Genomic DNA, 57,671 nt, shown 5'->3' with positions numbered 1-57,671 from the left:
GCCCGATCTCGACATCCTCTACATGACCCGCGTCCAGCGCGAGCGTTTCTTCAACGAGGAGGATTACCTTCGCCTCAAGGACAGCTATATCCTCACCCCCGAGAAGCTTAGGAACGCGAAGAAGGATCTCGCGATCATGCATCCGCTGCCCCGCGTCAACGAGATCAGCGTCGCGATTGACAGCGATCCCCGCGCCTGCTACTTCAAGCAGGTCTTGAACGGCAAGTACATGCGCATGGCGCTGATCTTAAAACTCTTGAAGGAGGCGGGCACGATATGAACATCGACTCTATTCAGAACGGTATCGTGATCGACCACATCACTGCCGGTAAGGGCATGAAGCTCTATGATCTCTTGAATCTCGACGAGCTCGACTGCTCAATCGCGATCATCAAGAACGTCCAGAGCAAGAAGATGGGGCGTAAGGACATCATCAAGATCGACGCGGATATCCCCGTCAATATCGATGTGATCGGCTATATCGACCCCGGCGCGACTGTCAATATCATCAAGAACGGCGAGCGTGCCGAGAAGATGAACATCCGCATGCCGTCGATGCTGACAAACGTCATCCGCTGCAAGAATCCCCGCTGTATCACCACCACCGAACAGGAGCTTGACCACGTGTTCAAGCTGACCGATAAAGAGAACAAGGTATATCGCTGTATCTACTGCGAAACCAAGGAAGAGAGGATCATCTAAATGGCAACCTTTATCAATGAACCCGCACATACTTTTAACGAATATCTGCTGATCCCGGGCTACTCGTCATCGGAGTGCATCCCCGCGAACGTCACCCTCAAGACCCCGCTGGTCAAGTATAAGAAGGAGGAGGAGAGCGTGATCACCATGAATATCCCGCTGGTCTCCGCGATCATGCAGGCGGTATCCGGCGACCGCCTCGCCGTAGCCCTCGCGACCCAGGGCGGCGTGAGCTTCATCTACGGCTCCCAGAGCGTAGAGGACGAGGCGGCGATGGTCAAGAGAGCCAAGAGCTATAAGGCGGGCTTTGTCCAGAGCGACAGTAACATCCGTCCCGACGCGACCCTTGCCGACGTCATTGAGCTGACCCGTCGTACCGGTCACTCCACCCTCGCCGTGACCGAGGGCGGCGCTCCCGACGGCAAGCTGCTCGGCGTCGTCACCAGCCGCGACTACCGTATCAGCCGTATGGATAAGTCGGAGAAGGTCGCTGACTTCATGACCCCGTTCGACAAGCTGATCTACGCTTATGAGGGCGCTACCCTCAGCGAGTGCAACGACATCATCTGGGATCATAAGCTCAATTCCCTGCCTGTTATCACCAAGGACGGCAGAATGCGCTACTTCGTATTCCGCAAGGACTACGACAGCCATAAGCAGAATCCTGACGAGCTCCTCGACGAGCATAAGCGCTATGTGGTCGGTGCCGGTATCAACACCCGCGACTATGCCGAGCGTGTCCCCGCCCTGATCGAGGCGGGCGCCGACGTGCTGTGCATCGACTCCTCCGAGGGCTTCTCGGAGTGGCAGAAGCTGACCATCGACTGGATCCGCGAGCACTACGGCGACAGCGTCAAGGTCGGCGCGGGCAACGTCGTTGACGCCGAGGGCTTCCGTTATCTCGCCGACTGCGGCGCCGACTTCATCAAGGTCGGTATCGGCGGCGGCTCCATCTGTATCACCCGTGAGACCAAGGGTATCGGACGCGGCCAGGCGACCGCGCTGATCGAGGTCTGCGCCGAGAGAGATAAGTATTTTGAAGAAACCGGCGTGTACATCCCCGTCTGCTCCGACGGCGGTATCGTTTACGATCATCATATCACGCTGGCGCTGGCGATGGGCGCTGACTTCATCATGCTGGGCCGTTATTTCGCCCGCTTTGATGAAAGCCCCTCCAACAAGGTCAGCATCAACGGAACCTATTATAAGGAGTACTGGGGCGAGGGTTCCCAGCGCGCGCGCAACTGGCAGCGCTACGACCTCGGCGGCGACAAGAAGCTCAGCTTCGAAGAGGGCGTCGATTCCCTCGTGCCTTATGCGGGTTCCTTAAAGGACAACGTCGCCCTGTCGCTCTCCAAGGTCAAGTCGACCATGTGTAACTGCGGCGCGCTGACCATCCGCGAATTACAGCAGAAGGCGAAGCTCACCCTCGTTTCCGCCACCTCGATCGTCGAGGGCGGCGCTCACGACGTTATCCAGAAGGATAAGAGCTCCGCGATGAAGTAAGAAAAGCTGAGAATGAGGAATTAGAGTTAGGAGTCGGTTAGAGTTAGGAGTTAGGAGTTAGGAATTTTGTGAAAGCCTGACGGCTTTTGGATTGATACAATGTCTGCTTTTCAAATGTATGCGGCTCATTATAGGGTTGCAGGCGGTATTGTTTTATCAAATGTATTACACAAATCGGGGGCGGGTGTCCCGCCCTTCACTCCTCACTCCTCACTCCTCACTTCTCACTTCTCACTTCTCACTGAGGCAATTTGGAGGTAACTATGAAGAAAATCGGTATTATCATGGGTTCGGACAGCGATCTGCCGATCGTCAAAAAGGCGACCGACATGCTGACGACCCTCGGTGTACCCTACGAGGTACATGTATATTCCGCTCATCGCACACCGGTTGAGGCGCGCGACTTCGCGCTGAACGCCCGTGAGAACGGCTTCGGCGTGCTGATTGCGGCGGCGGGCATGGCGGCTCACCTTGCCGGTGCGATCGCCGCCAACACCACCCTGCCCGTCATCGGTATTCCCTGTAAGGGCGGCATGATGGACGGTCTTGACGCGCTTTTATCCACCGTGCAGATGCCTACCGGTATCCCGGTCGCTACCGTCGCCCTCAACGGCGCTGCGAACGCCGCACTGCTCGCCGCTCAGATCCTCGCTGTAGAGGATAAGGAGCTCGCAAAGAAGCTTGACGATAAGCGCAGAGCTGACGCGGCGGTCGTCTTAGAGAAGGACGCGGGCATCGCGGACAGATTATAAAAACGGGTGAACAGCGAACGATGAATGGTGAAGGGCGGGCGCTGCCCGTACCCGAATTATAGAAATCCGGAACGCGTCAGCGTTTCTCAATACCATTCACCGTCAGTCATTCATCATTCACCGATTATTTGGAGGTAATTATGGGAGGCTTTTTTGGTATCACATCCACCGAGGATTGTATGATGGATGTGTTCTTCGGCGTTGACTACCACTCCCATCTCGGAACCCGTCGCGGCGGTCTTGCCGCCTACGATCCCGAGATCGGCTTACAACGCAAGATCCACAATATAGAAAACGCACCTTTCCGCACAAAGTTTGAACATATTTTTGAAGAGATGCAGGGTACCTCGGCGATCGGCGTTATCTCCGACACCGATCCCCAGCCGATGCTGATCCGTTCGCACCTCGGCACCTATGCCATCTGCAGCGTCGGTATCATCAACAACGCCGATGATCTGATCGCAAAGCACCTCAAGCATTCTTACGGCCATTTTGACGCGATGACCGGCGGCAGGGTCAACACCACTGAGCTGCTCGCCGCGCTGATCGACACCCAGTCGAGCTTTGCGGAGGGTATCAAGTTCGCTCAGAACATCATCGACGGTACACAGAACATCCTGATCATGTGTGAGGACGGTTCGCTGATCGCCGCGCGCGATAAGGTAGGACGACTGCCTGTGTGTATCGGCAAGAGCGAGTACGGTTACGCGGTATCCTTCGAGAGCTACGCGTACCGGAAGCTCGGCTACGAGGACGAGCGCGAGCTCGGGCCCGGCGAGATCGTTCGCCTTACGCCCGACAGCCTCAAGCAGCTCTCAAAGCCCGGTAAGAAGAAGCGTATCTGCTCCTTCCTCTGGAGCTATTACGGCTATCCGACCTCGACCTACGAGGGCGTGAACGTTGAGGTCATGCGCTATCGTAACGGTGTGATCATGGCACAGCACGACCGTGAGAATCTCGGCGACATCGACGTCGATTACGTCGGCGGTGTGCCCGATTCCGGTACGCCTCACGCGATCGGTTACGCGAACGCAAGCGGCAAGCCCTTTGCGCGCGCGTTCATCAAGTACACCCCGACCTGGTCGCGTTCCTTTATGCCCACCAACCAGAACGACCGCAACAAGATCGCGAAGATGAAGCAGATCCCGGTCTATGACCTGATCAAGGACAAGGATCTGCTGTTCGTGGACGACTCTATCGTCCGCGGTACCCAGCTGCGCGAGACGGTCGAGTTCCTGTATGAGAACGGCGCCAAGAGCGTTCACATGCGCTCCGCGTGCCCGCCGATCATGTACGGCTGTAAGTTCCTCAATTTCTCGCGCAACACCTCCGATATGGATCTGATTGCCCGCAGGGTGATTTTGGAACTGGAGGGAGAAGAGGGCTTCGACCATATCCGTGAGTATGCCGACGGCGCTACCGAGCGCGGTAAAAGGCTCAGAGAAACGATATGCGAGAAGCTGAAGTTCGATTCTCTCGACTTCCAGTCCCTTGACGGTATCGTCGAGGCGATCGGTCTCGATAAGTGCGAGCTGTGCACCTACTGCTGGGACGGCGAAGAATAGCGGCGAATGCGCGCATCTTTATAAAATCGTCATTGCGCGGCTCCCAAAGGAGCCGCGGCAATCTCAACCGATTAGTATTAGTATCATTATTCCTGTAAATGCTCTGGCATGAGCAGAAAGGTAGAATTATGAATTTGAATTCCAAATCAGAAGCTTACGCCGCGGCGGGCGTGGATATCACCGCCGGCTACAAGGCGGTCGAGCTGATGAAACAGCATGTCGCGCGTACCGCGACGGAGGGCGTATGCTCCGACGTAGGCGGTTTCGGCGGACTCTTCGAGATTGATCTGACCGGTATCACCAAGCCGGTTCTGGTCAGCGGTACCGACGGCGTCGGCACCAAGCTCAAGCTCGCTTTCCTGATGGATAAGCACGATACCGTCGGTATCGACTGTGTGGCGATGTGCGTCAATGATATTATATGCGTCGGCGCGAAGCCCCTCTTGTTCCTCGACTACATCGCCTGCGGCAAGAACGTTCCCGAGCGGATCGCCGATATCGTCAAGGGCGTTGCCGACGGCTGTGTGATGAGCGGCGCGGCGCTGATCGGCGGCGAGACTGCCGAGATGCCCGGCTTCTATCCCGAGGATGAGTATGACCTCGCGGGCTACAGCACCGGCGTGGTCGATAAGGATAAGATCATCGATAATACGAAGATGCAGGCGGGCGATGTGATCATTGCGCTGCCGTCCTCCGGCGTTCACAGTAACGGCTTTTCGCTGGTGCGCAAGGTCTTTGACGTCGAGAACGCCGATATCAAGACGCCGGTAGAAGCACTCGGCGGCAGAAGCGTGGGTGAGACCCTGCTCACTCCGACTAAGATCTATGTCAAGCCCGTGCTCGCGCTGCTTGAGAAGTGCGACGTCAAGGGTATCTCCCACATCACCGGCGGCGGCTTTTATGAGAACATCCCGCGTTCCATCCCCGACGGTCTGTGCGCGAGGATCCGCAAGGCGGACGTCCGCGTGCTGCCGATCTTTAAGCTGATCCGGGAGAAGGGCGGCATATCCGAGCGCGATATGTTCAATACCTTCAACATGGGTGTCGGCATGAGTATCGTCGTACCCGCTGATCAGGCTGACGAGGCGCTCGCGATCCTGCGCGCTCAGGGCGAGGACGCTTACCGACTCGGCGAGATCGTCACCTCCGATAACGGGGAGAAGATCGAATTATGCTAAAGGCAAAGATAGCCGTGCTCGTGTCCGGCGGCGGCACCAACCTGCAGGCGATCATCGACGCGCAGCACAGCGGCGTGATCCGCAGCGGCGAGGTCGTGCTGGTCATCTCAAACAACGCGAACGCCTACGCGCTCACCCGTGCAGAGAACGCCGGTATTGAGCACCTGTATATATCGAAAAAAGAGTTGAAGACCCAGGAAGCCTTTGAGGACGCGATCATCGCGGCTTTAGAGGAGCGGGAGATCGACCTGATCGTCCTCGCGGGCTTTATGTCCATCCTGTCGGAGCGCTTCACGGCGCGCTTTGACCACCGGATCCTCAACGTCCATCCGTCGTTGATCCCGTCTTTCTGCGGACAGGGCTACTACGGACTGCGCGTTCATGAGGCGGCGCTCGAGAAGGGCGTCAAGGTCACGGGCGCGACCGTCCACTTCGTCAACGAGATCCCCGACGGCGGCGAGATCATCGCCCAGAAGGCGGTCGAGATTCTCGACGGCGATACGCCCGAAGTGCTGCAAAAGCGCGTCATGGAACAGGCTGAGTGGATTATCCTCCCGCAGTCTGTGGAAAAGATCGCAAAACAGATATTAGATAACAGATAATAGATAACAGTTATGGAAAACGCTTCGCGTTTCGGATTCATATAATTGTCCGAGCGAAGCGAGTCTGAGAAACCGTTCTCTGTTCTCTATTCACTATTCTCTATAATAAAGGGGTAATTTGGAATGAATATCTACAAAATCAACGACATCACCGAACTGCTGGACGGCAACACCTATCCCGGCCGCGGTATCATCATCGGCAAGACTGCCGACGGGACGAAGGCTGCCACCGCCTACTTTATCATGGGCCGCAGCGCGAATTCCCGCAACCGTATCTTCACCGAGCGCGACGGTGCGGTTTATACCGAGCCCTTCGACGCTTCCAAGGTCGAGGATCCCTCGCTGATCATTTATGCAGCGATCCGCGAGTATGAGAACAATCTCATCGTCACCAACGGCGACCAGACCGACACCGTCTACGATGGCCTTGAAAAGGGGCTGAGCTTCAACAAGGCGCTCGAGAAGCGCGAGTTCGAGCCTGACGCGCCCAACCTGACCCCCCGTATCAGCGGTATGCTGACCTTTGAGGACGGCGACTTCTGCTATCAGATGTCGATCTTAAAGTCGATCGACCCCGAGGGCACCGACTGCGCCCGTTACGGCTTCTCTTATCCGTCTAAGGCGGGCTTGGGTCACTTCATCCACACCTACGTCTGCGACGGCAACCCGATCCCGACCTTCCAGGGCGAGCCTGAGCGCGTAGCGATCCCCGACAGCATCGACGCGTTCACCGATAAGCTGTGGAACGCCCTCGACGAGAATAACAAGATCTCCCTCTACGTCCGCTACATCGATCTCGAGACCGGCGAAGAGGAGAACCGATTGGTTAATAAGAATGTGTAAGTTCCCTGCTTCTGCGGCATGAATCGACCTTCGGTCGTGATTCGGATTGAAGCAATTCATTATAAAGGAGATAACATCATGAAAGAATTTGAGTTAAAATACGGCTGTAACCCTAACCAGAAACCCGCGAAGATCTTTATGCACGACGGCTCCGATCTGCCCATCGAGATTCTCTGCGGCAGACCCGGCTACATCAACTTCCTCGACGCGTTCAACTCCTGGCAGCTCGTCAAGGAGCTCAAGGAGGCGCTGGGACTCCCCGCCGTCACCTCTTTCAAGCACGTCAGCCCCACCTCGGCGGCTGTCGGCGTTCCGCTTTCCGATAAGCTGAAGAAGGCTTGCTTCGTTGACGATATCGAGGGTCTGGACGACAGCCCCCTCGCCTGCGCTTATGCGCGCGCACGCGGTACCGACCGTATGTGCTCCTTCGGCGACTGGGTCGCGCTGTCCGACGTCTGTGATGTGACCACCGCGCTGATGATCAAGCGCGAGGTCAGCGACGGCATCATCGCTCCCGGCTATGAGCCTGAGGCGCTGGAGATCCTCAAATCCAAGAGAAACGGCAACTACAATATCGTACAGATCGACCCCGACTATGTTCCCGATCCCGTAGAGCACAAGCAGGTCTACGGCATCACCTTCGAGCAGGGCAGAAACAACTTTGAGATCAACCGCGAACTCCTTCAGAATCTCGTCACCGCGAACAAGGAGCTGCCCGACAGCGCCGTGCGCGACCTGATCATCGCCCTGATCACCCTCAAATATACCCAGTCTAACTCCGTCTGCTACGCGGTCGACGGCCAGGCGATCGGCGTCGGCGCCGGCCAGCAGAGCCGTATCCACTGCACCCGTCTCGCGGGAAGCAAGGCGGATACCTGGTTCCTCAGACAGAGCGATAAGGTACTGAACCTACCCTTTAAGGAGGATATCCGCCGTCCTGACCGCGACAACGTCATCGACGGATATATCAACCGTAACGAAGAGGACGTTACCGCCGACGGCAACTGGCAGAAGTACTTTACCGAGCAGCCCGCTCCCTTCACCGATGAGGAGCAGCGCGCTTATCTCGATACGGTCAAGGACGTCGCGCTCGGCTCCGATGCGTTCTTCCCCTTCTCCGACAACATCGAGCGCGCCTATAAGAGCGGCGTCAAGTATATCGCCGAGCCCGGCGGCTCCATCCGTGACGATCTCGTCATCGAGTGCGCCGATAAGTACGGTATGGTGATGGCGTTCACCGGTATGAGACTGTTCCACCATTGATGGTTTGACCGTATCGAAAGAGGGTTTGGATATGTATTGCAGTAATTGCGGCTGTCCTGTAGAAGCGGGAGAAAGCTTTTGTCCTCAATGCGGCGCGCCGGTCGAGGTGCCTCAGCAGATGATGGATCAACAACCGTATCAACAACCGTATTATCCGCAGGAGCCTGTTTATATGCAGGCTCCCGTGCCGCCTCAGCCGCCGCGTAAAAACGTCCGCTCGGTAGTGATCGGCTCGATTGCCGGCGTGCTCTGTGCCGCTGTGGCGGTCGGTGGGATTTTTGCGGTTGTGGCACATCCGTGGCAGAAGAAGCTGACTACCGCACAGGCGTTTCGTGAATACGGAGAACTCCTGTTGAATTCAAAGAATGAGATCGGAAGCTTTGCCTCGGAGCATGAGGTACCGCCGGTCGCGGTTTATGATATCAACGGCAGCGGGATCGAGGATCTTGTCTTTGTCGAGAAGGACTCGCAGAGTAACGCCGTAAGAGTCTGTATCGCCGTTGACAGCGACGGCAGGATCGTTCGTAATACTACCGACAATGCCGAGCATTTCGTCCTGTTTACCAACCGCTCCGACGGTTCGTTGTATCGCTATACGATCATTGATAACACCGAGACCTTCAGCCGGCTCGTTCCCGAGGACGGGAGTACGGCTGAGAAGTTTGTCTGCGTGTTCGATGACAGCTCCGGCAGCGCGTCGTATGCGTATTATCCCGACGGCAAAACCGAGTCCGGCAACGCGGATGACGCGAAGCGGCAGTATGATCAGTTGATCGATCGTCTGAACACCTCTGATAAGGATATCATTGTTTCGGATCGAACATTGGATGAGATCGACGATCTCTTCCGTGATAAAAAAGATATCGCGTCCACCAGCTATGATGACGCGGTCGATTTGATCGGCAGCGAGGATAGCGATTCCGGCAATGATCCCACAACGCCTTCCGATAAGAATGATACCGACACCGCAAGCTCCGATGAGCGTAAGCAGGAGACCGAGAAGCCTACTCAGGCAAGGCCTACCGAGGCTGTCGAGGTCTACGGCGAGTTTGCCGGTAACTACATCTTTACCTCCGGCGCCGGCGCATGGGGGAGCAGTATCGAGCTCAAAAGCGACGGCAGCTTCACCGGCTCCTTCCATGATTCCAACATGGGAGAGAGCGGCGACGGTTATCAAAGTACGATGTATGTGTCCGAGTTCAGCGGAAGCTTTAAGAATCCGAAGAAGATCAACGATCATACCTATTATTTTGAGCTTGCGGATATCAGCTATGAGCGTAATCCCGGTGACAGGGAGATCCGTGATGACGGTAACGATCATTACACCCTGCTTATTTATTCCGAAGCTTATGGTCTTGATAAGGCGGATAAGGGTGTCTATGCCTATACCGCCGATGCTTCGTGGAGCGAGCTCCCGGAGGGCTTCAGACAGTGGTCAAGCGGGATGATAAGCAGCGATGTTGAGAATGACAGATTGGGCAGAAAATGTCTGTATGTGATCGAACCGAAGTATCCGTGGTTCGGAGAGAAAGAAAAAGCAGGTGACTGATATGAAAATAATGGTTGTCGGTGGCGGCGGACGTGAGCACGCCATCATCAAGAAACTGAGAGAGAATCCCGCGATCGAGACGATCTATGCCCTGCCGGGCAACGGCGGTATCGCCGCCGACGCCGTGTGCGTGAATATCGGCGCAACCGATATCGACGGTATCGTCAGATTCGCGGTCGAAAACAAGATCGACTACGCCGTCGTTGCTCCCGACGATCCGCTGGTGCTGGGCTGCGTCGACGCGCTCGAAGAAAAGGGCATCCCGTGCTTCGGCCCGCGCAGTGAAGCCGCGATCATCGAAGGCAGCAAGGTTTTTTCAAAGAATCTGATGAAGAAGTACGGCATCCCAACCGCCGCTTACGAGGTCTTTTCGGATGCCGAGGCGGCTCTCGCGTATGTTGAGACCGCTCCCATCCCGACCGTCGTCAAGGCGGACGGTCTGGCGCTGGGCAAGGGCGTCATCATCGCGATGACCCGCGATGAAGCGCGTGACGCGGTCATCTCCATCATGAAGGATAAGAAGTTCGGCAAGAGCGGTAACAGCATCGTCATCGAGGAGTTCCTCGAGGGGCCTGAGGTCAGCGTGCTGAGCTTTACCGACGGCAAGACCGTTGTGCCGATGATCTCTTCGATGGATCATAAGCGTGCCGGCGATAACGATACGGGGCTGAACACCGGCGGTATGGGTACCGTCGCCCCGAATCCCTATTATACCGACGCTGTCGCGAAGGAATGTATGGAAAAGATCTTTCTGCCGACCGTTGAGGCGATGAACGCCGAGGGACGAACCTTCAAGGGCTGTCTGTACTTCGGTCTGATGATCACTGCGGACGGTCCCAAGGTGATCGAGTATAACTGCCGTTTCGGCGACCCCGAGACCCAGGTCGTTCTGCCTCTCTTGGAGTCCGACCTCTATACGATCATGAAGGCGACTACCGACGGAACCCTCGCTCAGACTGAGGTGAAGTTCTCCGATAAGCATGCCGCCTGCGTTATCATGGCGAGCAAGGGTTATCCTACCGCTTATGAGAAGGGCTACGAGATCACCATCCCCGCTGAGATCACCGACTGCGTATTTGTCGCCGGCGCTGCCGAAAAGGACGGCAGGCTCCTTACCTCGGGCGGCAGAGTGCTCGGCGTGACCGCGATCGCCGATACCCTGCAGGGCGCGATCGACAGCTCCTATAAAATGGTAGAGCAGATCAGCTTCGATAACGCCTACTACCGTCATGATATCGGTAAGCGGGCGCTTGCTGCCGAACCCGAGGCATAATTGGAGGAAACCATGGTATATAGAATCTATGTAGAAAAACGAGAAGGACTGCAGAATGAGGCGAAAGCCCTGCTCTCCGATATCAATAACCTTTTGTCAATCCGCTCGCTGACCGACCTGCGCGTGATCAATCGCTACGATGCGGAGGATATCACCCCCGAGCTCTTCGACTATGCCGTCGGTACGGTCTTTTCGGAGCCGCAGTTAGATATAGCGAGCGAGGAGATCGACACGACCGGCGCATACACCTTTGCTGTGGAGTTTCTTCCCGGTCAGTTCGACCAGCGTGCGGATTCCGCCGCCCAGTGTATCCAGATCATCTCTCAGGGTGATCGTCCCATCGTCCGTTCGGCGAAGGTCTACGTCCTGTACGGCGACCTGACCGAGCCTGAGATCGCCGAGATCAAGAAGTACGTCATCAACCCCGTTGAGGCACGCGAGGCGGCTCTCGAGAAGCCCGCGACCTTAGCGGTTCAGTACGATATCCCTACCGCCGTCAAGACGCTCGACGGCTTCAACGAGCTTGACAGAGAGGGGCTCGAGCAGTTCGTCGCCGACTACGGTCTCGCGATGGACGCCGATGATATCGCCTTCTGTCAGCAGTATTTTCGGAGCGAGCACCGTGACCCGACCATCACCGAGATCCGCATGATCGACACCTACTGGTCGGATCACTGCCGCCACACCACCTTCCTGACCACCATCGACAGCGTGAAATTCGAGGATGAGCTGTTACAGCAGGCGTATGACGAGTATATCGCCGTTCGCAAAGGCTTAGGCAGAACCAAGCCGATCTGCCTGATGGATCTCGCGACCATCGCCGTCCGTCAGCTCAAGAAGGACGGCAAGCTCCCTAAGCTCGATGAGAGCGAGGAGATCAATGCCTGCACCGTGAAGATGGAGGTCGAGGTCGACGGCAAAAAGGAGCCGTGGCTCCTGCTCTTTAAGAACGAGACCCATAATCACCCCACCGAGATCGAGCCCTTCGGCGGCGCCGCGACCTGTATCGGCGGCGCGATCCGCGACCCGCTGTCGGGACGCGCTTACGTCTACGGCGCGATGCGCGTGACCGGCGCGGCTGATCCCACCGTTCCCGTCTCACAGACCATCGAGGGCAAGCTCCCCCAGCGCAAGATCGTTACCACCGCTGCGGCGGGCTACAGCTCCTACGGTAACCAGATCGGTCTCGCGACCGGTATCGTCGACGAACTGTATCACCCCGGCTACGCCGCGAAGCGTATGGAGATCGGCGCGGTCATCGCCGCCGCTCCCGCTGAGAACGTCCGCCGCGAGGTACCCGCTCCTGGCGACGTCGTGATCCTCTTGGGCGGCGCGACCGGACGTGACGGCATCGGCGGCGCGACAGGCTCCTCCAAGGCGCATAACGCCCATTCGGTCGAGACCTGCGGCGCTGAGGTGCAGAAGGGTAACGCTCCCGAGGAGCGTAAGCTTCAGCGCCTGTTCCGCAACGCCGAGGCGACCCGTATGATCAAACGCTGTAACGACTTCGGCGCGGGCGGCGTATCCGTCGCGATCGGCGAGCTCGCCGACGGTCTGGATATCGACCTCAACGCCGTGCCTAAGAAGTATGAGGGCTTGGACGGTACCGAGCTCGCGATCTCCGAGTCACAGGAGCGTATGGCTGTCGTTGTCGAGCCCGAGAACGTCGACGCGTTCATGGCGCTCGCGAAGGAAGAGAACCTCAACGCCTGCCCCGTAGCGGTCGTCAAGGCGGATCACCGCCTCACCATGACGTGGAACGGCGCAAAGATCGTGGATATCTCCCGCGAATTTTTGAATTCTAACGGTGCTGAAAAGCACATTGATATCACGCCCGCGAAACCCGAGGCGTATGATAAAGAGATCAGCGGCGGCTTCGCTGAGAATATGAAGAAGCTCGCCTCCGATCTGAACATATGCTCCAAGCGCGGACTCTCCGAGCGCTTCGACTCTACCATCGGCGCGGGTACTGTGCTCATGCCCTTCGGCGGAAAGCACCAGCTGACCCCGATCCAGGCGATGGTACAGAAGGTCAGTGTCGAGAAGAAGCACACCGATACCGTCTCCCTGATGGCGTGGGGCTACAACCCCCTGATCGCCGAGAAGAGCCCCTACCACGGCGCGTATCTCGCGGTCATCGAGTCGGTCTCCAAGCTGATTGCCACCGGCGCGTCCTTTGAGGATGTGTATCTGACATTCCAGGAATACTTCGAGAAGCCCGGCACCGACGGCAAGCGTTGGGGTAAGCCCCTCGCCGCTCTGCTCGGCGCGTTCAAGGCGCAGATGAACCTCGGTATCGGCTCCATCGGCGGCAAGGACAGTATGAGCGGCAGCTTCGAGGATCTCGACGTCCCGCCGACCCTCGTCTCCTTCGCCGTTACCACCGATAAGGCTGAGAACGTGATCTCGCCCGAGTTCAAGGCGGCGGGTCACAGGGTCTACCTGCTCACCCCCGATTATGATGAGAACGGCCTGCCCGAGACCGGCAGTCTCTTGAAGCTGTATGATAAGGTCACCGACCTCATGCGCGGCGGTAAGGTCTATGCCGCCTACACCCCGACCCTCGGCGGCGTAGCCGAGGCGGTGATGAAGAGCGCATTCGGCAACGGCTTCGGCTTTGCGTTTGATAAGGACATCGATCCCGACACCCTCTACGGTTATCGTTACGGCTCGTTCATTATCGAGACCGACGGCGAGATAGAGGGTACCCTGATCGGTACCGTGACCGACGACGGCGCGTTCACCCTCGGCGGCGAGTCCGTCAGCGCCGATGAGCTGCTCGGCGTTTATGAAAACAAGCTCGAGGGCGTCTATTCCTGCAATATTCCCGATACAAAGGCGCCGGTCGAGACCTTCTCCTTCACGGAAGAGACCGTCGCTCCCACACCTGCGATCAAGACCGCTAAGCCCAAGGTGCTGATCCCCGCCTTCCCCGGTACCAACTGTGAGTACGACTCCGCCAAGGCGATGGCTGACGCAGGCGCCGACGCCGAGATCATCGTCATCAACAACCTCAGCTCCTCCGGCATCAAGGAGAGCATTGAGCGGTTCGCGAACGCCCTGAAAACCGCCCAGATGGTGTTCATCCCCGGCGGCTTCTCCGGCGGCGACGAGCCGGACGGCTCCGCTAAGTTCATCACCGCATTCTTCCGTAACGCGGCGGTCAAGGAGGGCGTCACCGACTTGCTCGACAACCGTGACGGTCTGATGTGCGGTATCTGCAACGGCTTCCAGGCGCTGATCAAGCTCGGCCTCGTGCCCTACGGTAGGATCATCGATACCGATGAGAATTGTCCGACCCTGACCTACAACACGATCTCCCGCCACCAGAGCCGTATTGTACATACCCGCGTCGCCTCTAACAAGAGCCCGTGGCTGAGTCTGACGAACGTCGGCGACGTCTACACCGTCCCGATCTCTCACGGTGAAGGCAGGTTCTATGCCGGTGAGGAGCTTATCAAAAAGCTCGCCGAAAACGGCCAGATCGCGACCCAGTACGTCGATCTCTCCGGCAACGCGACCACCGACGTACACTTCAACCCGAACAACTCCGCTTACGCGATCGAGGGCATCACCTCGCCCGACGGCAGAGTCTTCGGTAAGATGGGTCACTCCGAGCGCAAGGGCAGCTTCCTGTACAAGAACGTCCCCGGAAACTACGATATCCGTATGTTCGAGGCTGCTGTCAAGTATTTTAAATAAGCATTTTGCTGATCGTGAGGCTGTCGCTGCTGCGGCAGCCTTTCTTCGTTTTGCATACGCATTTGTCGTGCATATTTTTTTCTTGCAAAACGTTTAATAATATAGTATAATGCAGTTATCTACGTGAAGGGAGTGATGATGTGAAGAAAGCCGCGAACCCACCTTCGGAGAAGGCCAAGGCGAGGGCAGAGAAGCGCGCGAAAACTGCCGCAGAGAACGAAGAGATCATGCGCGAAGTACTGTCCGAGACGCCCGACCCCGATCAACCTCTCGAGAAACCGAAGGGCGCGAATAAGCTGACCAAGCGTATCGGCATCATTCTTTTCGTCATCATCAACGCACTGGTCATCTACTTCACGGCGGCGAGGGAGTTCACCCGAAAGGAGCTTCCGCCGATTCATTTTTCATTTACGAATGTCCTTTTCCTCTTGGGAGGACTTGTCTGCCTCGCAATTGTGTTGGGCTGTGAAACCTTCAAGTATATCTTGATGATGCGCCATCTGGGCGAGAAGGTCTCGTGGCGGCACGCGTTCTCGACTGCCGCTCTCGGTAAGTACTACGACTGTATCACCCCCTCCGGCGCGGGCGGTCAGCCCTTCCAGATCTACTACTTACATTCCAACGGCTACAGCTCCGGCGCCGCCTCGGCAATGCCGCTGAGCGGCTTCTTTACGATGCAGTTTGGCTTTGTTATCCTCTGTGTTTTCACCTTCATCTTCGGTAACAGTGCAATGAATGCGACCGGTTTGACCGGTATCAAGATCACCGCGTATATCGGCGCTGTCGCATATACCCTGGTTCCCTTGATGATCATTATCTCCGGCGTCGCGCCGAAGATCGCGATGCGCATCGTGGCGTTCTTCGTCCGTTTGGGCGCAGCGATCCACCTTGTAAAGCGTCCGAACCACGCGATCATGAAGGCGGTGCGTTCGCTGAATAATTACAGCGTCAATATCAAGAAGATTACCAAGGATCGTAAGCTGCTCGTAAAGCTTCTTGTCCTCTCTACGATCTTCCAGCTCGCAATGTGCAGTATGCCGTTCTTTGCGGTACGTACCTTCGACGGCAAGCTCGGTTACTTTGAGGCGCTGTTCATGTGCGTATTCATTCAGGCTGCTGTCTCGCTGATCCCGACTCCCGGTAACGCCGGCGCGGCGGAGGGCTCGTTCTATATTGTATTCAGCTCTCTGGGTACGGCGGGTACCTTCTGGTCGATGCTTCTCTGGCGCTTACAGTGCTACTATTCCTTTATCATCATCGGCGTGCTGATCTACGGATATATCGCCGTGACGAAAATGCGTGAGAAACGCAGACAATTGAAACAAACGACAGAACAAGCGGAGTAGTCCTCCGCTTTTCTTTTGGAGGAGATCTATGATGAATCCCAAAGATATCCGCTCCGCACAGTTTCTGGACGCCTACTATCCGATCGTTGACGGCGTCGTGACCACAGTACATAACTATGCCGAGCTGATGAACCGAACCGCCTACAGCTGCGTTGTGACGCCCCGTCCCATGCTGCCGTATGACGACAGCGGGCTGAGTTACGAGGTCTACCGCACCAGCGCCTTGAAGATCCCGATCGCCGAGTACGCGACCCCGGTCCCGAAGCTGGACGGCAAGGTCAGGCAGTTCCTGCGTAACCGGAATATCGATATTTTTCATGCACACAGCCCGTTCATGGAGGGTACCTTCGCCTCGTCTTATGCGAAGAAGCTGGGAATCCCCAGCGTTGCGACCTTCCACTCCAAGTATTATGACGACGCCGTCAACATCACCGGATCCAAGACGCTCGCCAAGATCGTCGCCGCAAAGGTGGTCCGCTTCTACAACAGCGTCGACAGCGTGTGGGCATGCTCGGAAGGGACGGCGAACACACTGCGCAGCTACGGCTATCGCGGTGATATTTTCGTAATGGATAACGGTACGACCTTTGAGATGCCGCAGAATCCCGACATTTTGCGTAAGAAGGCGGCAGAGGCGTTCAAGATTCCCGAGGACAAGCATATCCTGCTGTTCGTAGGCCACCAGATCTGGCATAAGAACCTCAAGCTGATCCTCGATACCTTCAAGCTGCTGGATGAAAACAGCGATGATTACCGCCTTTTCATCGTCGGTAACGGCTACGACGCTCAGGCGATCCGCAAGTATGCCGATGATCAGAACTTCCGCGACGGTCACGTCAACTTCGTCGGTAAGATCTCCGACCGCGACGTACTCAGCGGTCTGTATCTCAGCGCCGATCTCTTCTTCTTCCCGTCGGTATATGACAACTCGCCGCTGGTGGTGCGCGAGGCAGCTTCTATGGGCGTCCCCTCGCTGCTCACGGAGGGCTCGAACGCCGCCGAGGCAGTGATGAAGGACGTTTCCGGCTTTACGGCGAAGGAGAACAAGGTCGCCATGTTCCGCGAGATCCTCCGAATCTTCGGTACGCCCGGACTGCTCGAAAAGGTCAGCGACGGCGCTCTGCATCATGTCGCCAAGACATGGAAGGAGATCGTCCCGCTCGTCCAGGATAAGTATGCCGAGATCATCGAGGAATATCGCTTTAAGCATAAAAATGATTGATTACCCTGCGGTACAGCGCGTCTGTACCGCTTTTTTTCACCAAAAACAGTTGGAATCAATTTGATTACATTTATCGTGCGTGATTGGTGAAAAAATTGTAAAAATTATGGCATCAATGTTACATTTTCCCTTGATTTCTCTATGCATATAGGTTATAATGGGTGTACCGGTGGCGTTCTGTGACATATTGTGACAGAATAAAACCGAGATCGCACAGAGGAGGCGGCAGAATGTTCTTAGGTACCAGCGACCATAACCTTGACAGCAAGGGCAGAGTGATTCTGCCGGCTGAGTTCCGCGAGGAGCTCGGCGAAACCTTCTATCTGACCATGGGCTTCAACCGCTGTTTGCAGGTGATGTCCGTGGCGCAGTTCGACCGTCTGCGCGATCAGATTCGGCAGCTGCCCGTCGATAAGGCGCTGGCGCTGCAGTATCTCCTGATCTCACCCGCCAAGCCGGTCTCGCCCAACGCACAGGGCAGAATCAGTATTCCCCAGAAGCTCCGTGAGGATCTGGGGCTCAACGGCGAGGTGACGGTCGTCGGTATGGATACCCGAGTCGAGATCTGGGATAAGGATACTTTTTCAGCGTTCATGGAGCGGCAGAAGCAGGCTTCCGTAGCGGAAGCGCTCGAGCTGCTGAGACTGTAAAGCTCATTGGAGCGATAGAGCGACCGTGTGATTTCAACCTAATTCAAAGGAGGCAGCTTCATTTGGAGTTTATGCATGTGACGGTACTGCTCCGTGAAGCAGTCGACGGACTGAATATCCGCCCCGACGGCGTGTACGTTGACGGTACCGCAGGGGGCGGGGGACACTCGGCAGAGATCCTCTCGCGGCTCGGTAACGGCTCGCTATACAGCATCGACCAGGATCCCGACGCCATCGCGGCGGTAACGGAACGGTTCAGGGATGATCCCCGCTCACATATCGTAGAGGGCAACTTCGGCGATATGAAGCAGCTTTTGAACGACCGCGGCGTGTTGCATGTTAACGGCGTTTTGTTGGATATCGGCGTATCCTCTCATCAGCTGGACGACGGCTCACGCGGCTTCTCATATCATGAGGACGCTCCGCTGGATATGCGTATGAGCCAAAGGGGCATGAGCGCCGCCGATTTAGTCAACACCCTCGAGGTCGGCGAGTTGAGCCGTATCATTTCTCTCTACGGTGAAGAAAAGTACGCCTATTCCATCGCAAAGGGCATTGTTCGCAGTCGTGCCGAGAAGCCGATCAAAACGACCCTGGAGCTCGCCGAGATCGTCAAAGAGAACGTACCTCAGAAGGTGCGCCGCGACGGACATCCCGCGCGCAAGACCTTCCAGGCGATCCGTATCGCGGTCAACCGTGAGCTCGACGTGCTCGAGAGCGGCTTACAGGGCGCCTTTGAGCTGCTCGATAAAGGCGGAAGGCTGAGCGTAATTACCTTCCATTCGCTGGAGGATCGCATTGTTAAGCAGTTTATGCGCGACAAAGCGCAGGGCTGTACCTGCCCGAAGGACTTTCCCGTCTGCGTCTGCGGGAAAAAGCCGCAGGTGAAGATCATCACCCGAAAACCGATCTTACCCTCGGCGGAGGAGCTTGAAAGCAATCCCAGAGCCAGATCGGCGAAGCTACGTATCTGTGAGAAGCTTTAATTATTCTCTGAGAGAATCAAAGAAACGTATTTTCGGCAGATATGGCAAATTATATTGCATTACCGCCTATATTTGTACAGTTTCACTATGGACATATGCGGGCGGATATAGTAGAATGATAACAACATTGTAATAATTACAATTTACTATAAATAGTTCAAAAAGCGCTGTTTAGCACTATATCCTGTGCTTACCGCCTGCATTCCGCGGCTAATAGTTACCGATTGATTACAGAAAGATTACAGCGCATGATTCCGAAGCGTAATACACGGCTGAAAAACAGAAACCAAAATGCTTGGAACGCCGCTTCGGTATAGATAGATTTGAGGTGCAGTATGGCTTATTACTCACACAGCAGCCTCGCCTATGACCTGAGTCTCTTTGAGGGAGATCCCGATTCGGACGCGGAGGTCATCGAGGATCTGCCTGCCGAGCAGAATGGCAGCTCAAAAGAGAATAATGATGACAGAGAACGATTCAAGCGTTCCGGACGAAAGGCACGTTCAAAGAGCAAGAAACGCCGTACCGGTGTATTACGTCTTTCATTGATCGCTGTTTTCGGTATCGCGATCGCGTTCATCGTTGTATCTATCATTCACGGTCAGGTTCAGCTGACGGAGCTGAACCAGGAGATCGTGAACGCCAAGGCGAAGCTCGCCGAGCAGCAGAGCGTGTACACTCAGCTGGAGATGAAGGTCGATTCCTCGATCTCGACCCCCGTGGTGGAGGAATATGCGCAGAATAAGCTGCATATGTCCAAGGCGACCAACGCCCAGAAAGAGTTTATCAATTTGTCAACGGGAGATAAGGCGGAGGTCACCATGACTTCCGACAAGAGTATTTTCGAGTCCATCGCCGAGGCGTTCGCTTCACTGTGGTCATAGCTTACCCGCTGACTGCATACAATGATTTGAGATAAGAGTTGAGATTTGTCTTAACTCTTATTCGTGTTTTTTATGAACAGTGGGTCGTGACGTTTTGATATATAAAATCAGGTTATACTCATTTCCGATAAAACCGACCGCTGATTGTTTATTACTGAAGAAAGGAGTGTCGCTCATTGGGCGCTAATCAAAAGCTCAGAAGAAGAACCGTCTGGCTCTTGGTCATCATTCTCGCGCTGGGCTTCGGCGCGGTCATCACGCGACTGGCGTTCTTGCAGTTGGTACAGGGCGAAGAACTCCAGCGCAGGGCGATCGAACAGCAGCTTTCTGACACGCCGATCTCCGCAAAGCGCGGCACTATCTACGATACCAACGGTAAGATCCTGGCGCAGTCCGCTTCGGTATGGCATGTCGTTATGGCTCCCGCTTATTTTGACGACGGACCCGAGGGCGATGAGCAGCGCGCATTTGTCGCGAAGCGCCTCTCCGAGATACTCAAGCTCGATGAAAAGGAGCTTCTTGAGGAAACGAAGCAGAACACCTACTATGTTTCCGTCAAGCGTAAGATCGAGAGCGAGGAGAAGGAGCAGATCTTAAAGCTCAAGGAGGAGCTCGCCGAAAAGTATCAGAAGTCGGGTATCCTCTCTCTTCTCGATGACTATAAGCGCTATTATCCGTATAACGATCTCGCGTCTTCGGTCATCGGCTTCACCGGCTCCGAGGATCAGGGCTTGTCGGGCGTAGAGTACCAGTACAACGACGATCTGTCCGGAACGCCCGGCCGTATCGTGTCGGCTCAGAACGGTATCCAGACCGAGATGCCCTTCGATTATAACCAGAACATCGGCGCCATCGACGGTAACTCCCTCGTACTCACCATTGATGAGACCGTCCAGAGCATTACCGAGAAATATATGAAGCAGGCTGTCATCGATAACGACGTCAAGGAGCGCGGCGTATGCGTAATCATGAACGTCAATAACGGCGAGGTGCTCGCCATGGCGACGGTCAACGGCTTCAATCCCAACGATCCCTATACCATCAACAAGGATCAGAAGGAAGAGATCGACAAGATCGACAACGACTATCTGATCGAGCATGACTATACCGAGGATCCCTCCCTTTTGTCAAAGGAGGAGCGCGACAAGCTGATCACTCAGGCAAAGAACGAGGCGGAGAGCGCCGCTTTGGCGCGTAATTGGCGTAACAAGGCGATCTCCGACACCTACTATCCCGGTTCGGTATTTAAGATGGTCACGCTTTCCATGGCGCTCGAGGAGGGCGTCGTCAATAAGGACAGCCGCTTCGTCTGTACGGGCGCGTTCCAGCTGTACGACGATACCATCCACTGTCACAACACCGCCGGTCACGGCTCACAGACCTACGCGGAATGTCTGCTCAACTCCTGTAACCCCGGCTTCATCCAGATCGGCCAGCTGGTCGGCAAGGAAAAGTTCTGGAACTACTATCAGGCGTTCGGCTTCTCTGAAAAAACCGGTATTGACCTTCCCGGTGAATCCGACGACCAGTTCTTCATCCATGACGGCATCGAGGGCAACATGCTCGATACCGACTTGGCGGTTGCTTCATTCGGTCAGAACTTCTCGATCACCCCGATCCAGATGATCACCGCGGCGAGCGCGGTCGCGAACGGCGGCTATATCGTACAGCCGCATGTTGTCAAGCAGATCCTTGACGCGGAGGGCAACGTCGTAAAGAATATTTCCACCGAGACCAAGCGGCAGGTTATCTCCGAATCTGTCTCTAAGGAAATGTGCGGTATCCTTGAGGAGAACGCCACTACCGGTTCCGGCTCTAACGGCTATGTCGCGGGCTACCGCGTCGGCGGTAAGACCGGTACGTCCGAGAAGCTGATCGACGTCAACGGAGACGGCGCGGATGACTATATCGCGTCATTCTGCGGATTCTCACCCGCTAACAATCCTCAGTATATTGCGCTGGTATTCTTTGACGCGCCTACCGCGGGCAACTACTACGGCTCCGCGGTCGCGGCGCCTGTATTTGTCAGCATTATGAGCGAGGTCCTTCCGTATCTGGAGGTCGTCGCCCAATATACCGACGACGAGGCATCCAACATCGACGCCTCCGTCGGCGCCTATACAGGTATGAGCGTCGAGGATGCGCTCAAGGCGGTTGAAAGCGACGGCTTCACCGCCCAGCTCAAGGGCGAGGGTACGACGATCGTATCCCAGAACCCGCCCGCCGGCACCGGCGTACCCTCCGGCGGTACCGTTGTGCTGTACACCGATAATTCCGCCGAGACCGATAAGGTTACGGTACCGAATTTCACGGGCTACAGCGTATCCGACTGTAACTACATCGCGGCGACCTACGGACTCAACGTCAGCGTGACCGGTATGGTTTCATCCGGCAGCTCCGCAGTATCTCAGAGCGTGCCCGAGGGCACCGAGGTCACGCCCGGTACGGTTATTACCGTGACCTTCACCGGTACCGGTATCGCGGATTAGCGTAAAGCTCAAAGCATAAAGCTTTGCTCAGTGTAATAAATGCTTAAAAGTGTGGTTGTAATTGATCGCTGATCATTAACCACGATAGAAGAGGTGTAACCATGGAAACAGGCTTATGGGCGTTCGGCGCGGCGATCGTGTCCTTCGCTATATCTGCCGTCGTAGGTAAATTTCTGATCCCCTTTCTCCACAGGCTGAAGTTCGGCCAGACGATTCTGGAGGAGGGTCCCAACTGGCATAAGGATAAGCAGGGTACTCCCACAATGGGCGGTATCATGTTCATCATCGGTATCGTGATCGCGACGACCGCGGGCGTATTGCTGTATGCTATCGGTCACGGCGGGCTGGATTCCGTCAGCCGCTTTGTGTTTATCGGTCTGCTGTATGCGCTTCTCAACGGCGGTATCGGCTTTATCGACGATTATGTCAAGGTTGTCAAGAAGCGCAATCTCGGCTTGACCGCGAAGCAGAAACTGATACTCCAGTTCATCAGCGTAGCGCTGTACCTGTTTTTGATGTATATCTGCAAGGATGACACCCGTATCATCGTTCCCTTCGTCGGTTATGTCGATCTGGGCTTTTTCTACTATATCATCATGGCGGTTGCGTTGGTCGGAATCGTCAACTCCGTCAACCTGACCGACGGGATCGACGGTCTGGACGGCTCGATCACCTTCTTCTGCTGCCTGTTTATGATGCTGATCGCGAACGTGCTCGGCGGCCATCAGGCAAACGTTATCTATGCCGCGGCAGCCGCAGGCGGTTGTCTGGGCTTCTTGATCTGGAACTTCCACCCTGCGAAGTGCTTCATGGGCGATACAGGCTCGCTGTTTTTGGGCGGAATGGTGTGTTCCCTCGCGGTCGCGATGGATATGCAGCTGATGCTTCTCCTGCTGGCGCTCACCTATATCCTCGAAGAACTCAGCGTCGTTCTGCAGGTCAGCTACTTCAAGCTAACCCACGGTAAACGTCTGTTTAAGATGTCGCCTATCCACCATCATTTTGAGATGTGCGGCTGGTCGGAGATGAAGATCGTCTGTGTATTCTCGGCGTTTACCGCACTGTGCGGTCTGACCGCCCTGCTGCTGGTCATCTTCGGCTTGACCTGATTCCTTAAACTACGAAAGGAGGAGGCATATGACTTCATTAAAGGATATTTCTCGCCGTAGGATCGAAGCGTTCAAGCGCGAGAGGGATGCCTCATCCAACGGAGGCAGACGTAAGATAAAGTTCTCCCTGCTGTCGATCGGCAAGGGAATCGATATTCCGTTTATTATCATTATGCTCGCTCTTTTGATCATCGGCATCACTATGATGTTCAGTGCGAGTTATCCGGTCGCCTTCTACGAGATCGGCGACAGTTATTATTACCTCAAGCGACAGTTGATTTTCGCCGTTATCGGTCTGGTGATCATGTTCGCGGTATCCTTTATTGACTACCACTATTATCACCGTTTCGCGGTAATTATCCTTGGCGTCAGCTACTTTGCGCTGATGCTGGTACTGGTACTGCCGTCTCAGGCGGGAGGCGTACATCGGTGGATCGGCGTCGGCGCCTTCGGTATCCAGGCATCCGAGATCAGTAAGTTTGCGATCATCCTGTTCATGGCTCACTGGGGCAGCCGATATTATGATAAGATGGGAACGCTGAAATACGGCGTTCTTCCCGGTGCGGCGGTCTTCGGCTCTACGGCGGCGCTGCTGATCCTCGAGCCGCACTACTCCTGTATCGTTATCTGCGCGATGCTCACCGTTATCATGATGTTTGTTTCGGGCATCAAGATTAAGTGGCTCGCGATCGGCGCGGGTGTCCTCGCCGTTATCATCCTACTGCTGTGGGTCACCGGTGCGCTGACCTACGCGATGGAACGTATGGACGGTTGGGGTCAGGCGCTCAACGACGACCTCGACCGCGATATGTGGAACGCGACCTGGCAGACGCGAAACAGCCTTTACGCGATCGGTTCGGGCGGTCTGTTCGGTCTCGGACTCGGTCAGAGCAGGCAGAAGTATCTATACCTGCCCGAACCGCAGAACGACTTCATCTTCGCCATCGTGTGCGAGGAGCTCGGTCTGGTCGGCGCGGTCGTGATTCTGCTGATCTTCGCACTTTTGGTCTGGCGCGGCGTTATCATTTCGCTGCGCGCACGCGATCGCTTCGGCAAGCTGCTCGGAATCGGACTGATCAGTCATATCGGACTACAGGTTATTTTGAATATATTGGTTATTACGGACTGGCTGCCGAACACAGGTATCTCCCTGCCGTTCTTCAGCTACGGTGGCTCGTCGCTGCTGACGCTGATGTTTGAGATGGGCGTTATCCTCTCGGTATCCAGAACATCGAATATAGAGAAATCTTAACCGGATAACGGATAACAGATAACGGATAATGGTTGTGGGAAACGAATTTATCTGTCCGAGCAAAGCGAGTAACCTACACCGTTAACCGTTAACCGTTAACCGTTCTCCGTTTTTCGGAGAAAAATATGAAAGTATTACTCGCCGGCGGAGGTACCGCCGGACATATCAACCCCGCGCTTGCGATCGCGGGCTATATCAAGGAGCAGGAGCCCGACGCGGAGTTCCTCTTTATTGGCAACCGCGACGGTATGGAGCAGCGCCTCGTTAAGCAGGCGGGCTTCCCGATCGAGTCGGTTGTCATCAGCGGCTTCCACCGCAGCTTTGCTCCTAAGGAGATCATCCATAATATCAAGACGGTGCATTACTCATTCTCTTCCCGCCGCACGGCGAAGAAGATCATCCGTGAGTTCGACCCCGATATCTGTATCGGAACCGGCGGTTACGTCAGCGGTCCGGTCATCCTCGCCGCCTGTAACCTCGGTTATCCCGCCGTTATCCATGAGCAGAACGCCTATCCCGGCGTGACCAACAAGATGCTTGCCGGCAATGTCAGCCGCGTGATGCTCGCGAACGACGACGCGCGTCCGCGCTTTACCGATAAGGCAAGGTTTGTTTTGACCGGTAATCCCATCCGCCCCTCTATCCTTGCGACCAAGCACGACGAGGCGAAGAAGCGGCTGGGACTCGACGACAGCAAGCCGATCATCCTCTCCTTCGGCGGTTCACTCGGCGCGAAGTGCATCAACGAGGCGATGGCTGAGTTGATCGCCCGCTCCGCGAAGGATAAGAAGTATTACCACATCCACGCTTACGGTCAGCAGGGCACATGGATGCCCGACCTTCTGAAGGAAAAGGGCGTGGATATCGAAAAATGCGATAACCTCGATATCCGTCAGTATATCGACAACATGAACGACTGTCTCGCCGCATGTGATCTGGTCGTATCCCGCGCGGGTGCGATCACCTTATCCGAGATCCAGGCGAAGGGCAGACCCGCCGTGCTGATCCCGTCGCCTTATGTTACCGAGAATCACCAGTATCATAACGCGATGTCGATGGTCAGGAAGAAGGCGGCGAAGCTGATCGAAGAAAAGGATCTTGACGGAAAAACGCTTATCGAAACAGTAGACAGCATCCTTACCGATCTCTCCACTCTCGGAGAGTATCGTAAGAACGCCCAGAGCCTCGCGATCACCGACGCCAACGAGCGTATATATAAGACCATTAAGGAAGTCCTCGCCGAAAAATCGAGGAGTGAGAAGTGAGAAGATGCGAGAACGCTGTGCGTTTTCTTTCCCTATCATATCTGTAAAGTATTTTAGCTTCTAACTTATATCGCACCTTTCACCCCGAAAAGCATAGTATAAAGAGCAATGACTTTTGGAAAGGGTGTTTGTGTGTCGGTATTTGTGGTTGACGGAGGCAGAAAACTAGCGGGAGAGGTCAGCGTACAGGGCTCTAAGAACAGCGCTTTACCGATCTTGGCGGCGACCCTGCTGTGCGGGGGAGAGTGTGTGTTGTATAACTGTCCGCGCCTGAGCGACGTGGAGGCGTCGCTTGCGATTCTGCGCTATCTCGGCTGTACGGCGTACCGCGAGGGCTCGACCCTCGTCGTCAATACCGACGGCATGGACCGCTGTGATATCCCGCCCGAGCTGATGCACCGCATGCGCTCGTCGATCATCTTCCTCGGCGCGATCGTCGCTCGCTTCGGCAGAGCCCGCATGAGCTTCCCCGGAGGCTGCGAGCTCGGTCCGCGTCCGATTGATCTGCACCTGAGCGCCCTGCGCGAGATGGGTATCTCCATCAGCGAGGAGCACGGTATGCTCGACTGCGTGGTCGAGGATCGACTCAACGCTGCTAAGATCGCCTTGCCGATCCCTTCGGTCGGCGCGACGGAGAATACGATGATCGCCGCCGCTGTTGCCGACGGTACCACCGTGGTCGCGAACGCCGCGCGGGAGCCCGAGATCGTCGATCTCGCGGATTTCCTCAACGCCTGCGGCGCGAAGATCAGCGGCGCGGGTGAGAGCACCATCATTATCGAGGGCGTAGAAAAACTGACTCCCGCCTGTCATACGATCATTCCCGACCGTATCGTCGCGGCAACCTTGATGTCCGCTGCTGCCGTGACCGGTGCATCTATTCGTTTAAAGCATGTGATCCCCGCCCATTTGCAGTCCGTTCTGCCCGTATTCCGTGACAGCGGCTGTGAGATTGATATAAACCCCGACGGGCTGCGCATCAGCGCGCCCTACCGCTTACATAGTCCCAAGCTGATTCGCACTATGCCGTATCCCGGTTTCCCGACCGACGCTCAGGCGCCGGTGATGAGCATGGCGGCTGTTGCCGACGGTATGACGGTCTTTGTCGAGAACCTTTTCCTCAGCCGCTACAGCCATGTCAGCGAGCTGTGCCGACTGGGCGCGGATATCCGCGTCGAAGGCAAGGTCGCTGTCGTTGACGGCGTGCGCCGTCTCCTATCGGCTCCGGTAAGAGCCCACGATCTGCGCGGAGCCGCCGCGCTGGTTGTCGCCGCGTTATGCGCGAGAGGCGAGAGCGAGATTGGCGGAATCGAATATCTTGAACGCGGCTACGAGGACTTTGAGCTGGTACTCAGCTCCCTCGGCGCCGACGTGAAGAAAATATAAATAACAGGAAGTTCCTTTCCCGCGGGAAAGGAGGAGAAGAAGATGGCAAAAAAACCGACAAAAAAATCATCGCCTGCGCCCCGCAAAGCGCCCGCTGCACAGCGCGGCAGAAACAGCAGAAAGCCTGTTTCCCGCAACGCCTCAAAGGCGCCTGTCGGCAGAGCTGCACGGCGTCAGCACCCGCGCAGCCGCTATGAGGAGCGCGACGACCGCTATTACGAGCTCGATACCTTTGCTGAACGTGAGGTGTACAGCGAGCCCGAATACAGCGAACAACCGGGCGACGAGATGCTCAGCGAGTTCTCGCACGGTGATGAAGACTTTTTTGTAGATGAAAGTCAAAAAGGCGACGAACGCCGACGCAAACAGAAGAATATAAAAGGCGCCAAAATCAAGAAAAAAACAAAGGATCGGAAAAATCGTTCGCAGAGACCTGAGAAGCCCGAGCGTGAGCGTAAGCCGATGTCGCCCGCCCGCCGCAAGCTGATCCGTATCCTCAGCTATACGGCGATCATCACGGTGGTGCTGATCGTCGGCGTGGTGCTCTCTCTGACGGTGCTCTTCAAGACTCAGGTCTTTGAGGTGACCGGTACCGAGCGCTATGATCGGAACGCGATAGCCGCCGCGACCGGCATCAACTCCGGTCAAAACATCTTCATTGCGCCGAAGCACCTCGCCGAGCGCCGTATCAAGAAGGAGTTCCCCTATGTGGAGGAGGCGCGCGTCGGCTTCCGTATCCCCGATACCATCACCATCGATATCGAGGAAGCGGTTGAGGGGTATCTGCTCAAGCAGACGGATACCGACTATCTTGTCATCAGCACCAAGGGCAGGATCCTTAACAAGGTGAACAACGCCGCCGATTATAACCTGCCGACCTTTATCGGTCCCAACCCGACCTCCGGCGAGATCGGCGACTACGTCAAGTACGAGGACGATAAGGTCGTCTCGATGATCGAGAGCATCACCCAGACCTTTGCCGATAACGGCTACACGGGCATCACTGAGATCGACGCGACCAACATGGCGGTCATCACCTTCACCTACGAGAACCGCATCAAGGTCAAGCTCGGTTTCCCCGAGGATCTGAGCTACAAGATCCGTACCGCGATGACCATCATCAGCGAGAACCTCGACAAGAACGGCGCGTCCGTTACCGGTGTGCTGGATGTCTCCCGTTGTAACACGACCAAGCGTTCCTACTTCAACGAGGGCTCGATCAATCCGACCGTTGCGCCCACACAGGATCCCTCCGCTCCTACCGAGGAGGCGACCGAAGCAGATACTGTTGATGATATCAGCGGAGATTACGTCTGGACCGAGGGCGATTATACCGCGGAGTAACGATCTATTAGGTATGGTTACTATTAGACGACAGAAATAATGACATTTTTGATGTGAATATTCATAATTTTTCAAAAAATTCAAGAAAAAGATTGAATTTATCATGTTGTTGTGTTAAATTATATATTGATAGTTTAGAATTATAAAATCGATAAGTATGTTCGGAGCTTTCAGCGCCTTCATACGACAAGGAGGATATAAAATGGCTTTTGAATTGGAAAAGAACCCTGCAAGCGGCTTACCGGTTATTAAGGTTATCGGCGTAGGCGGTGGCGGCGGTAACGCTGTGAACCGCATGATTAAAATGGACGTTAAGAACGTAGAGTTCATCGCCATCAATACGGATGAGCATGTTCTGCGTTATTCACAGGCTCAGGAGAAGATTCAGATCGGCGAGAAGGCGACCCGCGGCAAGGGCGCCGGCTCCATGCCTTCTGTCGGACAGGCTGCCGCTGAAGAGAACCGCGAGGAGATCGCGGCGATCCTGAAGGATACGGATATGGTATTCATTACCGCAGGTATGGGCGGCGGTACCGGTACCGGCGCGGCTCCCATCGTTGCAAATATCGCGAAGGATATGGGTATTCTGACCGTAGCGGTCGTTACTAAGCCCTTTGCCTTTGAGGGTAAGAAGCGTATGGCTCAGGCTGAACAGGGTATTGCGGAGCTGTCCGCGTGCGTTGACTCCCTGATCATCGTTCCCAACGAGAGATTAAAGCACGTTTCCGACCAGACCATCACCCTCCAGAACGCTTTCCTGATCGCCGACGACGTACTCCGTCAGGGCGTCCAGAGCATCTCCGACCTGATCGTTGTTCCCGGTCTTGTCAACCTTGACTTTGCCGATGTATCCGCGATCATGCGCGACGCGGGCTTTGCGCATATGGGTATCGGTAAGGCGACCGGCAAGGATAAGGCGGCTGTCGCTGCCGATATGGCGATCTCTTCCGCTCTGCTTGAGACCTCCATCGACGGCGCTACCGGCGTTATCATCAATATCACCGCTTCTCCCGACATCACCCTCGAGGATATCGACACCGCGTCCACCATGGTTCAGCAGAAGGCTGCCGAGAACGCGAACATTATCTGGGGTGCTGTGATCGACGAGGATATGAAGGATGAGATCAGCGTGACCGTTATCGCTACCGGCTGCGGCGGCGCTAACGACAATTCCGGCGCGTTCCCGACCTCTTCTCCCAAGTCAGCTCCCTCGCTGACCCCCGATCCGCTTGAGACTCCCGCAGCTCCTGCGGTAGAGGTTGAATCCACCGATGACGACGATTCCTTCTACGACATCATGTCTATCTTCAATTCAAAATAAATCAATAAGCAGATTGAAAGCCCATCCGTTCGGATGGGCTTTCCTGTGTCTGTATGAGTTTTATTCCGCCAAACCGGTGGGGTTGTAGCCCGCTTCGGTGATGACGGCGGCTACCTTGTCGTAGTCGAGCGCCTCGGGCGAGGTGATCTCTACGCTTTTCTTTTCATGCGAGGCGGTTACGCTCTCGACGGAAAAATTCTTCTCGATCGCTTCTCTGACGTGCTTCTCGCACATCGGGCACATCATGCCCTCAACATTTACTTTCATTTCAGCCATTTTCGGTTCTCCTTTTTCGGTGATATTTGTATTTTCGGCGGCTGCGGGCAGTTCCACAGCCGTTTTCTTGCTTTTCTTATGCTTGTGCGGGTCAAAGAGATTCAGCCGCAGGGCGTTGCTGACGACGCAGAAGGAGCTCAGGCTCATCGCCGCCGCGCCGAACATCGGGCTCAGCGAGATTCCGAAGATCGGGATCCACAGTCCCGCCGCCAGCGGGATGCCGATGATGTTGTAGATGAACGCCCAGAACAGATTCTGGCGGATATTCCTAAGCGTTTGGCGCGAGAGGCGGATCGCCGCCGCCGCTTCACTGAGGCGCGAGCCGACCAGCACCACGTCGGCTGAGTCGATCGCGATATCCGAGCCCGATCCGATCGCTACGCCGGTATCGGCCGCGGTCAGCGCAGGCGCGTCGTTGATGCCGTCGCCCACCATCGCGGTCTTGCCGTAGTGCTTGAGCTCGGTGACGATGTCGCTCTTGCCCGCGGGCAGAACATCCGCATATACGCGGTCGACGCCTACACTGTCTCCGATCGCCTTGGCGGTGTGGGCATTGTCGCCGGTGATCATCACGACCCTTACGCCTAGCTCGCCGAGCTCCGTGATCGCCTGCCTGCTGTCGTCCTTGACGGTGTCCGCCGCCGCGATGATACCCAGCAGCTTTTCACCCTTGATGAACAGCATCGGCGTTTTCCCCTCATCGGCAAGCGCGTTGATCTTTTTTTCAATATCCGGACTCAAAGCGGTCTTTGTGCGGATGAATTTCGCCGAGCCTCCGTAGACCGTTTCGCCGCCGATCGTACCCGTCAGCCCGTGACCCGATAGATTTTGGAAATTGTCACAAGCAGCAGGGGAGAGGTGCTGTTCCTCCGCGCAGGCTGTGATCGCCTCCGCCAGCGGGTGGGCGCTCATACGCTCTAAGCTGAAGGCGGTCATCAGCAATTCGTCAGGGCTCACTCCGTCAGCCGGCAGGATATCCGTGACGGACGGCGTACCCTTTGTTACGGTGCCGGTCTTATCCAGTGCGATGATTTCCGTTTTACCGGCAGTCTCCAGCGCTTCGGCGTTCTTGAAGAGGATGCCCGCCTTAGCGCCTACGCCGTTGCCGACCATGATCGACACCGGGGTCGCAAGCCCCAGCGCGCACGGACAGCTGATGACCAGTACCGAGATCCCGCGCTCCAGCGCTTCTGCGAACGCCGCTCCCGTCAACAGCCAGATAATGAAGGTCACGACTGCGATGCCGATGACCGTCGGGACGAAGATCCCCGATACCTTGTCGGCGATCCGCGCGATCGGCGCCTTGGTCGCGCTCGCTTCATACACGGTGCGGATGATCTGACTGAGGGTCGTATCCTCCCCGACCCGGGTTGCGCGGCATTTCAGAAAGCCGCTTTGGTTCAGCGTTGCGGAGTAGACCGCGCTGTCGATCGCTTTGTCGACGGGGATGCTCTCGCCGGTCAGCATACTTTCGTCGAGTGTGCTCTCACCCTCGATCACGACGCCGTCCACCGGTACGCTCATGCCCGGTCGCAGGATGAAGATATCGCCGATCTGTACCTCTTCGATCGGCACTTCCTTTTCAGCACCGCCGCGTTCGATGACGGCGGTTTTCGGTGACAGGTCCATCAGCGCGCGCAGTGCGTCGGTGGTCTTGCCCTTGCTGTGGGCTTCCAGTATCTTGCCCAACGTGATCAGCACGAGGATCATCGCGGCTGACTCGAAATACAGTCCGTGAAGCAGGCGCATCTGTTCCGCCTGATCGGCAACGGTCATCGCGAACAGCTCGTACACGCTCCAGATGAAGCTCGCCGCCGAGCCGAGCGAGACGAGCGTGTCCATATTCGGCGCACGGTGGATGATCCCCTTGATCCCGCTGACAAAAAAGCGCTTGTTGATGACCATGATCGTCGCGCTGAGGATCAGCTGTACCAGCGCGATCGCGATGTGGTTGTGTTCAAAGAACGCGGGAAGCGGGAAGCCCCACATCACGTGACCCATCGAGAAGTACATCAATACCAGTAACAGTATCAGCGAGATCACGAACCGCTGTACCAGCGGTTTCACCTCGTTCGGCTTTTCTATTTTGATCTTCGGTTTCTCGTTTGCGTGGGAAGTCTGCGGTCTCGCGGTATAGCCCGCTTTTTCTACGGCGCTGATGATCTTATCGGCGCCGGCGCTGCCCTCGACGGTCATCGAGTTTGTCAGCAGACTGACCGAGCAGGAGGTCACGCCCGGGACGCTCCCGACAGCCTTCTCCACCCGCGCCGAGCACGCCGCGCAGCTCATCCCGCCTACGTCATATCGTTCCATAAATTCACCTTATTTCATCAGCTTGCCGATGATGTCCATCAACTCGTCGAGATCCTCCTCGCCGTTCTTGATATCGCGCACGACGCAGCCCTCTATATGACGGCGGAGCAGCTCGCGGTTAAAGGCGGAGAAGGCTGATTTCGCCGCGGCGCTCTGGGTCAGAATATCGACGCAGTAGGCGTCGTTCTCGACCATCTGGCGGATCCCGCGGATCTGTCCCTCGATGCGCGACAGACGGTTGATCAGCTTCTTCTTCTCGCTCTCGGAGCGTTCGGTTCTTTTCTCGGATAAGCAGTGTTCACACGGCATGTTGTTTCCCTCCGTATAAGCGGTTGAGATTTGTAAAATAATACAATTTCATATACCCCATAGGGGTATCTCTGCACTTATTATATACCCTAATGGGGTATATGTCAAGCGTCTTCATCATAATTATTATCGGCACAGGGCTTTACATTTTTCCATATTTGCGATATAATACCGATGTATATTATCGCGGGGCACATCCCCGCAACAGGAGGTATATTATGTCTATTGATTTAACCAAGTACGGCATCCATGACGTCGCTGAGATCGTCTACAACCCGTCTTATGAACAGCTTTTTGAGGATGAGATGAATCCCGCACTCGAGGGCTTTGACAAGGGTCAGCTGACTGAGCTGGATACCGTCAACGTTATGACCGGTATCTACACCGGCCGTTCGCCTAAGGATAAGTTCATCGTTATGGATGATACTTCCAGAGACACCGTATGGTGGACCACTCCCGAGTATCCCAACGATAACCACCCCGCTACCAAGGAAGCGTGGGACGAGTGCAAGAAGCTCGCTCTCGACGAGCTCTCCGGCAAGAAGCTCTACGTCGTCGACTGCTTCTGCGGCGCGAACAAGGACACCCGCATGGCGATCCGCTTCATCATGGAGGTGGCTTGGCAGGCTCATTTCGTCAAGAATATGTTCATCCAGCCCACCGCTGAGGAGCTCGAGAACTTCGAGCCCGATTTCATCAGCTACAACGCTTCCAAGGCGAAGGTCGAGAACTACAAGGAGCTGGGTCTCAACTCCGAGACCGCCGCGATCTTCAACGTCACCTCCCGTGAGCAGGTCATCCTGAACACCTGGTACGGCGGCGAGATGAAGAAGGGCATGTTCTCTATGATGAACTACTATCTGCCCCTGCAGGGTATCGCGTCGATGCACTGCTCCGCCAACACCGATATGGAGGGCAAGAACACCGCGATCTTCTTCGGTCTGTCCGGTACCGGTAAGACCACCCTGTCCACCGACCCCAAGCGCCTTTTGATCGGCGACGACGAGCACGGCTGGGACGATAACGGCGTCTTCAACTTCGAGGGCGGCTGCTACGCGAAGGTCATCGGTCTGGATAAGGAATCTGAGCCCGATATCTACAACGCCATCCGTCGCAACGCGCTCCTCGAGAACGTTACCGTAGACGAGAACGGCAAGATCGACTTCGACGACAAGAGCGTCACCGAGAACACCCGCGTCAGCTATCCGATCGAGCATATCGAGAAGATCGCGAAGAAGGTCAACGGCATCTCCTCCGGCCCTGCCGCTGAGAACGTCATCTTCCTGTCCGCGGACGCGTTCGGCGTACTGCCTCCCGTTTCCATCCTGACTCCCGAGCAGACCCAGTACTACTTCCTCTCCGGCTTCACCGCGAAGCTCGCGGGTACCGAGCGCGGCATCACCGAGCCGACTCCCACCTTCTCCGCCTGCTTCGGTCAGGCGTTCCTCGAGCTGCATCCCACCAAGTATGCCGAGGAGCTGGTCAAGAAGATGAACAAGAGCGGCGCGAAGGCGTATCTGGTCAATACCGGCTGGAACGGCACCGGCAAGCGTATCACCATCAAGGATACCCGCGGCATTATCGACGCGATCCTCGGCGGCGATATCAAGTCCGCTCCCACCAAGATGATCCCGTACTTCAACTTTGAGGTACCCACCGAGCTGCCGGGCGTTGATCCCGCCATCCTCGATCCCAGAGATACCTACACCGATCCCGCTGAGTGGGATGCCAAGGCGAAGGATCTCGCCGAGAGATTCATCAAGAACTTCAAGAAGTATGAGACCAACGAGGCCGGCAAGGCGCTGGTCGAGGCGGGTCCCAAGCTCTGATAGCTTTCATATCTTAACGTAATCACCCCTGAGCAGAACTCAGGGGTGATTTTTTACTGTTGATTGCAGTTCATTCTCTGTTGTCGCAAGGTACGGTTATAACAACACGGTGTTTTCTATTCCTCGGAGGAGTTGAGGGTAAAGCGGTTAATGACGCTTTTTCCGGTTTCGGGTTCATAATCCAGCTCTATCGTGCAGCCTCCGTCAGAGATGTGATGGGTCTCCTCGTGGGTATGGAAATTGGTGTTTACAAATTGGCCGGTGGATTTAAAGCTTTCATATCTGAGGCTGATATGGGCATATGAAGTGTCGGCGATCTCCAATTCGCTGAGACTGATCTCGATCTCGGAGGGGGATCCTAACGCCTTGATAATATCCTGCAGCGAAGATTCACAGGTGACTCCGTGATAGCTGAAGTCTACATGGATACGCCTGTCATCAGAGCTGAAATCCCGGTTCTGAAACTCAAGTGTTTCGATCTTGCTTTCCTCGATGGGAACATCCTCGCCGCTGTCATCCTTGAGTGACGCGGTGATCGAGTCGCCGTTCTTATCCTTGAGCAGAACGTGTTCGGCATATTTGATTGTTTTCTTAGCGGCGCTGTCCTCATCCATCTCGAGCCCGGTCTGCCTGAGCTTGTCAAAGGAGTCGGGGAGCGTTATATCTACGCCGCATAGGGTGATATCGGCGCCCGGATGTTTGTAAGTGAAGCGGTTTTCGTCGTTAAGCTCCAGATACAGGCTGTAGTCATGTCCGTCGTAGGTCTTGTTGTCGGATTGCAGGGCGGATTTTTTGTAGAGGCTCATGTCCAACCCGTCCGTCACCGTTTGATAGATATCGTATTCCGTTTTGTTGCGCGTCAGGTTATTGCTGCCGGATAACTCGATCTCAGAGAGCTCGGTGTCTTTGTGCTTGTTGGTAAGCATATTGTCCTTGACGGCAAAGTAGAGGTTTTTATCCGAGATATTGATCGTGCCGAATCTGCTGCCGCCGAGGATACGGAAGCCGAGCCTTCTTAGCTTGCTGCCGAAGGTTAGGTTGTCGACAACCTTCAGGTCATGATTGGAACTGACGCCGCAGTCGGTGAATGCGAGGTTGCCGATTTCCTCCACGCCGTCGGGAAGGATCAGTTCGTTGAGATTCTCGCCTTCAAAAGCGTGGTAGCGGATATACCTCAAGGATTCGGGAAAAATGATATGAGAGAGGGAGTAGTCGGGCGTGAGGTATTCGCCCTTTCCGTCGGGAATAAGATATTCGCCGCCCTTGTGAGCATAGGGAAGGATCTCCTCTACGCCGTCGGGAATCGTGAGTTCGGCAGCTTTGGAGGGGAATACGGTGTGCAGCTGTTTTCCGTCCTTACTCAGCAGCATACCGTCGCGGATGACATAATTGTCGTTATTTCCCTTGAACGAAACGCCTCCGCTGACGGGGCTATCGCAAAAGGCGCCGTAACCGATATGCGTGACTCCTGCGGGCAGTTCCAGCTTTTTCAATGAATTCATATTCGCAAAAGCATGGTAACCGATCTGACTGACCGTATCGGGAATCACGATTTCTTCGACTCTATCCGCGCTTCTGAATGCCTGATTCGGTATATCGGTCATCCCTTTGGGCAGATAGATCCTGCGAATACCTGAGAAGTCGACGCTCCTAAGCTGTATCTGAGGATTCTCAATGGTCAGAGAAGCAATTGTTTTTGAACTTCCGCTTTTCTGGAAAGCGTTGGTTTGAAACGGTCTGTAGGAAATCTCGGTGACGGGCAGATTTTCGACCGTGTCGGGGATGATAAGATCGTTGTCCGTTCCCTCGTATTTTTCCAGCTTTGCATGGTCGGGGTACAGCGTGTATGTGTAAACGCCCTTCGGAGATTTCTGTGTAACCTTTGTTGTTTCAAAGGCTTTTTTGAACTGAATCGGTTCGCCCCATTGCCGGTTGCCGCTGCTGTCCTCGATGACGACCTGATAGTAAAAGTTGTCGGCGGTGTATCCGGGAATCTCATTGATGGACAGCATAGATAAGCCGACGACCTCACTCAGCGGGTAATCGCGCCATAGGTAGCTGCCGTCGCTGTTCCAATCCGAAAACGGCAGTACTTTTCCGTTATCATCTTTCGTGAGTTTAGCTGACAGACACGGAAATGCCAGCGCGTCCCACATGCTGACGTCGACGGTGCTTTTTCCCTGAGGGCCGCGGGCAATATCCTCCTGCGCTTTTTCACCGGTTTTTTGATTGTTGTACTCGATGCTGTTGATGGTGATCTCGTCACTGTTATCTTCCAGTGAGCACCTAATTGTGACATATTCGCCGCTGAACACGTCGCCTTCCTCATATACGACGCAGGTACCGAGCGACTCGTAATAGTTCACACCCTCGGCTGAGGAACGCTGCGCCAGGGCGATCGGATGTCTGCCGTTGATCGCGGGAACCTTCTGATCGGCGCTGATCAGGAGGTCGCCGCTATCGTCGGGATAGAGCGGGGAGCCAAGCAACAGAAGCTCGTAGCCGCTTGCGTCCTTTTCCTTGGAGTAGAGATTCAGATACGCTTTGCTGAACGTCTTTTTCTGCTCCTCGGTCAGATGATAGGTCATGGAGTCGTCAGAAACATCCGTTTTGGGTACGGCTGCCGCTCCGGTATCGTTGTTCTTACGCGCTTGCGTCCATTCCTTGATATAGCCTTCCAGATAGCTGTGGTAATTCTCGGAGTCGGTGAGGCTTTTATATCGTTCGCTGGCCTCCCGTTCATATAAGTCGGTGCCGTAGTAAGGATAGTAGAGCGAAACGCCGGAGGCGTCGGACAGATTGGTTTGATTGAGAATGACGAAGCTTTCGAGAGCGCTTTGCAGTTCACCGGATTCTTTTTTGAAGGAAGACGAACATTCCCTTGCAAGACTGCCCGCGTCTACCAGATCAAGGCTGACGCCGCGGTTGCTGTAGGAAGCGTCACCGAAGGAGCGCGCACGTGAGCGTTCGATCGCACGATGATAGTAATCGCCCTTGTCAATCGAAGCCGCCATCGCGCCGAAGAGATCGTCCATCGCCTTGCTGACCGCTCCGATCTTCGACAGATCCAGGCAGGCTAGGGTCAGGTTGGGGTTAAAGGTCGCGGAGCGCTTCGCTTCATAGTATTCGTTAAAGCGGCTCAGGATCACTTCGGCGAGGCGCGGAACATCAATCGGGTCGTTCAGTTCCTTGAGGAAGGAGTAGCACCAACCGTCACCCGGTTCAAGATCCTGAGAGGCAATCATATAATCGGCATAATCACTGAGCGTACTTGCTACCTCGAGCGATGACATAAGGCAGGCGTCAAAGCCGATAAAATCGAGCTTGTTCTCAGCGTTAAAGGGAGAAGAAGCCATCGCCTTCTGCATTTGAGCCAGATCCATCTTGTCATCGTCGAACAGTGAGTCTTTACCAAAACCTAAGATCGGACCGTTACCGTGATCCCAGCAGATCAGTCCGTATCGCTCGGCGGAATAGTTTGTGTATCCGTAATTCAAGAAGGCGGAGAGAGTTTCCGGATCTGCCATGTTCTTCAACTCATCGGTCCGGTCGACCTGCTCGAGCGTCGGTGTGCCGTCGGTATCGCCGGTCAGCAGGTAGGTGGCGTTGGTGTCACAGGGAATATCGTAATACCACATCGTCGATCCGCCGGTATGGATCAACAGGTTGACCTTGGATGGGTCGAGTCCGCTGTCGAGGATCTCTGTGATATCGTTGCTTGCCGCCATATGCTTGCTCTCAAGGTCGGATCCGACCATGTAGATCATCAGGGTGAGTTTTCCGTTGCTCCGTGAGTCGGGCGTCGATGAGCCGGCGCCGCAGGAGCTCAGCATTACAACCGAAATACAGATGATCATCAAAGCTGAGATGATTCGCTTCATCATAGATTCTCCCTTCTGTAAAATCTTAACAACATTCATTATAGCGGTTCTGTATGTTTTTTCAAGATAAACAAAGAATAATGTTGCGTAAGTGTAAATTATTTGTCGGGCGGACGTATCTGTATTGACAAAGAAGAGCTGATTTTGATATAATAAACTATATATTATTATCATGGGTAACTATGATTGCCGATACAATAGGCAAGTATAACAGGCAAGGAGGAAGTGTATTGGCAGAGTTTAATAACGACAGTCAGAACGAGTTTCGGCCTGTCGACGTCAGTGTGCCGAGAGAAACGCTCAAGGAAGCGGACATTCTCCGTGAACAGGCAGCTCTCAGACGATACGAATGGATCCGTTCGCATACGACGCTGATATTCGCGGTTATCAGTATCATACTGGTGGCTGCTATTGTATTTGGTATCCTGATGTACTCCCAAAGGGCGAATCCTATAAGCCGTATGACAATGGCCGCCGCTAAGGATTTCGGAACAAGCTTTGATTTTGATGTGACGTTTACTGCGAAGGGAACCCCTTCGATGCACTATACGGGGAGTATCGACTCCGACCGCGGCGCTCATCAGCTCAGCGCTTTTTATAACGCTGATTACGGTACCTATACGTACTCCGGCGCAGTGAGTTCCGTTCAGAACAAGGCGTATAAAGGCGCTCTTTATCAAGAAAAATGGACGATAGAAGATTGTTCCGCACAGATGCAGAACTTTTTCGACTTTGAAGTTGATTTCAGCCGCGGCGAGTTTGACGGAGGCGCTCTGCTGCGATTTCTCGGCTTGACCTCCGATTTCTCCGCAAAAGAGCTCAACCGCTTTGAATCGTGGCTTCGTCAGCGTATGTCGACGAATAGCACGATAGCGACAGTCACTTCTTCCGGGGTTGAGGGCGGTACGCAGACGACCTTTGATATCCGGCTGGAAGAACTGTTCAGCGAGATCGCTGAGAACGGTGCGCCGATGTTCTATCATTCTTCCGATTACGATACCTTTAAAAAGCGATATGAGGCTAACAAGCCCGCTCTGGAGCGTTCGCGCTGCATTATGAGCTGTGTGGTTGATAAGAGCGGCTATCTGTCCCGGTTTACGCTGACCGTAGCCCCGGGCGTCGGTGACGAGAGCTACGAGGTCGATTGTAAGATGAGCAATTTCGGTAAAGCTGAGGTGGAGGTTCCCGAAGCATTTATACAGGCGATTTCTGCTCAAAAAGATTAGTAATCCTACGGAAAGGAAAGAGGTGACCGCATGCGTAACAGAAGAGTCGAGTATGCCTGCCTGAGCAGCGTCGGCAGACTGCGCCGCAATAACGAGGACAATTTCTGCTGTGCCGGACATATCCGCGACGATGTGAGCGGTACCGAGGACGTCGCTGTCAGTGGTACGGTCATCTCTGATGATAACGCGCTGTTCGCCGTTTTTGACGGTATGGGCGGCGAGGCTTGCGGCGAGGTCGCCTCGCTGATTGCCGCACAGGAGAGCGAGCGATTCACCCGCGACCGCGCCCGGTATGAGGAATACCTCTATGAGCTCGCTGAACTTCTCAATAAGCGCGTGCGGGAGGAGACAGAGGCACGTTCGCTCGTGATCATGGGTACGACGGCTGCGATGCTGCAGGTGTCGGGCGACGATATCTATATCCTTAACGCCGGCGACAGCAGGATCTATAAGCTAAGCCGTCATGAGATGCGCCGGATCTCCGAGGAGCACATCACCCCGGTTTCGGGCGGTAAGGCGATCACTAAATTTCTCGGTATGCCCGAGGGTTATTCTCTGCGTCCGTATATCGCCATGGGTAATTATAAGGTCGGGGATATGTTCCTCTTGTGCTCTGACGGCGTGACCGATATGCTTACCGATCGGGAGATCGCCGAGATCATCGACGATAAGCGTGAACTGAGCGTATTGGTGCGCGAGCTGGTCGACGCTGCGCTTGAGCGCGGCGGCGTCGACAACACGACCGCGATCCTACTGAGATTTACCAAGTAAACGATCCTGTCATTTGACATATCATATAACAGAAACCAAAATAAGGGATGTCTATGGAATATAAGAACGACAAAACGGCTAACCGCAGGAGATATAAATCCCGCTATCACAGCCCCCATAATTATAAGGCAAAATCGCCCGGTAACGGTACCCGCGCGCCTATCCTGATCGGTGTAGCGACGTTTCTGGTGCTCGCGTCTCTGGTACTGATCTTCACCTTCGGCGACAGCATCTATACCTTCCTCGATAACGTGCTCCATCCGACCCTCAAGCCTGAGGAGGCGACCCTCGGCGTTGTGATCGCGACCGAGCCCGCTTTGCCCTCCGAGGCAGAGCCCGAGCCGATGACTGAGGCGCCGACGCAGAATCCGAGCGTTACGCCGAGCGAGGGCGCGTCCGAGGCTTCTGCGGTACAGAGCAACGAATTCAACCGTCTGCTCGCCGCTGCGGGTCTGAAGGCGGAGAGCCTTACGAACTCTCAGATGATCTTTGTCGAGAGCGCCGGAACTTCTGCAAAGGTTTATACCTACGAGAAGGGTTCCGACGGAATTTGGAAGCCGAAGTTCGATACCATTGCGGGCTTCGTCGGCACAGGAGGCAAGGCGGCGACTGTCGGTCCCGAGGACGATACGACTCCGATCGGTACTTATGCGATCGAGTACGCGATGGGAACCAATGCGGATCCCGGCACCGCGCTGGACTATACGATGATCTACGACGGTCTGCAGTGGGTGACCGACCCCGCTTCACAGAACTATAACCGTCTGGTTGATCTCGATACTCCCGTCGATTATTCCACCAGCCAGGATCTGTCGATCTATACCCGCTCCTATCCTTATGCGGTGGTGTTCAACTATAACCGCGATCCCGTAAATCCCGCTCTGGGCTGTGCCCGCTTCCTGCATGTAGCGGAAGGCCCCACCTACGGCGGCGTCGGTATCGCCGAGAACAGCCTGCAGGAGATCTTGCTTTGGCTGACCCCCGAAGCGAATCCCACGATCTCGATATTCTGAGTACAGCAAAGCCCTGCCGATCGGCAGGGCTCTTCTTTTCGGTCGATTGTATCCGGTACCGGAATGAGGATACCGTTTATTTCAGGCGGCTTTCTTCTTGAATATATCCTTCGGCAGCTGGGCGATGATGATCGCCGCGAACATCAGCGCGCAGCCGATCCATTCATTCACCTTCGGAATCGCGTGTAGGAAGATCATGCCGCCAATTACGGCGAACACGCTCTCCATGCTCATGAGGATGGAAGCCAGAGCGGGGGAGGAGGCGTATTTCTGTCCGATGATCTGCAGGGTATAGCCTACGCAGCTTGACAACAGCGCGAGGTACAGCAGCGGCTGCCATCCCGCGAGGATCGCCGAAAAGACGGGCTTCTCGAAGATCAGCATGAGGATCCCCGACAGCACGCCGGTCACGAGGAACTGGATGGAGCTGAGCTTCACGCCGTCGACCTTATCGATGTAGCGGTCGACGCAGAGGATCTGTACCGCGAACGAAGCGCCGCAGATCAGTACGACCACATCGCCGAGGTACAGCGTGCCAAAGCCCTCGTACAGACAGAGGAAGTACAGTCCGACCGTCGCCAGCACGACGGCGATAACGATGGATAATCCGGGCTTTTTCTTGAGGAACAGCCCGAAGATCGGGACAAAAACGATGTACAGCGCGGTCAGGAAGCCGCTGTGTGCCGAGGCGGGAGCGCCCTCGGGATAGAGCGCGATACCGAACTGCTGGAGGTTGACGGAGATACACAGCATCACGCCGCAGATCACGCCCGCCTTGATCAGCGTTCTGCGTTCGGCGGGATTCTCTTCTCTGAGCCGCTTTCCCTGCATACGTCGGGTGATCGCCGCGACGGGGATCAGCGCGACCGAGGCGATCAGCGAGCGGATCATATTGACGGTGAAGGGCGGGATCGTGTCGGCTAGCTTTTCCTGTGCGACGAACGCGAAGCCCCAGATGATCGCCGCCGTCAGAAGCAGTGCCGACGACAGCAGGCTTTTGCTTTTCATCCAATCATATCCTTCCGTTAGACATATCGGGAATTATGTGTTATAATCTGTTATCATAAGGATTTCGGAGGTACTGTTATGGAGCTCAAACCACTCGATTATCAGCTGACCGTGTGTAAGGTCGGGTCATTGCGGGACATTTCGCTCGACGACGATTTTTTCTTCATCGGTAAAACGGACGAGGAGCTCTCGCTCGTCTGCCGTACGGAACATGCGCCGCAGCATACCGCGGAGCGCGAGGACGGCTGGCGCGGCTTTCGGATCGAGGGCGTGCTCGATTTCTCTCTCATAGGGATTTTGTCCAAGCTGACCGCCGTTCTGGCGGAGGAGGGGATCGGCGTTTTTGCTGTTTCTACTTACAATACCGACTATATCTTAGTAAAAGAGGAGCGCTTCACCGAGGCGTTGGAGGCGCTCGGGAACGCCGGTTATACCGTAGCCGGCTGACCGAAATCACCTGATTATCATACAGGAATTGCAAAAATATGTCAAGAAACGGTCGAGCTCTCTGAGCCGATTCGTGAAATTGTATGAAAATTCTCTATAATTCTAATGAAGCAACAAACCGCTGTGTAAAAGGTGTATGATACCAAAAGTAAACTTTTAAGTCGGTACAGAGATGCCGACAAGGTTTCGGCACAGTATTGTTATGCGTGTAGTATGCCTTGTCCGCGTCGGACAGGGCATTTTTTGCGGCAATCGAAGTGTTACCGGCTGTTTCGAGGGTAGCTATGAAGTATAAGGCTGCGCTGATGTCCGCTGAGGATATCGACAGAGCGCTCAAGCGTATTGCGCACCAGATCATCGAGAAGAATCACGGACTGCAGAACGTCTGCCTGATCGGTATTCATACCCGCGGCGTGCCGCTGGCACAGCGCCTCTCGGCACATATTTGTGCGATAGAGGGTACCGCTCCGCCCGTCGGTGAGCTGGATATCACCCTCTATCGCGACGATCTCTCCCGTATCGGCGATACGCCGACCGTAAAGGGGAGTAAGATCGATTTCTCGATCGAGGATATGACCGTTGTGCTGGTCGATGACGTGATCTACACCGCCCGTACCGCCCGCGCGGCGCTCGAAGCGGTGATGAAGCTCGGCAGACCCGCCAAGATCCAACTCTGTGCGCTGATCGACCGCGGTCATACCGAACTGCCGATCCGCCCGAACTACGTCGGCAAGAACATCCCCACCTCTGTCGACGAGGTTGTAGCGGTACGGCTTGAAGAAACTGACGGCGAGACGGCGGTCAAGCTCTATTCTCATTAAACAGTGGAGAACGGTTTTTCTTAGCGAATCCGCTCTTCATTAGAATAAACCTAATTCAAGGGGGAAATCTAACATGCAAATGATTTACAACGTAAAAGATAAGCCCAAGTTCGGTCAGCTTATCGTATTTGCGTTCCAGCAGCTGCTCGCGATCATGGCGGCGACCATCGCTGTCCCTATGATCGTAGGCAACGGTATGAGCACCTCGGCGGCGCTGTTCGGCGCGGGCGTCGGTACACTCGTCTATGTTCTGTTCACCAAGGCGAAGAGCCCCGTATTCCTCGGCTCGTCCTTTGCTTTCCTCGGCTCCATGGCGACTGCCTTTGCGGGAGCTGCCACCGCGGCTCTGGGCTACCTCGGACTGATCATCGGCGCTGTGCTGGCAGGTCTGGTGTACGTTGTCCTTGCGGCTGTCGTTAAGGGCGCAGGCGTCAAGTGGATCAACAAGCTCATGCCCGCCGTCGTCATCGGCCCGACCGTCGCGATCATCGGACTGTCGCTTGCCGGCAATGCTGTCGGCGATCTCCAGGCGTCCAACATCGAGGGCGGCTCCAACTATGTCGCGATCATCTGCGGTATCGTGACCCTTGCGGTCGTCATGCTCTGCTCCGTTTACGGCAAGAAGATGGCGCGCCTGATCCCGTTCATCATCGGTATCCTCGCGGGCTATGCCGTCGCGACCTGCTTCTATTTCATCGGCAAGGCGACCGGCAATACCGCGCTGATGGTCATCGACTACTCCGCTTTGGTCAACAACTTCAAAGAGATCAGCTTCTCGAGCTTTATCTCTGTTCCCGACTTCACCTTCCTGACCGCATTCGGCGGCTTCAAGGGGATCACCGGTTCCTATATCGGCACCATCGCTGTCGCGTATATCCCGGTTGCGTTCGTCGTATTTGCCGAGCATATCGCCGACCATAAGAACCTCAGCTCCATCATCGAGCACGATCTCTTAGAGGATCCGGGTCTGAGCCGCACCCTTCTGGGCGACGGCGTAGGCTCCATGGTAGGCGCCTTCTTCGGCGGCTGCCCCAACACCACCTACGGCGAGTCTGTCGGCTGCGTCGCGATCACCAAGAACGCTTCCGTTACCACCATCATCTGCACTGCTGTTGAGGCGATGCTGATCGCCTTCATCACACCTTTTGTCGCGTTCCTCTCCACGATCCCGCACTGTGTCATGGGCGGCGTGTGCATCGCGCTGTACGGCTTCATCGCGGTATCCGGTCTGAAGATGCTGCAGAAGGTCGATCTCGACGATAACCGCAACCTGTTCACCGCTTCGGTCATCCTGATCGCTGGTGTCGGCGGTCTTGCGCTGAATTTCGGCAACGTCACCATCACCGAGGTCGCCTGCGCGCTGATCCTCGGCATCCTGACCAACGTCATGCTGAGCAAGAAGTCTAAGGATGCGAAGAAATCCAAGAAGTAAGAGAATTCCTATTTGAAAATATACTGCAAAAAGAGTCGGAGCGGGTACGCTTCGGCTCTTTCTGTATGCAGATATATATGGAAAAAGCCCTTGAACCGCTGTCCAAGGGCTTTGATGTTGATTACATTAGTCATTCAGGAACGTTTCGACGATGAAGCGCGGGCGGTGCTTACTCTCGAGGTAGATCTTGCCGATGTACTCGCCGATGATGCCGATCGCCATCATCTGCAGACCGCCGATCGCCCAGATCGAGACCGCCAGCGACGCCCAGCCGGTCTCGGTGGCGCCGGTGAAGAAGCGGATGATCGAGTAGATCAGCATGACGATACTGATCAGAAAGATGATCAGTCCCAGTCGGGTGATCATCTTGATGGGCTTGGTCGACAGCGAGGTGATGCCCTCCCACGCCAGCGCGAGCATCTTCTTGAGCGGATATTTGCTCTCACCCGCGAGTCGCTCGCTGCGCTCGTAGGTGACGATCGCGCTCTTGAAGCCGATCATCGGTACCAGTCCGCGCAGGAAGAGGTTGGTCTCATGGAATTCGGAGAACGCCTCCAGCGCCCGCTTGCTCATCAGGCGGAAGTCGGCGTGGTTGAAGATGACCTTCGCGCCCATCTTGTCGAGCACCTTGTAGTAGCCCTCGGCGGTGAAGCGCTTGAAGAAGGTGTCGGTCTCGCGCTTGGAACGTACGCCATATACGACGTCGCAGCCGTCCTGACAGCGCTCGACCATCTCGTCGAACACTTCGATATCGTCCTGCAGGTCGGCGTCGATGGAGATCACGGCGTCAGCCTGATCCTTCAGGGTCATCAGTCCGCACATCAGCGCGTTCTGGTGGCCGCGATTGCGGCTCAGCTTAATGCCGCTGTAGATGCTGTCGGCGTTGTGCAGTTCCTCTATCAGCTGCCAGGTCTTATCCTTACTGCCGTCGTCGATGAAGACGATACGGCTGTCGTAGCTGATCAGACCCTTATCCATCATGCTGCGTAGCTTATTACGCAGCTTTTCCGCACTGTCGGGGAGCACTTCCTCCTCGTTATAGCAGGGGACGGCGATATATAGCTTTGTCATGCAGATCCTTCTTTCATTTATCCGAATATTTTCATCAGCGCCTGAGCCAGCGGCGGCAGGTAATACCTCGCGTAGCCTAAGGCGGTGGGGTGGATGCTATCGTGTGTCAGCACCTTTTTTCTGGTGTCGACAGAGGTGTAGAGACCGTTCATTACCCGGTCCTCGGTGTTCAGCTCGCTGTCGTTATACAGGTCGATGGTAACGGCGCTCCATTTCTTCGCGAGCTCGATGCCGCGTTCGCCGTACTTCTTCTCTTTATCATCGGCGGCAAGCGCCATATTATGCGAGCGGACATAGACGACGGGAACGTCGCCCCAGTACTTGCGGATCATCCACATGGTTTTCTCAAAACCACCGGAATAATCCGTCTCATCCGTCTTTGACATATCAAAGCCCTCGGCGATATTTCCGATCTTGGTGAAGACCATATCGTTTGTGCCGCCGTTGAGCAGAATGACGTCCGCGGTACGGTGCTCGCTCTTCGCCTGACGGATCTGATCGGGGATATGTCCGTGTTTGTTGTATATGCCCATGGTCGCGCCCGGTACGGAGTAATCGGTACAGTTCATCCCGTATTTTGCGGCGATCATCGAGCCCATGCCGTCGTTGTTGTTGCCGCTGCCGTGCATGATGCTGTCGCCGAAGGTCAGGACTGTCTTACCCTTGAGGATACGGCGGTATTTAAGCTCGTTCTTGAGATTCGCGAATTCCTCGGCGGTGATGCGCGCTTCGGGATAGATGCGGTTGATCCTGTCGGGGAAGTAGCCGTAGTAGGCGGCGACGGTCATGTAGTCGTCGTATTTGCTGACGTCCGACGGACGCTCCGCGTCCTTGGGCAGCTCATAACCGAACGCCTTCACCATCGTAGAGCAGACGAAGCGGCGCGTCAGGGGCTGAACGATCTCGGTATCGGTATAATAGCTGAGGATACCGTGCTTTACCGCGGATTCAAAGACCGCTTCGCTGTCGTAGCGGTCGAGCTTCTCGTCGGGATATTCCGCGCTGATCAGCTCATACAGCCAGCTGCTGCGGGATAATCCCACACAGGCGATTTTCTCGCTCAGACGGTCGGCGAGAACGGCGTCGGTATCGCTCTCGGAGGCAGTCGCGGAATTCTCTCGGGTCTGATGACCCTGCGCGGAGACAACAAAAGCACAGCACAGGCAGAGAACCTGTACCGTGACCAGTATCGCTATAAAGAATCGGGGTTTTCGCTTAACGGCGCGTATCACGCGCTCTTTGAATCGCTGCAACTGTATCAAGCCTTTGGTATAATGATTTGAAACGCTTTGGGTACGACGGTGATCGTCGGGTCGGTCATCACGAACATTTCGCCGTCGATGCCGATCTTGATCTCGCCGTGGTTGTCGAGCCGGAGCTCGCGGCATTTTTTATGTATGATAAAGTTCTTTCCCTTGGGGTGGTCGATGTGCTCGCCGCGGGTGAACGGTCCCATCATCCAGGTGAAATAGCTGATGGGTACGGTGGGGATCGCCATAAAGTCGATCAGCCCGTCGTCGAGCGCGGCGTAGGGCGTCGCTTTGATGCCTCCGCCGTAATACATGCCCTTTGCGGCTACGGCGAGCATCTGGGTCTTGAAGCCTCCGGCGATGGGTATCCTCTCGCCGTCGGCATAAGGAATGAAGGTGTGCTTTCTTTTTGTCAGCAGGCACTGTACGATCGCCAGCTTGTAAGCGAGCGGACCGGACATCAGCGGCAGGCGCTTGTTCTTCTGCGCGCGGTCGGCGACCTCACAGTCATAGCCGACAGAGATAACGTTCAGCGCGTAGCGGTCATTACACTTGAGCAGGTCTACGGTGATCGTACTGCCGCTTATCATTTTCTCCATATCGAGGAAGTCCTCACCCGGAGCCGGAAGCGAGCGTATATAGTCGTTGCCCGTGCCGACGGGGATCAGGCCCAGCGCGGTATTTTCATGCCCCAGCAATCCGTGAAGCGCTTCGTTCGCGGTGCCGTCGCCGCCGTAGGCGTAGACGCGCAGGGGTTCTCCCTTTTCGGCATATTCGCGGGCGATCCGCTGTGCGTCACCGGCTTCTTTGGTATATTCGATGACGACGTCCGTGCGACCGAGCGCCTTGATCTTAGCGTGCGTCTCGGGAGTTGTATCCTTGGTTCCCGCGTTGCGGTTCAGAATGAACAGGTGTTTCATCCGACGTTCCTCTCCGTGATTATTACTCACCGGTAAAGTGTTCCAACTCGCGTTTCAGCCTTGCGACCGGGAGCCCCATAACGTTGAAGTAATCGCCCTCGATACCCTTGACCAGGAGCGAGCCCTGTCCCTGGATACCGTAGGCGCCCGCCTTGTCGAACGGTTCGCCCGTGGCGATATACTCAGCGATTTCCCTGTCGCTGAGCTCATAAAACTCGACCTGAGTTTTTGACGAGAAGGTGAGCCAGCGTGAGTCGCAAATGATGCAGCAGCCCGTGATGACGGTATGTTTGCGCCCCGAGAGCAGGCGCAGCATCCGTTCGGCGTCCGCTTGATCCTTTGGCTTGCCGAGCACTTTATCATCGACCAGTACCACGGTGTCGGCGCCGATGACGATCCGATCCCGATGATTCACGGCGACGGAGCCCGCCTTGTATGACGCAAGGAACACGGGCGTTTCCTCGGGCTTGACGTCCGAGGGTAACTCGGTCGGTTCCTCGGCGACGATCACCTCGAAGTCCTCGGTGATGCGCGCGATCAGTTCCTGTCGGCGGGGTGATTGTGACGCTAAAATAATGCTGCTCATAATGATCTGCTTCTTTGTATCGGATTGTCCGATCACGGCGTTTGTAATACACCGCGTAGCGAACGGTGGAGAATGGTGCTTCTTTTACTTCTATATCATACCACATAATTCCGAAAAAAGGAACAGATTTTTACAAAAAAATTGCACAACCTCCATTCTTTACGGCGGAGCGAACCGAAAATCCCTTTTTGTTCGCCCCGTAAGCTCAGTGTAACAGAAATTCAGTCCGATAAACGGTACTAAAGAAAACCGCCGTTGCCCGGGCGGGCGGCGGCGGAGTCGTTTTATGTTATGAATACTGTTTTTGTACGCTGTTAAGGTAATCGCAGAAGCCGTCCTTTGCGGCCTTGGGCGATTCGATCCTGACCTTGTCGCCGAAGGAGAACAGCCAGCCGTAGAACTGCGGCGAGAGCATGACCTCGGCGCTCGTGGTGAAGGTGCCGTCGCTGTGCGGCATGATGAACACCTTATCCGAGAAGCGATCGACCACCACGCCGATCAGGCTGTCGTCAAAGCGGAGCTTGACGTTGACGGTCTCGCCGCCGTACATGCCGAACACCCGCTTGGTGTAGACCGCGAGATCGAACTGATCCACCGCTTTTGCGCTGTCGGCGCGAATGTCCTCGACGGAGATATCCTCCATCTTGTCGACGCGGAAGTGCTTGAGCTTATCCGCCTCCTTATCGTAGGCGATCATGTAGTAGTTCTCGTCGTCCCATGTCAGCGCCTTGGGCGTCAGCAGATAGCGCATTCCGTCATGGCGGCGAACCCTTACCAGCTTGCGCGCGCCGGTGCGCGAGACCTGCCAGTTCGTGTAGTAGAAGCCGATCTTTCGCTTCTTGTTGATGGCGCGGTTGATGCTGTCGATATTGCGGTAGATCTCCTCGTTCGAGTGCTTGACGCGGTTGGCGACGATCACCTGACGGTGCAGCTCCTTCGCCTGATTCTCGGAGGTGAGGCGCTCGATCTTACGGATCAGGTCGCGGCTCTTCTTTACGGTGATGAACTTCGAGCTCTGTACCGCGTCGATCAGCAGCTTGATCTCCTCGAGGGTGAAGTCGCGGGACACCAGACTGAACAGCGAGATCTTGCCGACCTTGGTCTTGACGATATCGAAGCCGAAATCACGCAGGCACTCGATATCGTTGTAAATGCTCTTTCTCTCGGCGGCGATGTCGAACTCCGCGAGGTAGTCGATGATGTCTGCGACGGTCACGCCGTAGTCGTCGTCGGTCTTTTCCATGAAGAACTTCATGATATACAGCAGCTTTTGCTTTTGTTTCGGATTTTTTGCCATAGCTTTTTCCTTTCGGTCTCTGTTTTATGCGAGGTGGGTAACGTACTGCGCCAGCCCCACGACCAGCGGCATGGTCAGCAGAGAGAACAGCGCCGACGCCGATACGATCCCCGCACTCAGCGCCGTGTCACGCCCGTACTTGGTCGCCATCATGGTGGTGAAAGCGGCGACGGGGGAGCTGACGGCGATCACGACGGATACGGTGATGACCGGGTCGATATGCAGCGCCGTCATCACGCCCAGCGCGATCAGCGGCAGGACGATCAGCCGCAGCGCCATCGCAAAGTACGCGCCCTTATCGGTGAGCACGCGCCTGAGGTCGGAGCGGGTCAGGTGGTAGCCGATGACCAGCATCGGGATCGGTGTATTCAGCGCCGCCATCATGCTGACGGGCGAGCCGAGTACGGTCGGCAGCTTGATCGAGCACGCGAACAGGATCACGCCGATCACCGTACCGATGACGCCGGGGTTCACGATCGCCTTGATCGCGGCTTTCGCGTTTTTCTTTCGGCTCATGGTCAGCAGTCCGTACGTCCACATGAAGATGTTGAACATCGCGACGAACGCCGCGCCGTAGAACACGCCGTCGTCGCCGAGGATCGCCTGCTGGAGCGGCAGCGCCATGAAGCCGCAGTTTGAGAACACAACGGCGAATTTCAGCACGACCGCGCGGGATATCTCGGTCTTTCGATACAGCAGCTCGGCTAGCAGAACGGAGAACAGCAGGGAGAGGAACGCCGCGAGCAGCGCCGTGAGCAATCCCCACAGCATCTCGGGACGATACTCGCGCTGGAAGGCGTTGATGATCACGCACGGCGTCACCGCGTACAGCACGACGTCCGTCATCGTTCGCGAGCCCGCCTCGGTGATCAGTCCGAGCTTCGTCAGCAGAATCCCCGCGCCGATCAGCACGAACAGCACCAGCACCTGTGTGCCGACGTCCGTGAAAGCGTTCAGCATGTCATCCCTTCCTTTCGATAAGATATAAAGGTCTTTATACGGGACTTTGACGGATGATAGGTCAAAGTCCGTGTTTTTGTACTCCGTCATTATAGCAGAGATTCGATAGGAACGCAAGGCGGAGCATGGTAAAAAGAAATAGTTTTTTCACAGATAAAATATGCAAAATGTCTAAGTCCCGTATAATACCCTGTGAAAATGCACATAATACTACCGTGGATTTTATGAAATATGCAAAGCAAAAAACCGCCATTCACCCGTTTTGTGCAAATATTTTCCGTCAACAATACCTACAAAACTCTTGCGCTCTCCCGCTCATTTGGTTAATCAACCAAAATTTGCATTATCATTTGACAAGTTCCGTCGGGAAAGCTATAATACAGATTGTAAGCGAAAAGCGCTTAAACAGTATATTTTCGAAATATAAGAAAGAAGGATTTTTATTATGGCAACCGCAAAGAAGACTACCGCTAAGGCGGAGACCAAGACCACCGCTAAGAAGACCGCTGCCAAGAAGGCTGACACTGCTGCTAAGGCTGAGACCAAGGCTGCTGCAAAGACCGAGACCAAGGCTGCTAAGAAGCCTGCTGCTAAGAAGACTGAGCCCAAGTTCGATCTTTACATCCAGTTCGGCGGCGCTACCGTTTCCGTAGCTGACATCGAGTCGAACGTCAAGAAGGTCGTTAAGGATAAGAAGGCTTACACCGTTTATGTCAAGCCCGAAGAGAGCAAGGCTTACATCGTAGCTGACGGCGAGACCACCGGCATGGATGTATTCTTTGTTGCTGACTGATTATAGTTTTGCTGATGCGGCGGGGAGCTTTTGCTCCCCGTTTTTCGTCCTTTTATGCAAATCAGAAAGAGTTCGTTGTAAACAGAATATTAAATCGTGTAAAAAACTATAGCATTTTGTAAACGGATATGCTATAATGATGATACTCAATTTTTAGGAGGTAAAAGAATGAAGACAATTTCCAGAGTTCTCGCCGTCGTTATGCTCGCGGCGATGCTGGTTTCCGTGTTTGCTGCATGCGGCAGAGTAGTCGATGAGCGCATCCTCGGCTCCTGGAAGCAGGAGGACGAGATTGACGGTAACGTTACCTGGACTTTTGAGAAGGACGGCAAGTGCAGCCTGACCAACAACGATACCGGTGCAGTCGACGAGGGAACCTACAAGCTCGAGGCTGAGAACAGCGGTAAGATTTATATCAAGCTGAAGAGCTGGGATAAGGAGAAGCTCTGCACCTATGTAGCGACCTCTAAGGTCATGGATATCGAAGAGATGACCTTCAGCTTCCACGGCTACAAACAGTAATTTCAACAGAACAGAGCTTCGGGAGCTGCCTTTAGGCTGATTCCGAAAAGGCGATTTCAGAATAATGCAGTGCTCTATGCGTAGGCGGACAGTTCAGGCTGTCCGCCTTTTGTTGTTTTTTTACTTTGAGCAGATGAAAAGGATTGAATAATTCTAATTTGTAAATTTAATCAATACATTGTATGATACATTATAATAGAATATATATGTAGTTTATAGAAAGGGCTTGACACGGATGACGGCTGGAGCGATAATGCTGAAAGCAAGCAAGCAAGCAAGCAAGCAAGCAAGCAAGCAAGCAAGCAAGCAAGCAAGCAAGCAAGCAAGCAAGCGCTGACCGCGCTTTCTTTCGTGCGCCCTTTTTACAGAAGAATCACTCTTATCAACTGACACAGACGCAGTGTATCACCGCGCCTGTGCTTTGTTTTACCAGATTGTCATTGCGAGGGTAAAGGCTCCCTTTGGTAAAGGGAGCTCCCGCGGGAGCGGGTGAGGGATTGTATAAATGGAGCAAAGCGACCAACCGATTATTATAGCAATCTCAACCGATACGTTAACAATTTGCCGATTTGCTTGGAGTATTCCAATACCCGGTATTATCACAATACGCGGTCAGCGGGCAGACCCAAACCGGCAGTGTTATATAGTTAAGGCAACACCGCATGATCCACAGGCAAAAATGCGGATTGCAAAGGGCGAGCGCCGTGGGCTATGCGGCGTTGCCTTAATCAAATTTTAAAGGAGGAATTACTATGATTTCAAAAATCAAAAAACCCGTGAGCATACTGTTATCACTCATCATGGTATTCAGTGTGTTCGCAATCGTGCCGCTCTCGGCGAGCGCGGCATATGGGTACTCTAATTTAGCTCGGGGAACCCTTATTCAGCCGGGAGATTCTTTTTATTTCGAGAATATTGGCTCTTTTAAGTTCGCGGACTATGACGATCCCACGATCATTCACGAGGTGAAAGGTTCCGATTTCTCGTATAATAAGGCAATCCTGTCTGTAACTGACGGGTATTACAGCTTTGGCAGCACCAAGCTTCTGCCCACAAGCGTCTCTCCGGGCGGTCTGCTGATCGCCGACTATGATTCGACCACCAAAATGGCAACATTCGGCGTACAGAACATCACCCATAGTTTCGATGAAACGACAGGGACGCTGACAATTGGCGGCTCCGGCGTTGTTCCGTGTCATTATGCGATGACAGGCAGTAACTTTTACGGTGTTGTTTTTACTCAGAGCAATCTTGTAAAGCACCTGATCATTGACGCTACGGATATGATCGCCATACAAAAGGATGCATTTATGGCGTATAACGGCGGCTGTGTTCTGGAGGATGTTAAGATCAACTCCACTTCCTCAACGCCGTTGATTATCGAGAAGGAAGCGGTTTTCTATCGATCCGGCAATACCGTCACGGTCACAGTCAACGCGGTGAAGCTTGCGACTGTAACCAACAGCCCGGTCAACAACTATGGCACTCCTGTTAATTTGATTTACAATGTAGAGCAGCCTATCACATTCAATAAGAATGCCCTTACCGATCCATCGCGCTACTTAACAGTGACATTTCCCACGCACTGCAACATTTTTATTCCCGGAGGAGCGCAGTTCACGAATTCGCGGCTGCAAAAAGAATATGATAGTCTTGCAGAAGATGGATATGAAGAATATTTCTGGCGCCGGCATTCCGATCTTGTTGAAGGTACGGATTATGTTTTAGGAGATGCGCGCTATGAAGAACTCACTCCGTTAAACGCTTCCCTTGTTGTCGGAAATAATAATACGGCGCTTTTCTCCGCTTACACCATCACAGACGAATCCGTGAACGGCACTGTGACCGCAAGCGTGAACGGCACTGATGTGACTGAGGCAGCGGCAGACGCTGACGTTCTTCTGACCGTCGCTCCCGCAGAGGGCTATCAGTTCGTGTCTATCTCCGCAGGAGACGTCTCGCTGACCACCGTAACGGAAGGCTCACAGTATTCCTTGACCATGCCGAGGAAGTTTATCACCGTAAAGGCTGAATTTGAAGCTATTCCCACCTACACCGTCACATGGAAGAACGGCGACACCGTGCTCGAAACCGACACCGATGTAGCCGAAGGCACCACCCCGACCTATAACGGCGAAACTCCCTATAAGGCGGACGGCGCGGACTGCATCTACACCTTCTCCGGCTGGACTCCCGAGGTATCGGCTGTCACCGGCGACGTGACCTACACCGCGACCTATACCGAGTCCGAGAAGCCCGAGGCAATCAAGGACTGCAATAATAAGTATGGAGATTTCAGGCTTTATTCCAATGTTCCGATTGTAAGTTTTTCAGATGTAAATGATTTATTGACCGGAGCTATTATACCTATTACGTACGGAGACAACAATACGATGATACCCGTACAGGACGCAAAGGGTTATTCGTATAAGTTCTATGACCAGACCGGTACCGAACTTACGACTGAGATCACAGATTCAAGTACTGAGCCCGGTTCCGCTTTTGGATTTGGTGACGATGTAACCGTATATACCAATGTTATCAACTTTACTCGTCTCGCAGGCACTAAAGCGATCTACATCGTAGCCACCGAGCCCACTCCCACTCCCGCTCCCGCAAAGCTTATCCTCAATGTCGGCGAGAACGGCAAGGTCGTGATGGACAACGGCACCTTCGGCAACGCGACCAATGCAAGCAATATTACCGGAATATCCGCTCCTTATGATGTTGTTGACGGCGCCAATGCCCTTATTATTGACGGTCACTCCGTTAATATTGTTGCAGGCGGCTCGATCAATATCGCCACAGGCGGCGTGGTTTCGTTCTATCCCTCTGCTGACAACACAGGCAAGATCACCGCGATACCCGACGAAGGCTATATCTGCACCGGCTGGTACAACGGCGATACCCGTTACACGACAAAGGATACGATTGACTATCAGGAAATCAGCGAGAATATGACCCTGACCGCGAAGTTTGCTCCCAAGGTCTTTACCGGTAACTCCATCACCCTCGACGGTAACATCAACCTCAATTTCTACATCGACCCCAGCGCGATCCCGAATTATGCTGACGCTGAGAGCGTTACCGCTACCTTCACCTGGGACAGCGCAAGCATAGCGTCCGGTAATCACTACGGTAATGACCGTTACGAAGTAAATCTGAAGAATCTTCCTCTCGAAGATAACGGCTGGGTCAAGGCTCGCGTTCCGGTCAACGCCGCTCAGATGGCGAACCGGGTTCACGCGGTAGTATCCGTTGACGGAACGACGCTCGAGCAGACCGACGATTACAGCGTTAAGGAATACGCCGAGACCATCATCGCCGGCGATTATGACGCAAAAACCAAGACTCTGGTCAAGGAAATGCTCAACTACGGCGCTATGGCTCAGATCGTATTTAACGACCAGCTCACGGTCAAGCCCGCAGAGCTTGCAAACGCAGGTCTCTCTTCAGATGATCTTACTGCTATCGCAAACGAGATGAATAACGTCACCAGCGATAATATCATCGGTGCAGTCAAGGCTGCGAACGGCGACAAACGCGGCGCTACTGTAGAAGAACTGCAAGAAATCGGTACAGCGATCGGCGGTAAGTGGTACACCACCAGCGTTATCTTCCTGGACGGCAACACCATCAGACATTACTTCGACGACGTAAACGATACCCGGAAGTGGGAAGACGCTGACGGCGTTCAGGATAACTACTTCTACTATAAGGAAAAGGCTGGTATCGCTGCTGCTGACCTGGATACTCTCTATCAGTTCACCATCGGCGGCAAGACGTTCAGCTACTCTGTCCTCGATTACGCTGCTGCGGTAGTTGAAAGCGGCATGGGCGATGACGCGAAGGACCTCGCAAAGGCTCTGTACCTCTACAATCAGGCGGCGAACGCCTACTTTACTCCGGCTCCTGTAGAGAACGTCGTAGACCTCAGCACCCTGACCGCTAACTATGAAGCGCAGGACGGCGACGTGCTGACCGGTGTGCTTTCCGGCGACAAGTCTCTATCGCCGACGGCGCGACCATCACCCTCAGAGACGCGAATATTACCCTGAGCAGCAGTGCACAGTATGCCGGTATCACTCCCTTGGGCGACGCAACCATCCTTTTAGAGGAAACCAACACCGTAAAGGGCGGCAATCGGAATTATCCGGGCATTTATGTTCCCGCAGGCAAAACCCTTATCATCGACGGCACAGGCTCGCTTAACGCTTCGTCCCACGGCTGCGGCTGCGGCATCGGCGGCGGTTTTGAAAAAGCAGCGGGCAATACTGTCATCAACGGCGGTACAATCACTGCTACAGGTGGAGAGTTTGCAGCCGGTATCGGAAGCGGACAATACGGCTCCTGCGGCAATATCACTATCACCGGCGGTACGATCACAGCCAACGGCGGTGATGATGCAGCCGGTATCGGAAGCGGAGATGACGGCTCCTGCGGCAACATCTTGATCACCGGCGGTACAGTCACAGCCAACGGTCGTTATACTGCAGCCGGTATCGGAAGCGGATATGAAGCAACCTGCGGCAATATTACGATAGCCGACACCGTGACACAGGTCACCGCGACAAAGGGTAAGTATTCCCCTAACTCCATCGGAGCAGGCGATGACGGCACCTGCGGCACCGTGACCATCGCGCCCGGCGCGAATGTTATCCAGAACTGACAGAAAGGACGTGCATGAATATGAATAAAGAAACTTATGAGCGTCTTTTGATGGACGTAACCGAATTTGACACAGAGGACGTTATCAC

45 protein-coding genes (1 of these 45 running past the window's edge) are annotated in these 57,671 nt (G+C 54.9%); 35 read left to right on the top strand and 10 right to left on the bottom strand.

Annotation, left to right across the window (positions count from 1 at the left end; genetic code table 11):
* The 24 genes from pyrB to ftsZ all read left to right on the top strand — a co-directional run.
* Positions 1–280: the 3' end of an aspartate carbamoyltransferase gene (gene pyrB, locus R2I50_RS00920; protein ID WP_316607188.1), read on the top strand. It extends 644 nt beyond the left edge of the window; 280 of the gene's 924 nt are visible here — the last part of the coding sequence; the start codon falls outside the window, past its left edge; it ends in the stop codon at positions 278–280.
* Positions 277–702, top strand: coding sequence for an aspartate carbamoyltransferase regulatory subunit (locus R2I50_RS00915; RefSeq protein ID WP_316607186.1), 426 nt, complete (start codon positions 277–279; stop codon positions 700–702). Before pyrB ends, R2I50_RS00915 begins: the two co-directional genes overlap by 4 nt.
* Positions 703–2,208, top strand: a complete 1,506-nt coding sequence (locus R2I50_RS00910; RefSeq protein WP_316607184.1) for an IMP dehydrogenase — start codon at positions 703–705, stop codon at positions 2,206–2,208. It begins immediately after the preceding gene.
* Positions 2,209–2,471: 263 nt separating this feature from the next.
* Positions 2,472–2,960: a 5-(carboxyamino)imidazole ribonucleotide mutase gene (gene purE / locus R2I50_RS00905; RefSeq protein ID WP_316607183.1), complete on the top strand. Its 489-nt coding sequence runs from the start codon at positions 2,472–2,474 to the stop codon at positions 2,958–2,960.
* A 140-nt stretch (positions 2,961–3,100) separates the two neighbouring features.
* On the top strand, positions 3,101–4,525 hold the full coding sequence (locus R2I50_RS00900) for an amidophosphoribosyltransferase (RefSeq protein ID WP_316607182.1): 1,425 nt from the start codon (positions 3,101–3,103) through the stop codon (positions 4,523–4,525).
* 128 nt (positions 4,526–4,653) lie between these two features.
* Positions 4,654–5,703 (top strand): phosphoribosylformylglycinamidine cyclo-ligase, encoded by a 1,050-nt coding sequence (purM, locus tag R2I50_RS00895; protein ID WP_316607181.1) that lies wholly within the window; start codon positions 4,654–4,656, stop codon positions 5,701–5,703.
* Positions 5,697–6,305, top strand: a complete 609-nt coding sequence (purN, locus tag R2I50_RS00890) for a phosphoribosylglycinamide formyltransferase (protein WP_316607180.1) — start codon at positions 5,697–5,699, stop codon at positions 6,303–6,305. Before purM ends, purN begins: the two co-directional genes overlap by 7 nt.
* A 123-nt stretch (positions 6,306–6,428) precedes the next feature.
* Positions 6,429–7,148: an IMP cyclohydrolase gene (locus R2I50_RS00885; protein ID WP_316607179.1), complete on the top strand. Its 720-nt coding sequence runs from the start codon at positions 6,429–6,431 to the stop codon at positions 7,146–7,148.
* A gap of 78 nt (positions 7,149–7,226) precedes the next feature.
* Positions 7,227–8,411 carry a phosphoribosylaminoimidazolecarboxamide formyltransferase gene (locus R2I50_RS00880; protein ID WP_316607178.1) on the top strand — a complete coding sequence of 395 codons (1,185 nt, stop codon included), beginning with the start codon at positions 7,227–7,229 and terminating at the stop codon, positions 8,409–8,411.
* Positions 8,412–8,442: 31 nt separating this feature from the next.
* Positions 8,443–9,960: a zinc ribbon domain-containing protein gene (locus R2I50_RS00875; protein WP_316607177.1), complete on the top strand. Its 1,518-nt coding sequence runs from the start codon at positions 8,443–8,445 to the stop codon at positions 9,958–9,960.
* A gap of 1 nt (position 9,961) precedes the next feature.
* Complete coding sequence (gene purD / locus R2I50_RS00870) at positions 9,962–11,233, top strand: phosphoribosylamine--glycine ligase (RefSeq protein WP_316607176.1); 1,272 nt, start codon at positions 9,962–9,964, stop codon at positions 11,231–11,233.
* A gap of 12 nt (positions 11,234–11,245) precedes the next feature.
* Positions 11,246–14,935, top strand: a complete 3,690-nt coding sequence (locus tag R2I50_RS00865; RefSeq protein ID WP_316607175.1) for a phosphoribosylformylglycinamidine synthase — start codon at positions 11,246–11,248, stop codon at positions 14,933–14,935.
* 140 nt (positions 14,936–15,075) lie between these two features.
* Positions 15,076–16,281 carry a lysylphosphatidylglycerol synthase transmembrane domain-containing protein gene (locus R2I50_RS00860; RefSeq protein WP_316607174.1) on the top strand — a complete coding sequence of 402 codons (1,206 nt, stop codon included), beginning with the start codon at positions 15,076–15,078 and terminating at the stop codon, positions 16,279–16,281.
* Positions 16,282–16,309: 28 nt separating this feature from the next.
* The gene (locus R2I50_RS00855) at positions 16,310–17,503 is read left to right on the top strand and encodes a glycosyltransferase (RefSeq protein WP_316607173.1); all 1,194 of its coding nucleotides are present in this window, start codon (positions 16,310–16,312) and stop codon (positions 17,501–17,503) included.
* 230 nt (positions 17,504–17,733) lie between these two features.
* A complete protein-coding gene (gene mraZ, locus R2I50_RS00850) occupies positions 17,734–18,153 on the top strand; it encodes a division/cell wall cluster transcriptional repressor MraZ (RefSeq protein ID WP_316607172.1) in 420 nt (139 codons plus the stop codon).
* Positions 18,154–18,215: 62 nt separating this feature from the next.
* Positions 18,216–19,139 (top strand): 16S rRNA (cytosine(1402)-N(4))-methyltransferase RsmH, encoded by a 924-nt coding sequence (gene rsmH, locus R2I50_RS00845; protein WP_316607171.1) that lies wholly within the window; start codon positions 18,216–18,218, stop codon positions 19,137–19,139.
* A gap of 335 nt (positions 19,140–19,474) precedes the next feature.
* Positions 19,475–20,023, top strand: coding sequence for a septum formation initiator family protein (locus tag R2I50_RS00840; protein ID WP_316607170.1), 549 nt, complete (start codon positions 19,475–19,477; stop codon positions 20,021–20,023).
* A gap of 176 nt (positions 20,024–20,199) precedes the next feature.
* Positions 20,200–22,512, top strand: a complete 2,313-nt coding sequence (locus R2I50_RS00835) for a penicillin-binding transpeptidase domain-containing protein (RefSeq protein WP_316607169.1) — start codon at positions 20,200–20,202, stop codon at positions 22,510–22,512.
* A gap of 101 nt (positions 22,513–22,613) precedes the next feature.
* Positions 22,614–23,621 carry a phospho-N-acetylmuramoyl-pentapeptide-transferase gene (mraY, locus tag R2I50_RS00830; protein WP_316607168.1) on the top strand — a complete coding sequence of 336 codons (1,008 nt, stop codon included), beginning with the start codon at positions 22,614–22,616 and terminating at the stop codon, positions 23,619–23,621.
* A gap of 28 nt (positions 23,622–23,649) precedes the next feature.
* Complete coding sequence (locus R2I50_RS00825; protein ID WP_316607167.1) at positions 23,650–24,873, top strand: putative peptidoglycan glycosyltransferase FtsW; 1,224 nt, start codon at positions 23,650–23,652, stop codon at positions 24,871–24,873.
* Between the two features lie 125 nt (positions 24,874–24,998).
* Entirely contained in the window at positions 24,999–26,138 is a 1,140-nt protein-coding gene (gene murG / locus R2I50_RS00820) for an undecaprenyldiphospho-muramoylpentapeptide beta-N-acetylglucosaminyltransferase (protein WP_316607166.1), read from the top strand.
* 108 nt (positions 26,139–26,246) lie between these two features.
* Positions 26,247–27,524: a UDP-N-acetylglucosamine 1-carboxyvinyltransferase gene (murA, locus tag R2I50_RS00815; RefSeq protein ID WP_316607165.1), complete on the top strand. Its 1,278-nt coding sequence runs from the start codon at positions 26,247–26,249 to the stop codon at positions 27,522–27,524.
* 42 nt (positions 27,525–27,566) lie between these two features.
* Positions 27,567–28,868 (top strand): FtsQ-type POTRA domain-containing protein, encoded by a 1,302-nt coding sequence (locus R2I50_RS00810; RefSeq protein WP_316607164.1) that lies wholly within the window; start codon positions 27,567–27,569, stop codon positions 28,866–28,868.
* Positions 28,869–29,070: 202 nt separating this feature from the next.
* Positions 29,071–30,189 (top strand): cell division protein FtsZ, encoded by a 1,119-nt coding sequence (gene ftsZ / locus R2I50_RS00805; RefSeq protein ID WP_316607163.1) that lies wholly within the window; start codon positions 29,071–29,073, stop codon positions 30,187–30,189.
* 60 nt (positions 30,190–30,249) lie between these two features.
* On the opposite strand, the gene R2I50_RS00800 is transcribed toward ftsZ, so the two are convergent.
* Positions 30,250–32,778 carry a heavy metal translocating P-type ATPase gene (locus tag R2I50_RS00800; RefSeq protein ID WP_316607161.1) on the bottom strand — a complete coding sequence of 843 codons (2,529 nt, stop codon included), beginning with the start codon at positions 32,776–32,778 and terminating at the stop codon, positions 30,250–30,252.
* Between the two features lie 9 nt (positions 32,779–32,787).
* Positions 32,788–33,087 (bottom strand): metal-sensing transcriptional repressor, encoded by a 300-nt coding sequence (locus tag R2I50_RS00795; RefSeq protein WP_316607160.1) that lies wholly within the window; start codon positions 33,085–33,087, stop codon positions 32,788–32,790.
* Between the two features lie 218 nt (positions 33,088–33,305).
* Between R2I50_RS00795 and pckA the strand changes: the two genes are divergently transcribed.
* Positions 33,306–34,916, top strand: coding sequence for a phosphoenolpyruvate carboxykinase (ATP) (pckA, locus tag R2I50_RS00790; RefSeq protein ID WP_399552809.1), 1,611 nt, complete (start codon positions 33,306–33,308; stop codon positions 34,914–34,916).
* 116 nt (positions 34,917–35,032) lie between these two features.
* Here pckA and R2I50_RS00785 read toward each other — a convergent pair whose 3' ends face one another.
* A complete protein-coding gene (locus R2I50_RS00785; RefSeq protein WP_316607159.1) occupies positions 35,033–38,800 on the bottom strand; it encodes a clostripain-related cysteine peptidase in 3,768 nt (1,255 codons plus the stop codon).
* 227 nt (positions 38,801–39,027) lie between these two features.
* On the opposite strand from R2I50_RS00785, the gene R2I50_RS00780 reads away from it, so the two are divergent.
* From R2I50_RS00780 to R2I50_RS00770, 3 genes are read left to right on the top strand one after another with little or no spacing between them, the layout of a single operon-like run.
* Complete coding sequence (locus R2I50_RS00780) at positions 39,028–40,023, top strand: hypothetical protein (RefSeq protein ID WP_316607158.1); 996 nt, start codon at positions 39,028–39,030, stop codon at positions 40,021–40,023.
* Between the two features lie 30 nt (positions 40,024–40,053).
* A complete protein-coding gene (locus R2I50_RS00775; RefSeq protein ID WP_316607157.1) occupies positions 40,054–40,794 on the top strand; it encodes a PP2C family serine/threonine-protein phosphatase in 741 nt (246 codons plus the stop codon).
* Between the two features lie 53 nt (positions 40,795–40,847).
* Complete coding sequence (locus R2I50_RS00770) at positions 40,848–41,807, top strand: hypothetical protein (protein WP_316607156.1); 960 nt, start codon at positions 40,848–40,850, stop codon at positions 41,805–41,807.
* 81 nt (positions 41,808–41,888) lie between these two features.
* Here the strand turns inward: R2I50_RS00770 and R2I50_RS00765 are convergent, their stop codons facing one another.
* A complete protein-coding gene (locus R2I50_RS00765; RefSeq protein WP_316607155.1) occupies positions 41,889–42,815 on the bottom strand; it encodes a DMT family transporter in 927 nt (308 codons plus the stop codon).
* Positions 42,816–42,893: 78 nt separating this feature from the next.
* Here R2I50_RS00765 and R2I50_RS00760 point away from each other — a divergent pair, with 78 nt between their 5' ends.
* The 3 genes from R2I50_RS00760 to R2I50_RS00750 all read left to right on the top strand — a co-directional run bounded on the left by R2I50_RS00760 (position 42,894) and on the right by R2I50_RS00750 (position 45,515).
* Complete coding sequence (locus tag R2I50_RS00760) at positions 42,894–43,262, top strand: ACT domain-containing protein (protein WP_316607154.1); 369 nt, start codon at positions 42,894–42,896, stop codon at positions 43,260–43,262.
* A gap of 284 nt (positions 43,263–43,546) precedes the next feature.
* Entirely contained in the window at positions 43,547–44,083 is a 537-nt protein-coding gene (gene pyrR, locus R2I50_RS00755) for a bifunctional pyr operon transcriptional regulator/uracil phosphoribosyltransferase PyrR (RefSeq protein WP_316607153.1), read from the top strand.
* 73 nt (positions 44,084–44,156) lie between these two features.
* Entirely contained in the window at positions 44,157–45,515 is a 1,359-nt protein-coding gene (locus R2I50_RS00750) for a solute carrier family 23 protein (protein WP_316607152.1), read from the top strand.
* A gap of 126 nt (positions 45,516–45,641) precedes the next feature.
* Here R2I50_RS00750 and R2I50_RS00745 read toward each other — a convergent pair whose 3' ends face one another.
* The 6 genes from R2I50_RS00745 to R2I50_RS00720 all read right to left on the bottom strand — a co-directional run bounded on the left by R2I50_RS00745 (position 45,642) and on the right by R2I50_RS00720 (position 51,599).
* Positions 45,642–46,586 (bottom strand): glycosyltransferase family 2 protein, encoded by a 945-nt coding sequence (locus R2I50_RS00745; protein WP_316607151.1) that lies wholly within the window; start codon positions 46,584–46,586, stop codon positions 45,642–45,644.
* 17 nt (positions 46,587–46,603) lie between these two features.
* Positions 46,604–47,839, bottom strand: a complete 1,236-nt coding sequence (locus R2I50_RS00740) for an SGNH/GDSL hydrolase family protein (RefSeq protein ID WP_316607150.1) — start codon at positions 47,837–47,839, stop codon at positions 46,604–46,606.
* A 5-nt stretch (positions 47,840–47,844) separates the two neighbouring features.
* Positions 47,845–48,756: a YegS/Rv2252/BmrU family lipid kinase gene (locus R2I50_RS00735; protein ID WP_316607149.1), complete on the bottom strand. Its 912-nt coding sequence runs from the start codon at positions 48,754–48,756 to the stop codon at positions 47,845–47,847.
* Between the two features lie 22 nt (positions 48,757–48,778).
* Positions 48,779–49,342: a Maf family protein gene (locus R2I50_RS00730; protein ID WP_316607147.1), complete on the bottom strand. Its 564-nt coding sequence runs from the start codon at positions 49,340–49,342 to the stop codon at positions 48,779–48,781.
* A 289-nt stretch (positions 49,343–49,631) separates the two neighbouring features.
* Entirely contained in the window at positions 49,632–50,639 is a 1,008-nt protein-coding gene (locus R2I50_RS00725; RefSeq protein ID WP_316607146.1) for a WYL domain-containing protein, read from the bottom strand.
* Between the two features lie 24 nt (positions 50,640–50,663).
* Complete coding sequence (locus R2I50_RS00720; protein ID WP_316607145.1) at positions 50,664–51,599, bottom strand: AEC family transporter; 936 nt, start codon at positions 51,597–51,599, stop codon at positions 50,664–50,666.
* 445 nt (positions 51,600–52,044) lie between these two features.
* On the opposite strand from R2I50_RS00720, the gene R2I50_RS00715 reads away from it, so the two are divergent.
* The 4 genes from R2I50_RS00715 (at position 52,045) to R2I50_RS00700 (ending at position 57,583) form a co-directional block, all read left to right on the top strand.
* On the top strand, positions 52,045–52,392 hold the full coding sequence (locus R2I50_RS00715; protein WP_316607144.1) for a DUF6465 family protein: 348 nt from the start codon (positions 52,045–52,047) through the stop codon (positions 52,390–52,392).
* A 168-nt stretch (positions 52,393–52,560) separates the two neighbouring features.
* On the top strand, positions 52,561–52,914 hold the full coding sequence (locus R2I50_RS00710; RefSeq protein ID WP_316607143.1) for a DUF5640 domain-containing protein: 354 nt from the start codon (positions 52,561–52,563) through the stop codon (positions 52,912–52,914).
* A 752-nt stretch (positions 52,915–53,666) separates the two neighbouring features.
* A complete protein-coding gene (locus R2I50_RS00705; protein WP_316607142.1) occupies positions 53,667–56,972 on the top strand; it encodes a hypothetical protein in 3,306 nt (1,101 codons plus the stop codon).
* A gap of 32 nt (positions 56,973–57,004) precedes the next feature.
* Positions 57,005–57,583: a hypothetical protein gene (locus R2I50_RS00700; RefSeq protein WP_316607140.1), complete on the top strand. Its 579-nt coding sequence runs from the start codon at positions 57,005–57,007 to the stop codon at positions 57,581–57,583.
* Positions 57,584–57,671 lie beyond the last annotated feature (88 nt).

The organism is uncultured Ruminococcus sp., assembly GCA_902785355.1.
In the GTDB taxonomy this organism is placed as follows: domain Bacteria; phylum Bacillota; class Clostridia; order Oscillospirales; family Acutalibacteraceae; genus Ruminococcoides.
This window is presented reverse-complemented; position numbering and strand designations above follow the sequence as displayed.

What these genes read in the sequence shown, in the direction of transcription:
- R2I50_RS00915 (WP_316607186.1), top strand. Translation starts at nt 277, where the DNA reads ATGAACATCGACTCTATTCAGAACGGTATCGTGATCGACCACATCACT.
- R2I50_RS00910 (WP_316607184.1), top strand. Translation starts at nt 703, where the DNA reads ATGGCAACCTTTATCAATGAACCCGCACATACTTTTAACGAATATCTG.
- purE (WP_316607183.1), top strand. Translation starts at nt 2,472, where the DNA reads ATGAAGAAAATCGGTATTATCATGGGTTCGGACAGCGATCTGCCGATC.
- R2I50_RS00900 (WP_316607182.1), top strand. Translation starts at nt 3,101, where the DNA reads ATGGGAGGCTTTTTTGGTATCACATCCACCGAGGATTGTATGATGGAT.
- purM (WP_316607181.1), top strand. Translation starts at nt 4,654, where the DNA reads ATGAATTTGAATTCCAAATCAGAAGCTTACGCCGCGGCGGGCGTGGAT.
- purN (WP_316607180.1), top strand. Translation starts at nt 5,697, where the DNA reads ATGCTAAAGGCAAAGATAGCCGTGCTCGTGTCCGGCGGCGGCACCAAC.
- R2I50_RS00885 (WP_316607179.1), top strand. Translation starts at nt 6,429, where the DNA reads ATGAATATCTACAAAATCAACGACATCACCGAACTGCTGGACGGCAAC.
- R2I50_RS00880 (WP_316607178.1), top strand. Translation starts at nt 7,227, where the DNA reads ATGAAAGAATTTGAGTTAAAATACGGCTGTAACCCTAACCAGAAACCC.
- R2I50_RS00875 (WP_316607177.1), top strand. Translation starts at nt 8,443, where the DNA reads ATGTATTGCAGTAATTGCGGCTGTCCTGTAGAAGCGGGAGAAAGCTTT.
- purD (WP_316607176.1), top strand. Translation starts at nt 9,962, where the DNA reads ATGAAAATAATGGTTGTCGGTGGCGGCGGACGTGAGCACGCCATCATC.
- R2I50_RS00865 (WP_316607175.1), top strand. Translation starts at nt 11,246, where the DNA reads ATGGTATATAGAATCTATGTAGAAAAACGAGAAGGACTGCAGAATGAG.
- R2I50_RS00855 (WP_316607173.1), top strand. Translation starts at nt 16,310, where the DNA reads ATGATGAATCCCAAAGATATCCGCTCCGCACAGTTTCTGGACGCCTAC.
- mraZ (WP_316607172.1), top strand. Translation starts at nt 17,734, where the DNA reads ATGTTCTTAGGTACCAGCGACCATAACCTTGACAGCAAGGGCAGAGTG.
- R2I50_RS00840 (WP_316607170.1), top strand. Translation starts at nt 19,475, where the DNA reads ATGGCTTATTACTCACACAGCAGCCTCGCCTATGACCTGAGTCTCTTT.
- mraY (WP_316607168.1), top strand. Translation starts at nt 22,614, where the DNA reads ATGGAAACAGGCTTATGGGCGTTCGGCGCGGCGATCGTGTCCTTCGCT.
- R2I50_RS00825 (WP_316607167.1), top strand. Translation starts at nt 23,650, where the DNA reads ATGACTTCATTAAAGGATATTTCTCGCCGTAGGATCGAAGCGTTCAAG.
- murG (WP_316607166.1), top strand. Translation starts at nt 24,999, where the DNA reads ATGAAAGTATTACTCGCCGGCGGAGGTACCGCCGGACATATCAACCCC.
- murA (WP_316607165.1), top strand. Translation starts at nt 26,247, where the DNA reads ATGACTTTTGGAAAGGGTGTTTGTGTGTCGGTATTTGTGGTTGACGGA.
- R2I50_RS00810 (WP_316607164.1), top strand. Translation starts at nt 27,567, where the DNA reads ATGGCAAAAAAACCGACAAAAAAATCATCGCCTGCGCCCCGCAAAGCG.
- ftsZ (WP_316607163.1), top strand. Translation starts at nt 29,071, where the DNA reads ATGGCTTTTGAATTGGAAAAGAACCCTGCAAGCGGCTTACCGGTTATT.
- R2I50_RS00800 (WP_316607161.1), bottom strand. Translation starts at nt 32,778, where the DNA reads ATGGAACGATATGACGTAGGCGGGATGAGCTGCGCGGCGTGCTCGGCG.
- R2I50_RS00795 (WP_316607160.1), bottom strand. Translation starts at nt 33,087, where the DNA reads ATGCCGTGTGAACACTGCTTATCCGAGAAAAGAACCGAACGCTCCGAG.
- pckA (WP_399552809.1), top strand. Translation starts at nt 33,306, where the DNA reads ATGTCTATTGATTTAACCAAGTACGGCATCCATGACGTCGCTGAGATC.
- R2I50_RS00785 (WP_316607159.1), bottom strand. Translation starts at nt 38,800, where the DNA reads ATGATGAAGCGAATCATCTCAGCTTTGATGATCATCTGTATTTCGGTT.
- R2I50_RS00775 (WP_316607157.1), top strand. Translation starts at nt 40,054, where the DNA reads ATGCGTAACAGAAGAGTCGAGTATGCCTGCCTGAGCAGCGTCGGCAGA.
- R2I50_RS00770 (WP_316607156.1), top strand. Translation starts at nt 40,848, where the DNA reads ATGGAATATAAGAACGACAAAACGGCTAACCGCAGGAGATATAAATCC.
- R2I50_RS00765 (WP_316607155.1), bottom strand. Translation starts at nt 42,815, where the DNA reads ATGAAAAGCAAAAGCCTGCTGTCGTCGGCACTGCTTCTGACGGCGGCG.
- R2I50_RS00760 (WP_316607154.1), top strand. Translation starts at nt 42,894, where the DNA reads ATGGAGCTCAAACCACTCGATTATCAGCTGACCGTGTGTAAGGTCGGG.
- pyrR (WP_316607153.1), top strand. Translation starts at nt 43,547, where the DNA reads ATGAAGTATAAGGCTGCGCTGATGTCCGCTGAGGATATCGACAGAGCG.
- R2I50_RS00750 (WP_316607152.1), top strand. Translation starts at nt 44,157, where the DNA reads ATGCAAATGATTTACAACGTAAAAGATAAGCCCAAGTTCGGTCAGCTT.
- R2I50_RS00745 (WP_316607151.1), bottom strand. Translation starts at nt 46,586, where the DNA reads ATGACAAAGCTATATATCGCCGTCCCCTGCTATAACGAGGAGGAAGTG.
- R2I50_RS00735 (WP_316607149.1), bottom strand. Translation starts at nt 48,756, where the DNA reads ATGAAACACCTGTTCATTCTGAACCGCAACGCGGGAACCAAGGATACA.
- R2I50_RS00730 (WP_316607147.1), bottom strand. Translation starts at nt 49,342, where the DNA reads ATGAGCAGCATTATTTTAGCGTCACAATCACCCCGCCGACAGGAACTG.
- R2I50_RS00725 (WP_316607146.1), bottom strand. Translation starts at nt 50,639, where the DNA reads ATGGCAAAAAATCCGAAACAAAAGCAAAAGCTGCTGTATATCATGAAG.
- R2I50_RS00720 (WP_316607145.1), bottom strand. Translation starts at nt 51,599, where the DNA reads ATGCTGAACGCTTTCACGGACGTCGGCACACAGGTGCTGGTGCTGTTC.
- R2I50_RS00715 (WP_316607144.1), top strand. Translation starts at nt 52,045, where the DNA reads ATGGCAACCGCAAAGAAGACTACCGCTAAGGCGGAGACCAAGACCACC.
- R2I50_RS00710 (WP_316607143.1), top strand. Translation starts at nt 52,561, where the DNA reads ATGAAGACAATTTCCAGAGTTCTCGCCGTCGTTATGCTCGCGGCGATG.
- R2I50_RS00705 (WP_316607142.1), top strand. Translation starts at nt 53,667, where the DNA reads ATGATTTCAAAAATCAAAAAACCCGTGAGCATACTGTTATCACTCATC.